At 71.4% G+C, this 56,259-nt stretch carries 57 protein-coding genes (2 of these 57 running past the window's edge); 30 read left to right on the top strand and 27 right to left on the bottom strand.

Annotation, left to right across the window (positions count from 1 at the left end):
• The 7 genes from LDL49_RS03920 to LDL49_RS03890 form a co-directional block, all read left to right on the top strand.
• Nucleotides 1-113, top strand: the final stretch of a protein-coding gene (locus tag LDL49_RS03920) for a DegT/DnrJ/EryC1/StrS family aminotransferase (protein ID WP_225289481.1). Its footprint begins 1,030 nt before the window's first position; only the last 113 of its 1,143 coding nucleotides appear in the window; its start codon lies beyond the left edge, outside the window; it ends in the stop codon at nt 111-113.
• A 159-nt stretch (nt 114-272) separates the two neighbouring features.
• Nucleotides 273-1,112, top strand: coding sequence for an STAS domain-containing protein (locus LDL49_RS03915; protein WP_372470332.1), 840 nt, complete (start codon nt 273-275; stop codon nt 1,110-1,112).
• On the top strand, nt 1,112-1,477 hold the full coding sequence (locus LDL49_RS03910; protein ID WP_225289479.1) for an STAS domain-containing protein: 366 nt from the start codon (nt 1,112-1,114) through the stop codon (nt 1,475-1,477). Before LDL49_RS03915 ends, LDL49_RS03910 begins: the two co-directional genes overlap by 1 nt.
• Nucleotides 1,474-1,875: an anti-sigma regulatory factor gene (locus LDL49_RS03905; RefSeq protein ID WP_225289478.1), complete on the top strand. Its 402-nt coding sequence runs from the start codon at nt 1,474-1,476 to the stop codon at nt 1,873-1,875. The genes LDL49_RS03910 and LDL49_RS03905 overlap by 4 nt, the downstream gene beginning before the upstream one ends.
• A 1-nt stretch (nt 1,876) precedes the next feature.
• A complete protein-coding gene (locus LDL49_RS03900; RefSeq protein ID WP_225289477.1) occupies nt 1,877-2,902 on the top strand; it encodes an ATP-binding SpoIIE family protein phosphatase in 1,026 nt (341 codons plus the stop codon).
• Nucleotides 2,889-4,553 (top strand): ATP-binding response regulator, encoded by a 1,665-nt coding sequence (locus LDL49_RS03895; protein WP_225289476.1) that lies wholly within the window; start codon nt 2,889-2,891, stop codon nt 4,551-4,553. Before LDL49_RS03900 ends, LDL49_RS03895 begins: the two co-directional genes overlap by 14 nt.
• Nucleotides 4,546-6,150 (top strand): fused response regulator/phosphatase, encoded by a 1,605-nt coding sequence (locus LDL49_RS03890; RefSeq protein WP_225289475.1) that lies wholly within the window; start codon nt 4,546-4,548, stop codon nt 6,148-6,150. Before LDL49_RS03895 ends, LDL49_RS03890 begins: the two co-directional genes overlap by 8 nt.
• A gap of 40 nt (nt 6,151-6,190) precedes the next feature.
• Here LDL49_RS03890 and LDL49_RS03885 read toward each other — a convergent pair whose 3' ends face one another.
• A complete protein-coding gene (locus LDL49_RS03885; protein WP_225289474.1) occupies nt 6,191-7,051 on the bottom strand; it encodes a TetR/AcrR family transcriptional regulator in 861 nt (286 codons plus the stop codon).
• 66 nt (nt 7,052-7,117) lie between these two features.
• Here LDL49_RS03885 and LDL49_RS03880 point away from each other — a divergent pair, with 66 nt between their 5' ends.
• Nucleotides 7,118-8,983, top strand: coding sequence for a right-handed parallel beta-helix repeat-containing protein (locus LDL49_RS03880; protein ID WP_225289473.1), 1,866 nt, complete (start codon nt 7,118-7,120; stop codon nt 8,981-8,983).
• A gap of 64 nt (nt 8,984-9,047) precedes the next feature.
• Here the strand turns inward: LDL49_RS03880 and LDL49_RS03875 are convergent, their stop codons facing one another.
• Entirely contained in the window at nt 9,048-9,872 is an 825-nt protein-coding gene (locus LDL49_RS03875) for a DUF1206 domain-containing protein (protein WP_225289472.1), read from the bottom strand.
• A gap of 137 nt (nt 9,873-10,009) precedes the next feature.
• Between LDL49_RS03875 and LDL49_RS03870 the strand changes: the two genes are divergently transcribed.
• The 3 genes from LDL49_RS03870 (at nt 10,010) to LDL49_RS03860 (ending at nt 12,085) form a co-directional block, all read left to right on the top strand.
• Nucleotides 10,010-10,183 (top strand): hypothetical protein, encoded by a 174-nt coding sequence (locus LDL49_RS03870; RefSeq protein ID WP_225289471.1) that lies wholly within the window; start codon nt 10,010-10,012, stop codon nt 10,181-10,183.
• A gap of 28 nt (nt 10,184-10,211) precedes the next feature.
• A complete protein-coding gene (locus tag LDL49_RS03865; protein WP_225289470.1) occupies nt 10,212-11,339 on the top strand; it encodes a sensor histidine kinase in 1,128 nt (375 codons plus the stop codon).
• Between the two features lie 68 nt (nt 11,340-11,407).
• Nucleotides 11,408-12,085 (top strand): response regulator, encoded by a 678-nt coding sequence (locus LDL49_RS03860; protein ID WP_225289469.1) that lies wholly within the window; start codon nt 11,408-11,410, stop codon nt 12,083-12,085.
• A gap of 18 nt (nt 12,086-12,103) precedes the next feature.
• Here the strand turns inward: LDL49_RS03860 and LDL49_RS03855 are convergent, their stop codons facing one another.
• Nucleotides 12,104-12,979, bottom strand: coding sequence for a GNAT family N-acetyltransferase (locus LDL49_RS03855; protein ID WP_225289468.1), 876 nt, complete (start codon nt 12,977-12,979; stop codon nt 12,104-12,106).
• A 249-nt stretch (nt 12,980-13,228) separates the two neighbouring features.
• Between LDL49_RS03855 and LDL49_RS03850 the strand changes: the two genes are divergently transcribed.
• The gene (locus LDL49_RS03850) at nt 13,229-14,950 is read left to right on the top strand and encodes an ABC transporter ATP-binding protein (RefSeq protein ID WP_225289467.1); all 1,722 of its coding nucleotides are present in this window, start codon (nt 13,229-13,231) and stop codon (nt 14,948-14,950) included.
• The gene (locus tag LDL49_RS03845; protein WP_225289466.1) at nt 14,947-16,803 is read left to right on the top strand and encodes an ABC transporter ATP-binding protein; all 1,857 of its coding nucleotides are present in this window, start codon (nt 14,947-14,949) and stop codon (nt 16,801-16,803) included. The genes LDL49_RS03850 and LDL49_RS03845 overlap by 4 nt, the downstream gene beginning before the upstream one ends.
• Nucleotides 16,804-16,845: 42 nt before the next feature.
• Here LDL49_RS03845 and LDL49_RS03840 read toward each other — a convergent pair whose 3' ends face one another.
• Together LDL49_RS03840 and LDL49_RS03835 are read right to left on the bottom strand one after the other, a co-directional pair.
• Nucleotides 16,846-17,226: a hypothetical protein gene (locus tag LDL49_RS03840; RefSeq protein WP_225289465.1), complete on the bottom strand. Its 381-nt coding sequence runs from the start codon at nt 17,224-17,226 to the stop codon at nt 16,846-16,848.
• A gap of 159 nt (nt 17,227-17,385) precedes the next feature.
• Nucleotides 17,386-17,694: a hypothetical protein gene (locus tag LDL49_RS03835; RefSeq protein ID WP_225289464.1), complete on the bottom strand. Its 309-nt coding sequence runs from the start codon at nt 17,692-17,694 to the stop codon at nt 17,386-17,388.
• An 81-nt stretch (nt 17,695-17,775) separates the two neighbouring features.
• On the opposite strand from LDL49_RS03835, the gene LDL49_RS03830 reads away from it, so the two are divergent.
• Complete coding sequence (locus LDL49_RS03830) at nt 17,776-18,888, top strand: CapA family protein (RefSeq protein ID WP_225289463.1); 1,113 nt, start codon at nt 17,776-17,778, stop codon at nt 18,886-18,888.
• Between the two features lie 118 nt (nt 18,889-19,006).
• Nucleotides 19,007-20,809: an outer membrane protein assembly factor BamB family protein gene (locus LDL49_RS03825; RefSeq protein ID WP_225289462.1), complete on the top strand. Its 1,803-nt coding sequence runs from the start codon at nt 19,007-19,009 to the stop codon at nt 20,807-20,809.
• Between the two features lie 56 nt (nt 20,810-20,865).
• On the opposite strand, the gene LDL49_RS03820 is transcribed toward LDL49_RS03825, so the two are convergent.
• Genes LDL49_RS03820 through LDL49_RS03810 form a run of 3 tightly spaced genes read right to left on the bottom strand, consistent with a single transcriptional unit; the run spans nt 20,866 to nt 21,964 of the window.
• Nucleotides 20,866-21,195, bottom strand: a complete 330-nt coding sequence (locus LDL49_RS03820; RefSeq protein ID WP_225289461.1) for a DUF202 domain-containing protein — start codon at nt 21,193-21,195, stop codon at nt 20,866-20,868.
• Nucleotides 21,196-21,202: 7 nt separating this feature from the next.
• Nucleotides 21,203-21,529: a YidH family protein gene (locus tag LDL49_RS03815; protein WP_225289460.1), complete on the bottom strand. Its 327-nt coding sequence runs from the start codon at nt 21,527-21,529 to the stop codon at nt 21,203-21,205.
• Between the two features lie 45 nt (nt 21,530-21,574).
• Nucleotides 21,575-21,964 carry a DUF8711 family protein gene (locus LDL49_RS03810; RefSeq protein WP_225289459.1) on the bottom strand — a complete coding sequence of 130 codons (390 nt, stop codon included), beginning with the start codon at nt 21,962-21,964 and terminating at the stop codon, nt 21,575-21,577.
• 96 nt (nt 21,965-22,060) lie between these two features.
• Between LDL49_RS03810 and LDL49_RS03805 the strand changes: the two genes are divergently transcribed.
• Nucleotides 22,061-22,318, top strand: a complete 258-nt coding sequence (locus LDL49_RS03805; RefSeq protein WP_225289458.1) for a ubiquitin carboxyl-terminal hydrolase 14 — start codon at nt 22,061-22,063, stop codon at nt 22,316-22,318.
• A 7-nt stretch (nt 22,319-22,325) separates the two neighbouring features.
• Here LDL49_RS03805 and LDL49_RS03800 read toward each other — a convergent pair whose 3' ends face one another.
• Nucleotides 22,326-23,906: a Na+/H+ antiporter gene (locus LDL49_RS03800; protein WP_225289457.1), complete on the bottom strand. Its 1,581-nt coding sequence runs from the start codon at nt 23,904-23,906 to the stop codon at nt 22,326-22,328.
• 72 nt (nt 23,907-23,978) lie between these two features.
• On the bottom strand, nt 23,979-25,145 hold the full coding sequence (locus LDL49_RS03795) for a chromosomal replication initiator protein DnaA (protein WP_225289456.1): 1,167 nt from the start codon (nt 25,143-25,145) through the stop codon (nt 23,979-23,981).
• A gap of 249 nt (nt 25,146-25,394) precedes the next feature.
• Here LDL49_RS03795 and LDL49_RS03790 point away from each other — a divergent pair, with 249 nt between their 5' ends.
• Nucleotides 25,395-27,365: an ATP-dependent DNA helicase gene (locus LDL49_RS03790; protein ID WP_225289455.1), complete on the top strand. Its 1,971-nt coding sequence runs from the start codon at nt 25,395-25,397 to the stop codon at nt 27,363-27,365.
• Nucleotides 27,366-27,440: 75 nt separating this feature from the next.
• Here LDL49_RS03790 and LDL49_RS03785 read toward each other — a convergent pair whose 3' ends face one another.
• From LDL49_RS03785 to bar, 7 genes are all read right to left on the bottom strand, one after another.
• Nucleotides 27,441-28,199: an SGNH/GDSL hydrolase family protein gene (locus LDL49_RS03785; protein WP_225289454.1), complete on the bottom strand. Its 759-nt coding sequence runs from the start codon at nt 28,197-28,199 to the stop codon at nt 27,441-27,443.
• Nucleotides 28,200-28,346: 147 nt separating this feature from the next.
• Entirely contained in the window at nt 28,347-29,423 is a 1,077-nt protein-coding gene (aroB, locus tag LDL49_RS03780) for a 3-dehydroquinate synthase (protein WP_225289453.1), read from the bottom strand.
• The gene (locus LDL49_RS03775) at nt 29,420-29,920 is read right to left on the bottom strand and encodes a shikimate kinase (RefSeq protein ID WP_225289452.1); all 501 of its coding nucleotides are present in this window, start codon (nt 29,918-29,920) and stop codon (nt 29,420-29,422) included. Before LDL49_RS03775 ends, aroB begins: the two co-directional genes overlap by 4 nt.
• Nucleotides 29,917-31,098 carry a chorismate synthase gene (gene aroC / locus LDL49_RS03770; protein WP_225289451.1) on the bottom strand — a complete coding sequence of 394 codons (1,182 nt, stop codon included), beginning with the start codon at nt 31,096-31,098 and terminating at the stop codon, nt 29,917-29,919. Before aroC ends, LDL49_RS03775 begins: the two co-directional genes overlap by 4 nt.
• Before the next feature lie 43 nt (nt 31,099-31,141).
• Nucleotides 31,142-31,777, bottom strand: a complete 636-nt coding sequence (locus LDL49_RS58175) for a prepilin peptidase (protein ID WP_225289450.1) — start codon at nt 31,775-31,777, stop codon at nt 31,142-31,144.
• A gap of 10 nt (nt 31,778-31,787) precedes the next feature.
• On the bottom strand, nt 31,788-32,333 hold the full coding sequence (locus LDL49_RS03760) for an SseB family protein (protein WP_225289449.1): 546 nt from the start codon (nt 32,331-32,333) through the stop codon (nt 31,788-31,790).
• A 65-nt stretch (nt 32,334-32,398) separates the two neighbouring features.
• Nucleotides 32,399-33,496, bottom strand: coding sequence for a barbiturase (gene bar, locus LDL49_RS03755; RefSeq protein ID WP_225289448.1), 1,098 nt, complete (start codon nt 33,494-33,496; stop codon nt 32,399-32,401).
• Nucleotides 33,497-33,636: 140 nt separating this feature from the next.
• Between bar and LDL49_RS03750 the strand changes: the two genes are divergently transcribed.
• The 3 genes from LDL49_RS03750 to LDL49_RS03740 all read left to right on the top strand — a co-directional run bounded on the left by LDL49_RS03750 (nt 33,637) and on the right by LDL49_RS03740 (nt 36,604).
• Nucleotides 33,637-34,302, top strand: a complete 666-nt coding sequence (locus LDL49_RS03750) for an alpha/beta fold hydrolase (protein ID WP_225289447.1) — start codon at nt 33,637-33,639, stop codon at nt 34,300-34,302.
• A gap of 34 nt (nt 34,303-34,336) precedes the next feature.
• Nucleotides 34,337-35,407: an FUSC family protein gene (locus tag LDL49_RS03745; RefSeq protein WP_225289446.1), complete on the top strand. Its 1,071-nt coding sequence runs from the start codon at nt 34,337-34,339 to the stop codon at nt 35,405-35,407.
• An 81-nt stretch (nt 35,408-35,488) separates the two neighbouring features.
• Nucleotides 35,489-36,604, top strand: a complete 1,116-nt coding sequence (locus LDL49_RS03740; protein ID WP_225289445.1) for an FUSC family protein — start codon at nt 35,489-35,491, stop codon at nt 36,602-36,604.
• Nucleotides 36,605-36,726: 122 nt separating this feature from the next.
• On the opposite strand, the gene ahpD is transcribed toward LDL49_RS03740, so the two are convergent.
• The 3 genes from ahpD to LDL49_RS03725 form a co-directional block, all read right to left on the bottom strand.
• Nucleotides 36,727-37,263: an alkylhydroperoxidase, AhpD family gene (gene ahpD / locus LDL49_RS03735; RefSeq protein WP_225289444.1), complete on the bottom strand. Its 537-nt coding sequence runs from the start codon at nt 37,261-37,263 to the stop codon at nt 36,727-36,729.
• 37 nt (nt 37,264-37,300) lie between these two features.
• The gene (locus LDL49_RS03730; protein WP_225289443.1) at nt 37,301-37,852 is read right to left on the bottom strand and encodes a peroxiredoxin; all 552 of its coding nucleotides are present in this window, start codon (nt 37,850-37,852) and stop codon (nt 37,301-37,303) included.
• A 121-nt stretch (nt 37,853-37,973) separates the two neighbouring features.
• Nucleotides 37,974-39,140, bottom strand: coding sequence for a pyridoxal phosphate-dependent aminotransferase (locus LDL49_RS03725; protein ID WP_225289442.1), 1,167 nt, complete (start codon nt 39,138-39,140; stop codon nt 37,974-37,976).
• Nucleotides 39,141-39,165: 25 nt separating this feature from the next.
• On the opposite strand from LDL49_RS03725, the gene LDL49_RS03720 reads away from it, so the two are divergent.
• From LDL49_RS03720 to LDL49_RS03690, 7 genes are read left to right on the top strand one after another with little or no spacing between them, the layout of a single operon-like run.
• Nucleotides 39,166-40,884 carry an alpha/beta fold hydrolase gene (locus tag LDL49_RS03720; protein ID WP_225289441.1) on the top strand — a complete coding sequence of 573 codons (1,719 nt, stop codon included), beginning with the start codon at nt 39,166-39,168 and terminating at the stop codon, nt 40,882-40,884.
• Entirely contained in the window at nt 40,881-41,813 is a 933-nt protein-coding gene (locus LDL49_RS58170; protein WP_225289440.1) for a DUF418 domain-containing protein, read from the top strand. The genes LDL49_RS03720 and LDL49_RS58170 overlap by 4 nt, the downstream gene beginning before the upstream one ends.
• Nucleotides 41,773-42,564, top strand: a complete 792-nt coding sequence (locus LDL49_RS03710) for a carbon-nitrogen hydrolase family protein (protein WP_225289439.1) — start codon at nt 41,773-41,775, stop codon at nt 42,562-42,564. The genes LDL49_RS58170 and LDL49_RS03710 overlap by 41 nt, the downstream gene beginning before the upstream one ends.
• A 9-nt stretch (nt 42,565-42,573) precedes the next feature.
• Nucleotides 42,574-43,020, top strand: a complete 447-nt coding sequence (locus LDL49_RS03705) for a hypothetical protein (RefSeq protein ID WP_225289438.1) — start codon at nt 42,574-42,576, stop codon at nt 43,018-43,020.
• Nucleotides 43,017-43,412 carry a UCP033725 family protein gene (locus LDL49_RS03700; RefSeq protein ID WP_225289437.1) on the top strand — a complete coding sequence of 132 codons (396 nt, stop codon included), beginning with the start codon at nt 43,017-43,019 and terminating at the stop codon, nt 43,410-43,412. The genes LDL49_RS03705 and LDL49_RS03700 overlap by 4 nt, the downstream gene beginning before the upstream one ends.
• Nucleotides 43,413-43,445: 33 nt before the next feature.
• Complete coding sequence (locus LDL49_RS03695) at nt 43,446-43,943, top strand: SigE family RNA polymerase sigma factor (RefSeq protein ID WP_225289436.1); 498 nt, start codon at nt 43,446-43,448, stop codon at nt 43,941-43,943.
• The gene (locus LDL49_RS03690; protein ID WP_225289435.1) at nt 43,940-45,943 is read left to right on the top strand and encodes a hypothetical protein; all 2,004 of its coding nucleotides are present in this window, start codon (nt 43,940-43,942) and stop codon (nt 45,941-45,943) included. Before LDL49_RS03695 ends, LDL49_RS03690 begins: the two co-directional genes overlap by 4 nt.
• 20 nt (nt 45,944-45,963) lie before the next feature.
• On the opposite strand, the gene LDL49_RS03685 is transcribed toward LDL49_RS03690, so the two are convergent.
• Nucleotides 45,964-47,454, bottom strand: coding sequence for a carboxyl transferase domain-containing protein (locus tag LDL49_RS03685; protein WP_225289434.1), 1,491 nt, complete (start codon nt 47,452-47,454; stop codon nt 45,964-45,966).
• A gap of 70 nt (nt 47,455-47,524) precedes the next feature.
• Nucleotides 47,525-48,712, bottom strand: coding sequence for a CaiB/BaiF CoA transferase family protein (locus tag LDL49_RS03680; protein ID WP_225289433.1), 1,188 nt, complete (start codon nt 48,710-48,712; stop codon nt 47,525-47,527).
• A gap of 78 nt (nt 48,713-48,790) precedes the next feature.
• On the opposite strand from LDL49_RS03680, the gene LDL49_RS03675 reads away from it, so the two are divergent.
• Nucleotides 48,791-49,330: a uridine kinase family protein gene (locus LDL49_RS03675; protein WP_225289432.1), complete on the top strand. Its 540-nt coding sequence runs from the start codon at nt 48,791-48,793 to the stop codon at nt 49,328-49,330.
• Here LDL49_RS03675 and LDL49_RS03670 read toward each other — a convergent pair.
• Nucleotides 49,308-50,018, bottom strand: coding sequence for a histidine phosphatase family protein (locus LDL49_RS03670; RefSeq protein ID WP_225289431.1), 711 nt, complete (start codon nt 50,016-50,018; stop codon nt 49,308-49,310). The genes LDL49_RS03675 and LDL49_RS03670 overlap by 23 nt on opposite strands.
• Before the next feature lie 119 nt (nt 50,019-50,137).
• On the opposite strand from LDL49_RS03670, the gene LDL49_RS03665 reads away from it, so the two are divergent.
• Nucleotides 50,138-50,722, top strand: a complete 585-nt coding sequence (locus LDL49_RS03665) for a hypothetical protein (RefSeq protein ID WP_225289430.1) — start codon at nt 50,138-50,140, stop codon at nt 50,720-50,722.
• A gap of 131 nt (nt 50,723-50,853) precedes the next feature.
• Here the strand turns inward: LDL49_RS03665 and LDL49_RS03660 are convergent, their stop codons facing one another.
• The 4 genes from LDL49_RS03660 to LDL49_RS03645 form a co-directional block, all read right to left on the bottom strand.
• The gene (locus tag LDL49_RS03660; protein WP_225289429.1) at nt 50,854-52,104 is read right to left on the bottom strand and encodes a DegT/DnrJ/EryC1/StrS family aminotransferase; all 1,251 of its coding nucleotides are present in this window, start codon (nt 52,102-52,104) and stop codon (nt 50,854-50,856) included.
• Nucleotides 52,105-52,183: 79 nt separating this feature from the next.
• A complete protein-coding gene (locus LDL49_RS03655; protein ID WP_225289428.1) occupies nt 52,184-52,954 on the bottom strand; it encodes an amidohydrolase family protein in 771 nt (256 codons plus the stop codon).
• Nucleotides 52,951-53,649: an amidohydrolase family protein gene (locus tag LDL49_RS03650; RefSeq protein ID WP_225289427.1), complete on the bottom strand. Its 699-nt coding sequence runs from the start codon at nt 53,647-53,649 to the stop codon at nt 52,951-52,953. The genes LDL49_RS03655 and LDL49_RS03650 overlap by 4 nt, the downstream gene beginning before the upstream one ends.
• A 10-nt stretch (nt 53,650-53,659) precedes the next feature.
• The gene (locus tag LDL49_RS03645; RefSeq protein ID WP_225289426.1) at nt 53,660-55,633 is read right to left on the bottom strand and encodes a PQQ-binding-like beta-propeller repeat protein; all 1,974 of its coding nucleotides are present in this window, start codon (nt 55,631-55,633) and stop codon (nt 53,660-53,662) included.
• A gap of 83 nt (nt 55,634-55,716) precedes the next feature.
• On the opposite strand from LDL49_RS03645, the gene LDL49_RS03640 reads away from it, so the two are divergent.
• A protein-coding gene (locus LDL49_RS03640; protein WP_225289425.1) for an amidohydrolase family protein crosses the window boundary here: on the top strand, nt 55,717-56,259 show its 5' portion. 300 nt of this gene lie beyond the right edge of the window; the window shows 543 of its 843 coding nt (coding positions 1-543); it begins with the start codon at nt 55,717-55,719; the stop codon falls past the right edge of the window.

Here is a 56,259-nt window from a genome sequence, read left to right as displayed (position 1 = left end):
CCCGCTGGTGGACCGGCCATGTGCTGCCGGTGGATCCGCTCGACGCCCCGCGCATGGTGCGGCTGCTGACCCAGCTGGGTGCCCGCCCGGCGGAGGGCGCCCGATTTGCCTGATCAGCCGTGGATCACTATCTCGCAAAGCAGGACGTATCCCTTTATATCGTCAGATAAGGTCGTTCAACGCATGAAGCGGGCTATCTCGCTAACCGCCCGCCGAAGCGGAACAGTGTCGTTAGCATCCCCGGCAGTGCCGGTGAATTTTTCCTCCCAGGAGTGACCTTGACCGTCGATGCCGATGTCGCCAGGCGACGTATCGAAGAGCTGCTCCGCGAAAACGAGACGCAGATCCTGCACCGGTGGACCCTGATCGCCAAGGCGTCGAGCGAAGAGCTGAGCGACATCTACCGGGCGCTGCTCACCTCCCTCGAACACGGCGGCGACCTCGCCGACATGCGCGGCCTGCTCGCCGAATTGTCACGTTCCCGCGCCCGCCAGGGCTTCACCCCGGCGGACACCGCCAGGGCCGTGTTCGGCCTGAAGGAGGCGCTGTACGAGGCCGTCGAGAGCGACGGTGGCCCCGAGGCGCTGCGCGGCTTCATCTGGTTCTCCAGGCTCATCGACGACCTCGGTCTGTTCACCTTCGAGACGTACACGACGGCCCGCGAGCGGATCATCCTCGACCAGGCCGAGCAGCTGCTGGAGCTGTCCACGCCGGTCGTGAAGCTGTGGGAGGGCATCGTGGCGGTGCCCCTGGTCGGCACGCTCGACTCCGCCAGGACCCAGGTCGTGATGGAGAAGCTGCTGCAGACGCTGGTCGACACGGGCGCCGAGCACGCGGTGATCGACATCACCGGCGTCCCGGCCGTCGACACCCAGGTCGCCCAGCACCTGCTGAAGGCCGTCGTCGCCGCCCGGCTGATGGGCGCCGAGTGCGTCATCTCGGGCATCCGCCCGCAGATCGCGCACACCATCGTCACGCTCGGCATCGAGTTCGGCGACATCGTGACCAAGGCCTCGCTGGCCGACGCGTTGGCCCACGCGCTCAGGCGCAGCGGCATCGAGGTGATCGCGCCGAAGGCGACCCGCCTGGCGGTGCGGACGGAGAACGTCTGATGGACCGGGTGCCCATTCTCAAGCTCGGGGACATCCTGATCATCTCCATCCAGATCGACCTGGACGACCAGAGCGTGCTCGCCCTGCAGGAGGACCTGGCCGACTCCGTGGTGACCCACGGAGCGCGCGGCGTCATCATCGACATCACCGCGGTGGAGATCGTCGACTCCTTCATCGGCAGGATGCTGGCCACCATCGCCGCGACGTCGCGGTTGCTCGACGCCCAGACCGTGGTCGTCGGCATGCGGCCGGCCGTCGCGATCACCCTGGTCGAGCTCGGCCTGTCGCTGGGCGGCGTACGCACCGCACTCAACCTGGAGAAGGGAATCGCGCTGCTCGACCATGTGAGAGGCGCGACGTCGTGACCGGCGGCTGGGAACTGCCCATCGCCAGCAACTCCGACGTCGTGATGGTCCGCCAGCGGGTCCGGAGTGTCGCGGTCGAGGTGGGACTGTCTCTCATCGACCAGACCAAGGTGGTGACGGCGGCCAGCGAGCTGGCCCGCAACGCCCTGGTGTACGGCGGCGGCGGCCTGGCCCGCATCGAGATCGTCGAGAACGGGGCGCGCCGCGGCCTTAAACTCACCTTCAGCGACGAGGGGCCGGGGATTCCCGACATCGAGCAGGCGCTCACCGACGGCTGGACCACCGGCACCGGGCTGGGGCTGGGCCTGAGCGGATCACGACGGCTGGTCGACGAGTTCGACCTGGTCTCGGCTCCAGGTAAGGGCACTACGGTGACAGTGACGAAATGGGCTCGATGACATGGTGCCGGTGAGCTACACGCGTGATGACATCTGGGTGCGAGCGGAGAGCCCCAGCGCGGTGGGCGCCGTACGCCGGATGGCCGTCGAACTCGCCGAAGCCGCCGGGTTCGACGCCGAGCGTACGGCGCAGACGGCGGTCGCGGTCACCGAGGCCGTCTCCAATCTGGTCAAGCACGCGGTGGAGGGCGTCGTCATGGTCCGTTCCCAGCCTGGGGACCAGGCCGTCGTGGAGCTGATCGCCATCGACAAGGGGCCGGGCATGCCCGACGTCGCCCGCGCCCTGCGCGACGGCTACTCCACCTCCGGCACCCTCGGCATCGGGATGGGGGCGATGGCCCGCATGTCGTCCTGGTACGACGTCCATTCCCTGCCCGGCAGGGGCACGGTGCTGGTCATGCGCTTCGCCGCCACCGGCGCGCCCACCTCGGCGCCGCACGCCAGCGGCCTGAGCCGCCCCATCGGCGAGGAGGTGGTCTGCGGCGACTCCTTCGCGATCGCCGCCACCGGCGACGGCGCCACACCCGAGACGACGATCCTGCTGTGCGACGGTCTGGGCCACGGCGAGCCGGCCGCCCAGGCGTCCAGGACGGCGGTGGAGCTGTTCCTGCGGGCGACGGACGAGGAGCCGCTCGCAACACTCCAGCGCCTGCATCGGGGCCTCGTCCATACCCGGGGAGGCGCGGTCGCGGTGGCCCGCGTCAGGGCCGCCACCGTCTCCTACGCCGGGCTGGGCAACATCTCCGGCTGGATCGTCGGCGCCGACGGCCGCCGGGGGATGATCTCGGTGCCCGGCATCGCCGGACACCAGGCGCGGCAGCTGCGCCAGTACGAGTTCGAGCTGCCCGAGCACGCCACCGTGGTGCTGCACTCCGACGGTCTGACCGAGCGGTGGGATCCGTCCGCCATGCAGGGCCTGTTCGCCCGCTCCCCCGCCGTCGTCGCCGCCGGGCTGCTGCGCGAGGCGGGCAGCCGCCGGGACGACGCCTGCGTGGTGACCGTGAGGCCCGGCGATGACCGCGACTGAGCTGGCCAGGGCCGCGCTCGAACACGACCATGACGTCTTCGTGGTGCGCCGCCTGGGCAAGGCCGTCGCCGAGCTGGCCGGGCTGGAGGCGCAAGACCAGGTCAGGGTGGCGACCGCGCTGAGCGAGGTCTGCCGGGAGCTGCTCGGCACCGGGGCGGTGGTCGTCTTCTCGCTCGATGAAGGGAAACTGCTCATCACGATGGATCACGCAATGGGCGCGGATTTCGCCCGATCCGAGGGGCTGGCACTGGCCGGCCGCCTGGTCGACGTGGTCACCCTCGACGCCGAACACGGTCGCGTCACCATAGCCAAGCGGCTGCCTCCCCACTCCCCGCGGCTCCCGATCGACCAGATCCGCGAGCGCCTGTCCCGGATGGCGCCGGTCAGCGCCCTCGAAGAGCTGCGCCAGCAGAACAAGGAGCTCGCTTCGACCCTGGAGGACGTGCTGCGGCTCAACGCCGAGCTGCAGGAGACCAACACCGGGGTGCTGGCCCTGTACAACCAGCTGTCGGCCGAGCTGGAGGAGACCAACCGCGGCGTGGTCGCCCTGTACGGGGAGCTGGATGAGAAGTCCTCCCAGCTCCGCGAGGCGGCCGAGGCCAGGAACCGGTTCTGGGCGACCGTCAGCCACGAGCTGCGCACCCCGCTCAACTCCATCATCGGCCTGGTCAGGCTGATGGTCGGACCCGGCAGCGAGCCGCTCAGCGAGGAGCAGACACGTCAGGTGCGCTTCATCGGCGGCTCGGCGGAGTCGCTGCTGGAGCAGGTCGGCGAGCTGCTCGACATGGCCAAGGCCGAGTCCGGGCGGCTCGACCCCCAGTCGTCGGTCGTCCACCTGCCCACGCTGGCCGACCACCTGCGCCTGGCGATGCAGCCCACCAGCGGTCCCGGCGACGTCACGCTGCGCGTCGACGTCGCGCCCGACGTCACCGACGTCTACACCGACGAGGGGATGCTGGTCCGCGTCCTGCGCAACCTGCTGTCCAACGCCCTGAAGTTCACTCAGGAGGGCGAGGTACGGCTGAGCGCGCGCGCCGACGCGGCCGCCGGCGAGGTGGTCATCACGGTCACCGACACGGGCATCGGCATCCCCCGGGAGTATCTGGCGACCGTGTTCGAGGAGTTCTTCCAGGTGCCGAGCGCGCTGCAGGTCAGGGTCAAGGGCACCGGGCTCGGCCTGCCGTACGCCCGCCGGCTCACCGAGGCGCTGGGCGGCACGCTGGAGCTGGCCAGCGACGTCGGGCGGGGCACCACGGTGACGATACGGCTGCCGCACCACGACGGCACGCCCGAGATCGCGCGGGTGCTGGTCGCCGACGACGACGAGGCGTTCCGCGCCGCCGCCCGCAGGATGCTGTACGGCTTCGCCGTCGAGGTGGAGGAGGCCGCCGACGGAGTCGCCGCGCTGGAGATGATGACGGCACGCCCGCCGGATGTGATCCTGCTGGACATGCTGATGCCGCGGCTGGACGGCACCGCGCTGCTGCAGCGCATGGCCGAGGACCAGGCCCTGGGGCGGATCGGCGTGGTGGTGGTGACGATCCGGCCCGACGCCGCGCCGTCGGGCCACCCGGTGCTGTCCAAGCAGGGGCTGCGCCGCGACCAGCTGCTCCAGGCCCTCCGGGGCGCTGCGGGGACGGACCATGACTGAGCACATGGCCGGCGCGGTGACCGAGCCCGTCGCCGGCGCCGCGACGGTGCTGGTGGTCGACGACACCCCGACCAAGCGCTACATCCTGTCGAGCTGGCTGCGCAGGGCGGGCCACACCGTGGTCGAGGCGGCCGGCGGCGAGGAGGCGCTGGCCATGCTCGCCATGAGCCGCCCCGACCTGGTCGTGCTCGACGTACGGCTGCCCGACATCGGTGGCTTCGAGGTGTGCGAGCGGATCAAGGCGAACCCGGCGACCACCTCGATCCCGGTCATCCAGGTGTCGGGCAACGCCATCACCTCGGCCGACCGTACGGAAGGGCTCGAACGCGGCGCCGACGCCTACCTGTCGGAGCCGATCGAGCCGGCCGAGTTCGCGGCGACGGTAGAGGCGACGCTGCGCTACTACCGCGCCAGACGGCGGGCGGAGCTGATGGCCGAGCGCCTGGCCAAGCTGGCCGACGTCACGCTGCGGATGAACGGGGCCGACTCCTTCGACCGGCTCCTGGCCGTGGCCGTCGAGGGCACGGTCGACGTGCTGGGCCGCCACGCGGGCGCGCTGGCGCTGCCGCCCGACGGCCGGATGCGCCGCTTCCGCGCCCGGCCCGGCGAGACGGCCAGCAGCAGGTCCGCCGCTCCCCAACTGCTGGACCGGCTCAGCGCGATGTCGCTGGGCGCGCCGGCGGGCGCCAAGGTCTTCACCGTGGAGGCCGCCGAGTGGCTCACGTTGGTGAGCGACGTACAGGTCAACGCGCCGGTGACGGGGGTGCTGTGCCGTACCAAGAGGGGCCAGCCGCCCGTCTACCTGGGGCTGGAAGCCGACCCTCCGCTGGACGCCGACGAGCTGAACGTGCTGAGGCAGCTCGGCCAAGGGCTGGCCCTGGCCGTCGACGCGTTGCGCGTCTACACCGAGGAGCACACGATCTCGCTCACCCTGCAGCGCAGCCTCCTGCCGACGCGCATCCCTGAGGTGCCGGGGCTGAAGGTGGCGTTCCGCTACCAGCCGGCCGTGGACAACATCGAGGTCGGCGGCGACTTCTACGAAGTGCTGCGGGTCGGCGACCGGGTGCTGGTGGCGATCGGCGACGTGGCCGGCCACTCGCTGCACGCGGCGACCATCATGGCCGAGCTGCGGCACGCGCTGCGCGCCTCGCTGATCGACTCGGTCGACCTGAGCGCCTCGATGGACCTGCTCAACAAGGTCCTGCGCCGCTACCACCCCGGCATGACGGCCACCGTCTGCCTGCTGCTCATCGATCCGGAGACCGGCGAGGTCGAGCTGGCCAACGCCGGGCACATCCCGCCGATGCTGGCCGGACCCGGTGCCCACTACCTGGGCCTGGGCAACCTGCTGCTGGGCGTGGCGCACGAGGACTACAAGGTGAACCGGCTGGAGCTGCCCGCGGGCGCCACGATGCTGCTGTTCACCGACGGGCTGGTGGAGGACCGCGGCATCCTGCTCGACGACAGCCTGGAGCAGGCCCGGCAGGTGGCGGAGACGGTCGAGGACGATCTGGAGGAGTTCTGCGACCGGCTGCTCGCCGCGTTCGGCTCGCGGGAGGACGATGTGGCCATCGTGGCGGTACGCCGCGGGGCCTGACGTCGCGAGAGCCTGGCCCGCTGCCCGCCACACGCGATGGTCAGCCTGATCTGCGCCTGCGGTAGGCGCGCTGCTGGCAGGCCCGCGAGCAGTACGCGCGCGGACGTCCCGACGCGGCCCGCTCCACCGGCACACCACACATCTGACATGTTTCATCACGCGTTTCATCACGCTCCTGGACCAGCATCTCGATGCCGTCCAGCACCCGGCGCAGGCCGAACTCGAACGGGTCCTCCGGCTCGTCGTAGCCACCCTGCTCCCACAGGCGCGTGAGGGTCGGGTAGCGCTCGAAACGCGCGTAGAGCGAGTCGCGGGAGCCCCACCACTCCTCCTCGCTGACTCCGCTGAGCCGCTCGGTCCGCGCCACCTCGGCCAGCCGCAGGGCCTCGGAGTCGACGAACCGGGCGACGAGCCCGACGACGGCGATCATCTCGGCGGGCGTGAGACCGGTGCCGGAGACGGCGCTCAGCATGTACTCGTAGTGGGCGACGGCGTTGGGACCCGGCACCCGGCGAGATCCCCGCACCTCGGCCAGCCAGGGATGCCGTTCGCGCAGCCGCCACCCTTCACGCGCGCACGCCTCCAACCGCGCCCGCCACCCGCCCCCCTGCTCGCCACCCTCCTCGGAGAGGACCGTGCCCGGCGAGCCCATGACGGCGTCGCGCATGAGGTCGAGCAGGTGATCGCGGCCGGGCACGTGGCGGTAGAGCGACATCGTGGTGAACCCGAGCCGGTCCGCGACCTTGCGCATCGACAGCCCTTCGAGCCCCTCGGCGTCCGCCAGCTCGATCGCGGTCCGGACGATCCGGCTCAGGCTCAGCCCCGGTCGCGGCTCGACGTCGCCCTCTCGCCACAGCAGTTCGACCCCCTCATCGGGATCTCCCGCGCCGCCTCTCGCCATGGACACCTCCCTTGTTTATGGTGTACTACCTCGTGTACACCATAAACAGCAAAGGGGCGGTACATCATGACCGAGTTCCACGTCGATCCCGCGGGCAGCGACTCCTGGCCCGGCACCGCGGAACGCCCGTTCGCCAGCCTGCACCGCGCCCGCGACGCCGTACGAGACCTCGTAGGGGACCTCGACGGGACCGCGACCGGCGATGTCGTCGTCCAGTTGCGGGGTGGCACCCACATGCTCACCGAGCCGTTCGAGCTCACTGAGGCCGACTCCGGCCGTGACGGCCACCGGATCGTCTACCAGGCCCACGGCTACGGGAGCGCCGGCCAGGAGGAGGTCGTCGTCAGCGGCGGTCGTGAGATCACCGGCTGGCGGGTCGAGGACGGCATGTGGCTGGCCGACGTGGGCGACCTGGACACGCGCCAGCTGTACGTGGACGGCCGCCGGTCCGAGCGCGCCGCCATGGACGGCCTGCCCGGCACCGTGACCATGACGGAGACCGGCTACGAGAGCGACAACGCGGCCCCGCGAGCCTGGCACAACCCCGCCGACGTCGAGTTCGTCTACCGCGGCGTCTACCCATGGACCGAGGCCCGCTTCGGCGTCGCTGCGGTCACCACCGGGCCGGACAGTGGCGCGACCATCGTGACCGACGGTGACGTCACCACCGGGACGGACAGTGACGCGACCACCGTGACCGACGGTGAGGTCACCACCGGTCCGGACGGGGGCGGGGCGACCGTGATCACCATGGCCCAGCCCGGCTTCGGGTGGGCCCTCGACCTCTACAACTACGCGTGGGACGGCAACACCTACCACGGCCCCGGCCTGCCCACCCGGGTCGAGAACGACGTCACCTTCCTCACCGAGCCCGGCACTTTTGTCCTGGACCGCTCGCGTCCCGGCCACCACGTCCTGCGCTACCTTCCCCTCCCGGAGGAGGCGCCGGACCGTACGCGGGTGGTCGCCCCCGTTCTCGAGACGCTGCTGCGTGCCACCGGCACGAGCGGGGTGTCCTTCCGCGGCCTGGTCTTCGCCGACGCCACCTGGCTGCGGCCCGGCCGCCCGGAGGGCTTCCCGCACTACCACGGCAGCGGCTACTACGAGGGCGGTCCCGTCGACAGGGTGGAGCTCGTCGAGGGGCAGGCGTGGGTGACGGTTCCGCGCGAGTCGGCCAGGATCCCGGCGTGCGTGGTGATCGAGGACGGTGTACGCGTGGAGGTCGAGCGCTGCCGTTTCACCCGCATGGGCGCCGCCGGCCTGGAGCTGACCGGCGGCGCGGACGTCAGCGTGCGCGGCTGCGATTTCGACACGCTCTCGGCCGGCGCGGTCTCCGTCACCGGCACCGCGAACCCCCTGGTCGAGGACAACTGGATCCATCACACCGGCCTGGAGTTCACCGGCTCCCCCGGCATCGCGGTGCTGGGCACCAAGGGCTGCACGCTCGCCCACAACCAGGTCGAGGAGGTGCCCCACTGCGGCATCGTGGCCGGGCCCGCCGAGGGCACCCGCATCCTGCGCAATCTCACCGTCGGCACCATGGGGGTGCTGGCCGACGGCGGCGGCGTCTACCTGTCGGGGCCGCAGGGCGACTCGTACGAGAACGGCGCGGTGATCCGCGGCAACGTCATCAAGGACACCCGCACCCCGTACAACTTCGCTCTCTACACCGACTACGGCGCCGCCTGGGTGACCGTGGAGGAGAACGTGGTCGCGCGCGCCGACAACACCGCCGTCCTACAGGTGTCGCCGCCGCTGGAGAACGTCGTCTACCGGGGCAACTTCTGGGACGCCGACCCGGTCGGGGCGGCCGACGTGCCGGCGGGCGTCACGTACGAGGACAACACCACGCTCCCCGACGAGGAGAAGCTGGCCGCCGCCACAGCCGGCATCCAGCGGCACGCCGGCCTGCTCCACCCCCGCTCCCGCTGAACGCGAGCACATGAACGCCGGACGCCCGAGTTCACTGGACCCGGGCGTCCACTGGACGCGGGCGTCAGCGGACGCGGCGCCAGCGTGACTCGCCGAAGCAGTAACCCGCGAACAGCACCAGCCCCAAGGCGACCACCACGAGCAGCCAGGGCCCCACGGGCGTCTCGGCGAAGGCCCTGAGCGTCGCGTCCAGCCCGCCCGCCTTGTCCGGGTCGTACGTGATCGCCGCCTCGACGACGAAGACCCCGGCCAGGCCGGCGATGACCCCGCGCGCGACGTACCCGGCGAGGCCGAGCTTGTCCATCACCGAGCGGGCCCGCGCGGACATCTGGCCGAGGTTCAGCTCCTCCCGGAACCTCTTGGTGACGCCCTGGTGCCCCCAGCGGACGCCGAGCACGACGAGGCCCAGCCCGATGGCCCCCACGATGAAAGGCCCGCCCGGCAGACCGAGCAGCGCCTCCGTCGCGTCCCGCGACTTCTCGTCGTCAGAGGTGGCTTTCCCGGCCCGCAGCACGCTGAGCAAGGTGCTGCAGATCAGCGCGTACACGCCGGCCCGGCCGACCGTCTCCAGCCGGTCCCCCACGCCGAGCCCGCCGAACACCGCCTCCGACACCTGCCAGAGCGTCAGCGCGACGAACCCCGCCACCATCACCCACAACATGACCTCCCCGAACGGCAACCGCGCCACGGTCGAGATCGCGCCCGCCTTGTCCGCCTCCCGCCCCCCTCCTCCGCCGAGTGCGATCCGCAAGGCCACCACCCCGATCAGCGCGTACAGCACTCCCCGGCAGGCCAGCCCGACCCTGGCGAGCCGGTTCATCGCCGGGTGCGCCGTCGCCTTCCTGGCGGCGGCCCGAGCCTGCCGCCCCGCCTTCTCCGTTGCGGTCACCGTCTCCTCCTTAGCGCGCAAGACCCTGGCAAGTGCCCCAGCCGTGGCCGTCTAGGCGCTCCACCCCCGCTTCTCCACCCGTATCTCCACCATCTGGCGGTGCCGCTCCACCCGCTCCGATCCGTAGTTTCGCGGTCATGGACAGAAACGAACTGCTCAGGCTCGCAGCCGACAAAGCGCAGGAATCGCTCAAGGGAGGCAAGATGAACGGCAAGACGTGGGTCGGGATCGCGGTGGTCGCCGGTGTGGTGCTGGTGGGGTTCATCGCCTACCGGCTTCTTCTCATCGAGCTCATCACCCGCCTGCGCTGACCAGCCCGTACCTGGTGGAATCACGCGCATGGAAGAGAAGCGGTCGCTGCCGGACACCATCGCGCCGGGCTGGCTGGTGGTGCAGGTGTTCGGCACACTGTTCGTGGTCATCACCCTGGTCACCGCCCGGGAGAGCGCGCTGTGGGTCTGGGCGCTGTACGGGGTCAGCGCCGCGTGCTGGCTGCTGTTCGTGGCGCTCGACCGGTCCCGGCCCCGGCTCACGGCCGGGCTGCTGGGCGCGGCGACGCTGCTGCCCGCGGTGGCGCTCGGGGCCGCCGAGGACAGTACGGCGCTGCTCCTCACGGCGATCATCCTCGGCCGGTTCGCCGCGCTCTCCACCCCGTCCGTGGCCGCCATCGTGGGCGTCGGCGCGGGCACGATGGCGCTGGCCATCCTGACCTGGCCGCTCTCCGGGGAGACGCCGGTCGGCGCGTTCGGGCAGGCGCTGGTGCTGCTGGCGATCACGCTGATCGGCGTCAATCACCGACAGCACGTCGTACGACGGGAGCAGGCCGAACGGCTCCTGGAGCAGACCCGGCTCGCGCAGGCGGAGCAGGCGCGAGCCGCCGCGCTGGACGAGCGCACCAGGATCGCCCGCGAGATCCACGACGTGCTCGCGCACTCCCTTGGCGCGCTGGGCGTGCAACTGGAGCTGGCCGAGGCCCTGCTCGCGGAGACGAACGACGTGGCCGGCGCGCTGGCGGCGGTGCGGCGCTCGCGCGGGCTGGCCGCGGACGGCCTGGCCGAGGCCCGCACCGCGGTGGCCGCGCTGCGCCAGGACATCCCCTCGCTGTCCGACGCGCTCGCCACACTGGCCGAGGTGCACCGGCGCGACCACCGGTCGCCGGTGGACTTCCGCGCGGACGGGGTGGCGCGCGGGCTGTCGTCGGCTGCCATCGTCTCGCTGGTCGGGACCGCCCGGGAGGCACTGACGAACGCGGCCAAGCACGCGCCGGACGCGCCCGTGTCGATGACGCTCGACTTCACCGCCGATGTGGTGCGATTGCGGGTACGCAACCCGCTGCCCGCCGACGTCCCGGCGCGGGGCGGGTTCGGGCTGACGGGCATGCGCGAACGGCTCGCGCTGGCCGGCGGCACCCTCGACTCCGGCTACGAGGACGGGACCTGGCAGGTGACCGCGGAGGTGCCGGAGTGAGCGGCGCGGCAGACTCGGGAGCGATCGGAGCGGCGAACGCGAAGGCGGTCGGTTGTGGAGGTACGGAAGTGATCAGGGTGGTCGTGGTGGACGACCAGCAGGTGATGCGCGAGGGCCTGGCCGCCCTGCTCGGCCTGGTCGAGGACATCGAGGTCCTGGGTACGGCCGGAGACGGCCGCCAGGCCCTCGACCTGCTGGCCGCCAACGCCGCGGCCATCGCGAACGGCACGGACGGCGCCCACCCCGCGGACGTCGTCCTGATGGACCTGAGAATGCCCGTCATGGACGGCGTCGAGGCGACCGGCCGGATCGTCAGCGAGCATCCCGGCATAGCGGTCATCGTGCTCACCACCTACACCGACGACGAGTCGATCACCGGCGCGCTCAGGGCGGGCGCACGCGGCTATCTGACCAAGGACGCGGGCCGCGCCGAGATCGCGGCGGCGCTGCGCTCAGCCGTCGCGGGCCAGTCGACCTTCGCCGCCAAGGTGTCGGACCGCCTGGTGGAGGCGATGCACCGCGCACCACGACCCAGAGCGCGCCAGTTGCCCGACGGCCTGACCGCCCGCGAGGCCGAGGTGCTCGGCCTGATAGCGAGCGGCCTGAGCAACCCGGAGATCGCCGAGACCCTGTTCATCGGCGAGGCCACGGTCAAGACCCACATCAACAACGCGTTCACCAAGATCGGCGTCCGCAACCGCGTCGAGGCCACCCACTACGCGAGCCGCCACGGGTTAACGGGCTGAGCACTCCCGCGTGGGTCGTCAGGAGTGCAGGAGGCGGCTTCTGGTGATGTCGTGGAAGCCGAGGCCGCGATACAGCCGCGCCGGAACGGGGTAGTCGTCGTCTCCGCGCGGCCCGACCACGGCGCGCGTCGCGCCCGCGTTCCGGGCCGCGTGCAGGGCCGCCAGGCAGACCGCGCGGGCGAGGCCGCGGTGCCGGTGGGCCGGGACGGTGCCGACCGGTTCTATCTCCGCCGCCCGCCGGGCCGGGTCCAGCCAGATCAGGCAGTACGCGGCCACCTCTCCGTCGGGCGCCTCGGCGATCCAGTCCAGGTCCGCCCGGTACGGCCAGGCGCCCCGTACGTTCCGGTAGCTCTCCTCCGTCACCCGCGAGGGGTGGAACGCGGCCCGATGCGTGGCAACGCGACCCGGCACGTCGGCGGCGTCCACGGTCCGGAGCCGGTAGCCGGGCGACGGCTCGGGCTCGGCGAGGTCCCGCAGGTCGTGGGACATGTTGACGACGAAGGGCAGCCCGTCCCCGGCGTCCTGGTAGCCGTGCCGGGCGAGCGCGGCCAGAAGGTGGGTCTCGGAGTCGAGCACGGTCACCGTCCGCCGTACGCCGGGTGCCGTCGCGGCGAACCAGTCCAGCACCTCATCGGCGAGCCCGTGCCCGTCGTACGCCGGATCGACCGCCAGGTTCAGCTGGTCGGGCAGCTCGATCCAGCCCCAGGCCACGACCCGCTCCCCCGCCCGCCACAGCCGCGTCGGCCACTCCGGCTCCCTGCCGGTGTGCTGGAAGCGGCCCCAGGCCAGATCGCCGACGTGCCAGCGGGCGGCCGGCGACCAGAGGCGGCTGGTCAGCTCCTGCATCGCCCGCAGATCCGCCTCGCCCGCATAGTCGCTCACCGACGCGTTCATGCGAGGCAGTCAACTCCATCGGCAGCCCGCGCCGCATCCGGATAAATCACCCCACGGGGCTCGGACCAGGGCCCTCAATGGGCTGGGCGGATGCAAAACTGTTCCGCTTTGGCCGCAGTGAGCAGTCGGTGGGCGCCAGAAAATCGGTTGATCCAACGTATTAGCCTGGATGGGATGCCTCCCGATACGCATTCTCCTCGCCGTCCCCTGCCCATCTTCACATCGATCTCCTCCAACGCCCTGTGGCGGATGAAGCCCTATCTCCGCCCCTATGTCATCAGGTTGGTCTTCATCTGGCTGGCCGCGATCATCGGCATCGGGGCGAGCATCGCCCTGCCTCTCGTGGGTAAGGAGGTCGTCGACGGGCCCGTGCTCCATGGCGACTCCGGCGCCCTGCTCCCCCTCGGCCTCATCGCCCTCGGCGTGGGCGTGCTCGAAGCGTTCCTGATCTTCTTCAGGCGCTGGACGCAGACCGGCCCTGTTCTCGGGCTGGAGACCCAGATCCGCGACGACCTCTACGCGCACCTGCAGCGCCTGCCGATGGGCTTCCACGGCGACTGGCAGTCGGGCCAGCTGCTGTCGCGGGCCACCACCGACCTGTCGACGATCCGCCGCTTCCTCGGCTTCGGCATGCTCTTCCTGGTCATGAACATCCTGCAGCTGACCACCGTGACGGTGCTGCTGCTCAACATGTACTGGCCGCTCGGGCTGCTGGTGGCCGCCTCGGCGGTGCCGATCATCCTGGTGTCGCTGAGCTTCGAGAAGAAGTACATCAGGATCTCCCGCCAGGTGCAGGACGAGCAGGGAGACCTCGCCACGGTCGTCGAGGAGTCGGCGATCGGCATCCGGACGATCAAGGCGTTCGGCCGCCGTCACCACGTGTTCGACCAGTTCGACGACTCGGCGCGCAAGGTCTACGGCACCTCGATGGACAAGGTGCGGCTGTCCGCCCGCTTCTTCACCTTCCTCGAGGTGATCCCCAACTTCACCCTCGCCCTGGTGCTCCTGCTCGGCGCGCTGGCCGTGGGCGGCGGCTCGCTGACGCTGGGCACGCTGGTCGCCTTCACCACGCTGATGCTGCAGCTGGTCTGGCCGGTCGCCAGCCTCGGCTACATCCTGGCGATGGCCCAGGAGGCGATGACCTCCGCCGACCGGGTCATGGAGGTCATGGACACGGTCCCGGCCATCGAGGGCGGTTCCGGCTCGATCGAGCGGCCGCGCGGCCACCTGCGCTTCGAGGGGGTGGAGTTCCGCTTCCCCGACTCCGACCAGCCGGTGCTGCGTGACGTGTGGCTCGAGGTACGCCCGGGCGAGACGGTGGCCATCGTCGGCGCGACCGGCTCGGGCAAGACGACGATGACCTCGCTCGTACCCCGCCTCATCGACCCCACCGGCGGCCGGGTCACGATCGACGGCCACGACGTACGCGACCTGTCGCTGCCCGCGCTGCGCGAGGTGGTGGCCACGGCGTTCGAGGAGCCGACGCTGTTCTCGATGAGCGTGCGCGAGAACCTCACGCTCGGCCGCCAGGACGCCACCGAGGAGGAGCTCGACGAGGCCATCCGCACCGCCCAGGCCATGTTCGTGTACGACCTGCCGTGGGGCCTCGACACCCGGATCGGCGAGCAGGGCATGTCCCTGTCCGGCGGCCAGCGGCAGCGCCTCGCCCTGGCGCGAGCCGTGCTGAGCAGGCCACGGATCCTGGTCCTCGACGACACGCTGTCCGCGCTCGACGTCGAGACGGAGGCGCTGGTGGAGGAGGCGCTGCGCCACGTGCTGCGCGAGGCGACCGGCATCGTGGTCGCCCACCGCGCCTCCACGGTGCTGCTGGCCGACAAGGTGGCGCTGCTCAGGGACGGCACGATCACGCACGTCGGACGGCACCACGAGCTGCTCGACGAGGTGCCCGAATACCGCGAGCTGCTCGCCCAGGACGCCGACTTCGACCCCTCGGAAGGAGCCCTCCGATGACGACCACCACCACTGCATCGAGCACCACGACATCGAGCGCGGCCGACTGGCGGGGCGTCGCCTCCGAGAACCAGGACGACCTGTCCGAGACGGTGACGGTCTTACTGCGGGAACGCTCCCGCAGGCTGCTCGGCGACCTGCTCACGCCGCACCGCAAGGCGATGGCGCTGCTCACCACGATCATCGTCGTGTCCAACCTGGCGGGCCTGGCGATCCCCTACCTGGTGAAGGTGGGCATCGACGCCGGCATCCCGCCGATGCTCAAGGGCACCGGCCCCGGCACGCTGCTGACCGTCGTCGGCGTCATCCTGGCGGCGGCGGTGACGCAGGCCCTCACCCGGCAGGTGTTCCTGCAGATGGCGGGCCGCATCGGCCAGAACATCCTGCTGGAGCTGCGCAGGCGGGTCTTCGACCACTTCCAGCGGCTGTCACTGAGCTTCCACGAGAAGTACACCTCCGGCCGCGTCATCTCCCGGCTCACCTCCGACATCGACGCCATCGCCGAGCTGTTGCAGTCCGGCTTCGACGGCCTGGTCACCGCCGTGCTCACCATGTTCGGCACGGCCGCGCTGCTGCTGGTGCTCGACGTGCACCTGGGCCTGGTGGCGCTGATCCCGCTGCCGCTGCTGCTGCTGTTCACCCGGTGGTTCCGCCGCCAGTCGGCGATCGTCTACCGCCGCACCAGGGAGACGGTGGCGCTGGTCATCGTGCACTTCGTGGAGTCGATGACCGGCATCCGCGCCGTGCAGGCCTTCCGCCGGGAGCCGCGCAACCAGGAGATCTTCAAGCAGCTCAACGACGACTACCGCGGCGCCAACGCCAGCAGCATGCACCTCATCGCGGTGTTCATGCCGGGCATCAAGCTGATCGGCAACGTGACCGTGGCGGCCGTGCTGGTCTACGGCGGCTGGCTGGCGCTCCACGGCGAGGTCACGGTCGGCGTGCTGGCGGCGTTCCTGCTCTACCTGCGCCAGTTCTACGAGCCGATGCAGGAGATCAGCCAGTTCTACAACACGCTCCAGTCGGCGGGCGCCGCCCTGGAGAAGCTGTCGGGCGTACTGGAGGAGGAGCCGGCCGTGCCGGAGCCGCGCGAGCCGGCGGCGCTGCCCAAGGCCCGCGGCAAGGTCAGGTTCGAGGGCGTCAGGTTCGCCTACGTCGAGGACCGGCCGATCCTGCCCGGACTGGACCTGACGATCCCGGCGGGGCAGAGCGTCGCGCTGGTCGGCTCGACGGGCGCGGGCAAGACGACGCTGGCCAAGCTGATCTCCCGCTTCTACGACCCGACGGCGGGCCGCGTCCTGCTGGACGGCGTCGATCTGCGCACGCTCGACGAGCCCACGCTGCGCAAGGCCGTGGTCATGGTGACGCAGGAGAACTTCCTGTTCAGCGGTACGGTCGCCGACAACATCAGGTTCGGCCGCCCCGGCGCGTCCGACCGTGACGTACGCGAGGCCGCCAAGGCGATCGGCGCGCACGAGTTCATCTCCGCGCTGCCCAACGGCTACGACACCGAGGTGGGCAAGCGGGGCGGCCGCATGTCGGCCGGTCAGCGTCAGCTGGTGGCCTTCGCCAGGGCGTTCCTGGCCGATCCAGCAGTGCTCATCCTCGACGAGGCGACCTCCAGCCTCGACGTACCGAGCGAGCGGCTGGTGCAGCGGGCGCTGCGCACGATCCTGGCCGACCGCACGGCGCTGATCATCGCGCACCGGCTGTCGACCGTGGAGATCGCCGACCGGGTGCTCGTCATGGAGGGGGGCGAGATCGTCGAGGACGGCTCGCCGGACCGCCTCATCGCCGCCTCCGGCCGCTTCGCCGGGCTGCACCAGGCCTGGCTGGACAGCCTCAGCAGCTGACGGCAGGACAGCGGGGTGCGATGCACCCCGCTGTCCGTGTCGTCAGTGCGGGTGCACCACGCGCGTCATGTTCTCGTACAGCTCGTAGCCGACGAACAACGCCACGGGCAGGCCGACCGCCAGCAGGAGCCGTCCGGGGAGGGGTGCCCGTGTCATGGGCACCCGCCTCGCCGCCGCGGACACGGCGGCCACGGCGGGCGCCTCCGCCACGGGCTCCGGCACGGGCACCAACTCGGGGTGTCGTGACAGGTATCCCGTCGGGAACGACGTGACGTGGTACGCCCCGCAGCCCGGACAACACATTCCTGACCAGGGCGGTTGCACGGTCACACCGCCCCGCAGCCAGATCGTCACTTCGTTGCCGTAGTCGTCCATGAGGTGCCTGACGACGTACTCCTCTTCCCAGACATGTAAACAGCGCATGCACTCGAAAGGCCATGTCTCCTGGGTATTGAACCCATCGCGCACCAGGACCACCCCCGGTCACGTGCCGCCATCCGATTAGAGTGTCCACCTCGCCCCGCCACCCGGCAAGACGGCACTATGACACTCAGGGCTATGAAATGCTCACCTACTGTCAGGTTAGAGCGGGTAAACCCGTCTCTGGACCGGACTGAGGAGCGGTGTCGCGTCGGGCGTAACAGGCTCGGCCGGCGGCCTCAGCTCGGGATGCCGGCTGAGATAGCCCTCCGGGAACATGGTCGCCTGCTGGCAGCCGCAGTTGGGGCAGATGGCGCCCGACGAAGGCGGTGGGACCGGCACACCGGAGCGCAACCAGATCTCGCGCTCGTTGCCGTGACGATCGTCGAAGCGCCTGACGAGGTATTCCTCTTCCCACACATGCCAGCACCCGCGGCACTCGAATGGCAGGATCTTGAGCTCTTCTTCCATGAGTCACCCCCTCCTTTGAGTGTCGTCCTATTTGTCGCGAACTGGCAACCGCCCCCAGGGCAGCCGCCATACCATGGAGGCATGGGCGCTGACCTGGTGACCCTGTGCCTCTGTGGCGACGTCATGCTCGGCCGAGGTGTGGACCAGGTCCTGCCGCATCCTGGTGATCCCGCCCTGCGCGAGCCGCACATCGACGACGCGCGCATCTACGTCGAGCTCGCCGAGGCGGTCAACGGACCGGTTCCGCGCCCCGTCGGCTTCTCCTGGCCCTGGGGCGACGCGCTGCCGATCCTCGACGCGTACGCGCAGGCCGTCAGGGTGGTGAACCTGGAGACGGCGGTGACCACGAGCAGTGCGTACGCCCCGGGCAAGGCCATCCACTACCGCATGAACCCCGGCAACCTTCCATGCCTGGCCGAGGCCCGGCCGGACGTCTGCGCACTGGCGAACAACCACCTGCTGGACTTCGGCCGCGCCGGGCTCGCCGAGACGCTCGACGCGCTGGCCGCCGCCGGGTTCGCGACCGCCGGGGCGGGCAGGGACCTGGACGAGGCGCGCCGTCCGGTGCCGGTGCACCTGCCGGGAGGGCGGCGCGTGCTGGTGTTCTCCTTCGGCATGCCGTCCAGCGGGGTGCCACCGGACTGGGCGGCGGCCGCGGAACGCTCCGGCGTCGACTTCGTGCCGGAGCCGTCGCCGACCGCCGCGGCCGAGATCACCGAACGGGTACGGCGGGCCAAGCGGCCGGGGGATCTCGCGGTGGCCTCCATCCACTGGGGCTCCAACTGGGGGTATTTCGTCTCCCGGGAGCAGATCGTCTTCGCGCACGCGCTCATCGACGGCGGCGTCGACGTGGTCCACGGGCACTCCTCGCACCATCCGCGCCCGATCGAGATCTACCGCGGCCACCTGGTCCTGTACGGCTGCGGCGACCTGATCGACGACTACGAGGGGATCGGCGGGTACGAGGAGTACCGCGGCGACCTGCGGCTGCTCTACCTCGCCTCGCTCGACCCGGACTCCGGACGGCTCGCCGCCCTGCGCATGGCGCCCATGCGAATGCGGCGCCTACGGCTCCGCCACGCCGCACCCGACGACGTGGAGTGGCTGCGCGCGACCCTCGACAGGGTCGGCTGCGGTTTCGGCGGGCGGGTCCGCAGCGAGCCCGACGGCATGCTCGCCTTGGTGACGGCCTGAGCGGGGCCGGCGCCCGATGTAACGCTTCTCACCTTTGACGCCTCGGCGGTGATCCATTGGGACCGCCGTGACGAATTGCCTCGCGGGGTCTGGTGATCGGTACCCCAGGGGAGGATCAGTGGACTGGCGGGCGATGGTACGGCTGACCGGCGCGGGCCTGGTCGCGCTCGGCGGGATCGGTGTCGTGGCGGCGTTGTTCGTTCCGTGGTCCTGGGCCGGCCTGCCCAAGGATCCCCCGAGCACGACGACGTGGGTCGTGATCCTGGCTCTCGGGCCGGTGACGAGCGCCGGAGCGGCGCTGTCGGCCATGCGCCGCCCGGCAGCCGGCAAGAGCCCGACGGCGGGCAGATCCATCGGCGCGCCGCTGACGGCCGCGGGCGCCGCCCTCCTGGCCGGCGGGATCGCCACAGTGGTCCTGCTGGACATCACCCCGGACGAAGGCATCCGAGCGGGCGGGCCGGTGACCGTGCTCGCCTGCGCCGCCGCTGCCGCCGGTTGGCTGCTGCTCATCCCCATCCGCCGTACGCCGCTGCTGCTCCCGGACCGCCGTACGCCCCAGCCGCTCCCGGCCCGTTATGCGCGCCTGCGCCGGGCACCGGGCTCGATCGCCGCGGCTTCGGCGGTCCTGCTGCTCGTGGGGCTCGGCGCCGTCCCCGCGATCGGCTGGTACACCGAGGGCCGCTTCGTCCGGCACACCACCAGCACGGCCCTGCCCGCCGTGCCCGGCGCCCCGCCGTCCCAGCTCGGCCGCCATCGCTGGCAGGCACCCGCGGAGCCGTTCCGGCTGATCGTCGAGCCCGTCGCCGCGGGCCGCCACGTGATAGTTCCGGAGGGCAGGGGCGTACGGGCGCTGGACGCGGTCACCGGCCGCCCGCTGTGGTCCTATGAGCGTGACGACGTCACCAGAGACGACGATCTCGCGGGCGTCGTGGTCACCACCGGCGGGCTGATGACCGTCCTGTCGTACCACTTCTTCACCGGCGCCATGGTGGTGGCCCTGGACACCGCCACCGGCCAGGAGCGCTGGCGGCGCGAGCTGCGGATGAGCCCGGTCGCCGGGCTGCCCCGCCTGGTCGACGGCGGTGATGTGCTGCTGGTCGACAACACCGCCCTGGGCGGGGAGCTCGTCGCGCTGAATCCCCGCGACGGGCGGCCCCGGTGGCGATGGGACACGGAGAAGCTCGAGAACGGCTGCCGTGAGGTCGCCACGGCGGTGGCGGTGGCCGGCCCGGTCGCCGCGCTGCTGGCCGGCTGCCGCGGCAGGCCCGACGCGGACATGGTGATCGCGCTGTCCACCGCCGACGGCCGGCAACGCTGGACGTGGCGGCCCCCGGCCGGAGCGGGAGCGCGGACCCTGGGACTGGAACTGCCGATCCATGCGGCCGGGGACCGATTCTGGGTCGCGTACTCCCGGACATCCCCCGGCGAGAAGACGGCGACTCGGACCGCGGCGCTGCTCAACGCGGACAGCGGCGCGATGGCGGCGGAGCACCCCCTGCCTTCCGACCAACTGGAGCATTACCGGTTCCCGCTGTTCGTGGACGGCGTGATCATCTATCCGGGCGAGCCGGCCATCGGCGTGGACGCGGGCACGGGCCGGGTGCGCTGGACGCGGCGGATGACCGAGCCGGCCGGGTGGGCGCCGATCGACGCGGTGAGCCGCGACGGCATCGCGTACCTGCTGCTGGGTCCGGCGGAGGACGCGGCGGAGGACGCGGCGGACGACCCGGCCCGATCCGCGCTGCTGCTGCTCGCGCTGGATGTCGCCACCGGCCAAGTACGCGCCCGGCAAGCCTATGACCCCTCAGGATGCGGATCGAGCTGCGGCCGCAACACCACGGCCCGGCTCCTGACGGGACCGGGCCTGCTCGTCGTGGGCTCGCTGGAGAAGGACGGGACCCGGCTACGCGGCATCGGATGACCAGGTCAGGACGTGACGCGCGCCGCCGTACCGGCCGGGCGAGAGCAGGGGCGAAACTAGGCGAGAGCCAGCACGAACGCGAGCGCTCCGGCCGCCACGCTGAGCGTGCCCAGCCAGGCGAACAGCGCGTCGAGCCCGGCGTCGACGGGCCGGCCGCCGTGCAGCGCCTCCTGGACGCGGCGGAACCGTATCCGGGTCCTGAGCAGCAGCACGGCACCACAGAGCGCGGCCGGTACGAACGTGACGACGACGGCCAGCGGCAGCCCGTGCCGCGCCGACAGGCCCATCGCGCCGAGACCGCCCGACGACAGGGCCACGGCGGTGCGTACCCAGGCCAGGCGGGTCCGCTCGCTCTGCAGCCCAGGATCCCAGATCTCCTCGGACATGGCCGGCTCAGGCGCCCATGACGATGACCACCAGGGCGATCACCGCCACCGCCGCCACCCCGTAGCCGAAGACGGCGGCGAGGGCGGGCGGCGGCAGCGGCGCGCGCTCGCGCAGCGCGCGCTGGATGTTGCGCCAGCGCGGATAGGCCATGCCCGCCGCCAGCGCGGAGAGCGAGACCAGGACCACGGCCAGGGCGGTGCGCACCCAGGGGACGAACAGGTGGTCAGGGAGCGCCGCCATGGCGACGCCCCCCGCGCTGAGTGCCAGCGCGGTGCTCAGCCATGTGAGGAAAGTACGCTCGTTCGCGAGCGTGAAACGCGGGTCAGGCTCCATACGAACGACGCTAATTGGCACACATTCCCCCTAGAGAAGCCGGGGTTAGCCGCCGCAGGCCTTGGCGACCTTCTCCAGGTAGGCGGCCGTCTCGGAGCCGACCTTCTGGACCGCGTCGACGGCGTCGTTGACGTCCTTGACGTTGATGCCGCTCAGTGTCTTGGCCAGGTCGTCGGATGCCTGCTTGAGCGTGGTGTTGGCGGCCTTGTCGGCCACGTCGTTGAGCTTGGCGGCGCTGTCGTCGAGGGCCTTCTCCATGGCCTTCGGGTCGTCCTTCAGTTCGGTGAGCTTGGCGCCCAGCTCTGTGACGATCTTGGGGGCCTCCAGGCAGGACTGGGCCTTGTCGATGGTGTTGTTGACCTCACCGCAGCCCGCGGCGAAGACGAACATGGTGAAGGCGGCAAGGGGCACGAACCGGCTTTTGAGGCGACGCATACTCAGAACCTACCCAACGGGTTCGCGCCCCGGCGGGCCCAAGCGGGGAGGGGTGCGGGCAAATGGCCGTGCCACAGAAGCTCTAGGATTTCACTTATGGCAACGTGTGAGCATATTTCCCAAGCGGACGACCCGGCCCCGCGTACGCCCGAGGGCTGCGAGGAGTGCCTGGCGGCAGGTGGCCGGTGGGTGCACCTGCGCCGCTGCCTGGACTGCGGTCATATCGGGTGCTGCGACTCCTCGCCCAACAAGCACGCCACCAAGCACTTCCACGCCACATCACACCCGGTGATGCAGTCGTACGAGCCGGGCGAGAGCTGGAAGTGGTGCTTCGTCGACAACGCGATGGCCTGACGCGGGCCTAACGCTCCAGGATGGCCTCCTCGAAGTCGAGCTCGGCCATCACCTCGCGCAGCACCTCGTCGTCGAGGCGGCGTTCGTCGCGTAGCCGGACGAACGTCTCGCGCTCGGCCTGCAGCATCTCCCGGCGCAACCGGCGATAGAGCGTGCTGGGCGTCTCGGCGCCGCCCTGGGCGGTGCCGCCGCCCAGACGCTCCCACGCGGTCAGCGAGCGCCGCCACGACTTCTCCCTGAGCTGGTCGATGACCTGCTTCTGGATCTCGTCCGGCTCGCCTTCGGCCTCGATCAGCCTGTCGAGCACCTCGGTGCCCGCGGCGAGCGCGGCCTGCTGTGCCGCCGCCTCGGCCAGCCTGTCCTCATACTGCTCCTGCTCGCTCGTCACGCGCAGCCGCCTGATCAGCGCCGGAAACGTCGTGCCCTGCACGAGCAGCGTGCCTATCACGGTGGTGAAGGTGAGAAAGAGCAGGATGTCGCGGTCGGGCATGCCGACCGGAATGGCGAAGGCGGCGGCGAGCGAGACGACCCCGCGCATGCCCGCCCAGCTGATGATCACGGTCGGCGCGGGCGCGGGCGCCGGTTCGTCCCTGCGCCTCCCGGTGAACAGCCACGTCAGGTACGTGACGGGGAACATCCACACGAACCTCGACAGCACGGTCACCAGGAACACCACGACCGCGTACAGCGCGACCTCCCAGGCGCCGTAGCCGCCGATCCCCTTGATCACCGTGACCAGCTGCAGGCCGATCAGCGCGAAGACGATCGCCTCCAGGAAGAAGTCGGTCACCTTCCACACCGCGTCGGACACCAGCCGGGTGCCGAACCCCCGCTTGTGCATCTGGTTGCCGAGATAGAGCCCGACGATCACCACCGCGATGACGCCCGAGGCGTGCACCGACTCGGCCGCCAGGTAGGCGGCGAACGGGATCAGCAGCATCAGCGTGTTCTCGACCAGGGAGTCGCGGGTGTGCCGGAAGATCCAGGCGAACAGGAACGCCAGCGCCAGCCCGATCGCCACCCCGGCCGCCGCCGAGTAGAGGAACTCGCCGACCCCTTCGAGCAGGTCCACCGTGCCGCCCACGGCGGCGCCGATCGCCACGCGGTAGAGGGTCAGCGCGGTCGCGTCGTTGAACAGGCTCTCGCCGATGAGGATGGTCAGCGCCCGGCGCGGCAGCCCGAGCCGCCTGCCGACCGCGACGGCGGCCACGGCGTCGGGCGGCGCGATGATGGCGCCCAGCGCGAACGCCGCCGCCAGCGGCAGATCGGGCAGCAGCAGGTGGACGACCAGCCCGACGACGGCCGTCGTGAACAGCACCAGCCCGACCGACAGCAGCGCCACGGCCCGCTTGACGTCACGCAGGCGCAGGTAGGAGCTGTCGAGCGCGGCCGAGTAGAGCAGCGGCGGCAGGAACACGAACAGCACCAGCTGCGGGTCGAGCGGCACGGCGGGCACCAGCGGCGAGACCAGCAGCCCGGCGGCCACCAGCAGCAGCGGCGCCGGCCAGCCCTTGCGCCGGGCGACGGCGGCGACCGCGACCGCCCCTGCCGCCACCAGCAGCAGTTGCAGGCCCATCGTGGGGTTCACGGCGCTCCTCCACCTCGGCACGGGCACGCGAAGGCAGCGTACCGCCCATGAGATGTGCGGCCCGCCTCGGGCTCACCACTCCCTGCGGCGGTCCCTGTCGTCGTCGTACTCCTGGTCGGGGCGGAGCCGCTCACCGGTGGAGAACATCGGGTCGCCCACGTAGGGCCGGGACAGATCCGTCTGGTACGGCGTGCCCTGCTGCTGGTTGCCGCCCATCGAGAACAGCGGGTCGACCGGGTTGGGCGGGGTCTGGTAGGCGGGGAAGCCGTCCGTGGAGGGGTAGGGCACCTGCGTCGGGTACGCGTCGCGGTTGGCGTAGGTGATGGGCTCGCGGGGCCGGCCCGCGCCCGGGATGCCGTGCATCGGGGTGCCGAGACCGGCGGCACCCGGGTCCGGCTGCTGCGGCGGTTGCTGCTGGTATCCGCGCTGGCCATAGGGGTCGTGCGGCTGCTGCTGGGCGAAGGGCTCGGGCTGCGGCCGGCTCGGCGGGGCCGACTGGGAGGGGAAACCGAGCGGGTCGGTGTTGGGTGCCTGCCTGCGGCGGTCGCCGGGCATCTGGTAGACGGGCTCGCCGGGGTCCTGGACCGGTGCCGGCTGGGCGTACTGCTGGGGGCCGGTGAAGGGGTCGCCGGTGTACTGGGGACCGCCGCTGTAGGGGTCCGGGGCGGCGGGGACCGCGTACTGCGGGCCGGTGAAGGGCTCGGGCGGCTCGGGCTCGGTGTACTGGGGGCCGGTGAACGGCTCGCGGGGATTCGGCTGGCCGTACTGCTGCGCGCCGAAGGACCCCTGCTGGCCGTACTGCTGGCCGAGGGGGTCGCGCGGTGGCGCCGGCGCGGTCGTCTCGCCGTAGGAGGCCACCAGCTTGTCCTGAGGCGGAGTGCCCCTGGCCACCAGGACGTCGTTGGGGGACAGAGCGGCGGTGGGCCGGTCCTCGTGCGGTGGCGGAGAGCTCTGGTGCGGCCGTTGGTATTGGCCGGTGCCGGGGATCACCTCGGTGCCCGGGTCGTGCGCGGGCACGGCGGGCTGCTCGCCCGTGGCCTCGGCGAACCCGTCATCGAGGGTGTCGAGCAACCGGCCGACATCGTCCATCGGCATGCGGAAGCTGGCGGTGCACATCTCTCCTCGCCACAGGCTGAGCACCAGGGTGCCCTCATGCCACGTGACCCGGAGGCACCGCTCCTGACCTCGAGCATCGAAGAACACTTCGCCGAACGACGGCAACGGGACAACTTCCGACATGGCAGACATACTGCTTTAACCAGCCTTTATCCGTCCACTCAACCCCGGCAAACCCTACTGAACCGGCTCTCCCCATCTGACCTCATACCCCACTGGCCACTTCCAGGCAGGTCTTTTGAGCCAGTTGGAGTTCCGATCGTTCAGTGTGCCACGCGAGCCGCTGTGGACGTCCCAGAACGCCGGGATGCGTCCACACGATCACACGGCGTTCGGCGCGTCGGCCCCTGATTGCAGGTACCGTTTACTGCCGTGCCGGACTCCCATCTTCCCTCAGCCGAAGAACTGCTCAGCATCGCGGTCAACGCTCTCGGAGGGAGCGAACGGCGGGGCCAGATCACGATGGTGCAGGCCGTACAACGGGCCATCGAGGAAGAGGAGCATCTGGCGGTCCAGGCCGGCACGGGCACCGGAAAGTCGCTCGCCTACCTGGTGCCCTCGATCAGGCACGCCATGGAGGCCGACAAGCCGGTGGTCATCTCGACGGCCACGATCGCGCTGCAGCGCCAGCTCGTGGACCGCGACCTGCCACGGCTGGCCGAGGCGCTCGGCAAGGAGCTGCCGCACGAACCGACGTTCGCGATCCTCAAAGGCCGGCGCAACTACCTGTGCCGCTACAAGGCGACGGCGGGCTGGCCCGAGGACGACGAGCAGGACCAGCTCTTCGATCCCCGCGAGGTCGGCGCGACGGGCCGGATGGTCCAGCGCATCCAGGAGTGGGCCGAGGAGACCGAGACGGGCGACCGCGACGAGCTGGTGCCGGGGGTCAACGAGCAGGCCTGGCGGCAGTTCTCGGTCAGCGCCCAGGAGTGCCTGGGCGCCACGCGCTGCCCCAGCGGCACCGAGTGCTTCGCCGAGCTGGCCAGGAGCCGGGCCGGCGAGGTCGACGTGGTCGTCACCAACCACGCGCTGCTGGCGATCGACGCGATGGGCGACATCCCGGTGCTGCCCGAGCACGCCATGGTGGTCGTCGACGAGGCCCACGAACTCGTCGACCGGGTGACCTCGGTGGTGACCGCCGAGCTGTCGGAGAGCTCGGCCGCGCTCGCCGTGCGCCGGGTCGGCCGGCTCATCGAGCAGCCCATCGCCGACCAGCTCATGGAGGCGGCCGAAGACCTCAAGGCGCTGCTGGCCGCCGCTCCCCCCGGACGCGTCGACGAGCTGCCCGAGGTGCTCGGGCTCACGCTGGCGCTGATACGCGACGCCTCGGCGCGGTGCGTCTCGGCGCTCGGCCCGCGCGGCGGCGACAAGGACGATCCCGACAGAGCCGGCCAGCGCAAGGCCGCCTTCACCGCGCTCGACGAGGTGCACGACACGGCGGTGCGCATGCTGGAGGCCTACGGCCACGCCTCGGAGGAGGACCGGGCCGAGGTGGTGTGGCTGGAGGGCGCCACCGACCGCCGCCCGCCCGCGCTGCGGGTGGCCCCGCTCAACGTGGGCGGCATGCTGCGCGACCGGCTCTTCGGCGACCGCACGGTGGTCCTCACCTCGGCCACGCTGGCGCTCGGCGGCACCTTCGACGGCCTGGCCCGCCAGTGGGGGCTGGGCGACAAGGGCTGGCAGGGCATCGACGTCGGCTCGCCGTTCGACCATCCACGGGCGGGCATCCTGTACGTGGCCAAGCACCTGCCGCAGCCGGGCCGTGACGGCCTGCCGCAGGCCTACCTCGACGAGATCGCCGAGCTGATCGAGGCGGCGGGCGGGCGCACGCTCGGCCTGTTCTCCTCGATGCGGGCCGCCAAGGCCGCCACCGAGGCGCTGCGCGACCGGCTCGACGTGCCGCTGCTGTGCCAGGGCGACGACTCCACGATGCTGCTGGTCAAGCAGTTCGCCGAGGACGAGGCGACCTGCCTGTTCGGCACGCTGTCGCTGTGGCAGGGCGTCGACGTCCCCGGCCCCTCGCTGCGGCTGGTCATCATCGACCGGGTCCCGTTCCCGCGCCCCGACGACCCGCTCACCTCGGCCCGGCAACGGCACGTGGCGGCCAAGGGCGGCAACGGCTTCATGACGGTCGCCGCCACCCACGCCGCCCTGCTGCTCGCCCAGGGCACCGGGCGGCTGCTGCGCGCCCAGCACGACAAGGGCGTCATCGCCGTTCTCGACCCGCGCCTGGCCACCGCCCGCTACAGCGGCTTCCTGCTGGGCTCCCTGCCCCCGTTCTGGCGCACCACGGACCCGGCGATCCCCCGAGCAGCCCTCAAGCGCCTGTCAACGGAAGACTGATCCACCCCTCGGGACGTCCCTGCTCGCAGGGGCGCCCCATCGTCAGCTGAGGGCCGTGCCCGGTAAGAGGGCCGGTCAGTGGACCCAGGGGGCAAGGTCGGGGCGTTTCGGGTCGAGGCCGTCGCCCGAGGAGGCGCCGCGCAGGCGGCGGGTCACCCACGGCACCAGGTGCTCGCGGATCCACTGCGCGTCCTCACGGCGCCGGGCGCGCGGGTCGAGGGTGCGCTCGGGCCACACCTTGTGCCAGTCGTCGAACGGCACGCCCAGCACGTCGAGGACCCGGGCGGCCACCAGCCGGTGCCCGTCCTGGTTCATGTGCAGCCGGTCCTCGCTCCACGCCCGCCAGTCGCGCAGCCCCTGCATGGACCACTGGTCGACGAGCCGGCACCCGTACAGGTCGGCGATGGAGCGGACGTGCAGGTAGAAGATCGCGAATCGGCCGCGCAGCCGCCGCATCAGCGGCGTGTCGCGCGGGTCGACGCCGGTGAACAGCAGCACGTCGGCGCCGGTGGCCCGCAGGTCGCGCACGGCGCGGGCGAGCCGCTTGGCCATCACGTCGGGGTCGCTGCCCGGCCGGAGCAGGTCGTTGCCGCCCGCGCACAGGCTGACGAGGTCGGGCGCCATCTCGACGGCGATCGGCACCTGCTCGGTGACGATCTGGTCGAGCAGTCTGCCGCGCACGGCCAGGTTCGCGTAGCGGAAGGCCGGGTCGTCGGCCGCCAGCCGCTCGGCCACCCGGTCGGCCCAGCCACGGTAGTGGCCGTTGGTGCCGGGGTCGTTGAGACCTTCGGTAAAGCTGTCACCAAGAGCCACGAAAGAGTGATATTGCCTCATGACCTGCTGTTCATCTCCGCCGTGCCGTGGTGCGTCAGGACATCTGACTGTAGTGCGAACCCCGCCGCCACGCCCGACGCCACCCCGACTCGCGGGCAAAGCAATGGAGCGGAAGGCGGTTGAGGAAAGACGATCGGGGGAAAGGCGTCACCGGCCGACCGCCCGGTAAGCGGCCTCCAGGAGCTCCTCGGACGGCCCTTCCAGGCGCCCCGGCTTCGCCAGCCCGTCGAGCACGACGAAGCGCTGCTTGGCGCCCCGGTTCTTCTTGTCGAGCCGCATGTGGTCGCGGAGTTGCGGCCACGCGTCGGCCCGGTAGGTCGTGGGCAGGCCGACCGAGGTGAGGATGGTCCGGGTGCGTTCGACCAGGTCGATCCCGATGCGCCCGTCGAGCCTGGACAGCTCGGCGGCGAACACCATGCCGATGGCGATGGCCTCGCCGTGGCGCATGGTGTAGTGCTCGGCCCGCTCGATCGCGTGGCCGAGCGTGTGACCGTAGTTGAGGATCTCGCGCAGCCCGGCCTCGCGCAGGTCGGCGCCGACGACGTCGGCCTTGATCTGGATCTTCCGCTCGATCAGCTCGCGGGTGTGCGGCCCCTCGGGCGTGGCGGCGGCCTCGGGGTCGTCCTCGACCAGCATGAGGATGGTGGGGTCGGCGATGAAGCCGCCCTTGATGATCTCGGCGAGCCCGGCCGCGTAGTCGGCACGCGGCATGCTCGACAGCGTGCTCAGCTCGCACAGCACGCCCGCCGGAGGCAGGAAGGTGCCGACGAGGTTCTTGCCCTCGGGGGTGTCGATGCCGTTCTTGCCGCCGACCGCCGCGTCGACCATGGCCAGCAGCGTCGTCGGCACCAGCACCACCTGGACGCCGCGCAGCCAGGTCGCGGCGATGAACCCGGCCAGGTCGGTGGTGGCTCCCCCGCCGACACCCACGACGGCGTCGGAGCGGGTCACGCCGTAGCGGCCGAGGGCGGACCAGAGCTCGGCGGCCACCTCGATCGACTTGGCCGCCTCACCGTCGGGCACGGGCAGCTCCACCACGTCGTATCCGGCGCCGGACAGCGCCTCGCAGACGGGGCGGGAGATCTCGGGCAGGCCCGCCGGGTGGATGACCGCGACCGTGCGTACGCCCGGCTTGAACAGCCCGGCCAGCTCCAGCAGCACGCCGGTGCCGATGACCACCTCGTAGGGGCTGTCGCCGCGGACGGCGATCCTGGTCGCGCTCACGACTGGAGCCCCTTCATGATCTCTTCGGCCAGCTCGGCGGGCTCGCGCTTGTCGGTCACGACCGTCAGGACGGCGAGCCGCTCGTAGATCGGGCGGCGCTCCTCCATGAGCTTCTTCAGCTGGCTGCGCGGGCTGAGCACGAGCAGCGGCCGGGCCGAGGCCAGGCCCACCCGCTGGACCGCGTCGGACAGGCCGACCTGGAGGTAGACGACCGGGTGGCCGGCGAGGAGCTGCTGCGCCTCCTCGTTGAGCACCGCGCCGCCGCCCAGAGCCAGCACGCCGTCGTGCTCAGCCAGCGCCTTACGTACGGCCAGCAGCTCGAGCTCGCGGAAGCGGGCCTCGCCCTCCTCGATGAAGATGTCGGCGACGGGCTTGCCCGCGGCGGCCTCGACGTCGGCGTCGGTGTCGCGGAACGACACGCCGAGCAGGCCGGCCAGCAGGCGGCCGAGGGTGGTCTTGCCGGACCCTGGCGGGCCGATCAGCACGGCCTTGATCATTTGATCACCATCGATGAGAGGTAGCCGGACAGGTTGCGGGCGACCTCCTCGACGGAGTCGCCTCCGAACTTCTCGAGCGCCGCGTCGGCCAGCACCAGCGCGACCATCGCCTCGGCGACGATGCCCGCCGCCGGGACCGCGCAGACGTCGGACCGCTCGTGGTGCGCCTTGGCCGCCTCGCCGGTCTTGACGTCGATCGTGGCCAGCGCCCGCGGGACGGTGGAGATGGGCTTCATCGCGGCGCTGACCCGCAGGATCTCGCCGTTGGTCATGCCGCCCTCGACGCCGCCCGCGCGGTTGGTGATGCGCTTGACGCCGTCGGCCGCGGTGTATTCGATCTCGTCGTGGGCGCGCGAGCCCGGCCGGCGCGCGGTCTCGAAGCCGTCGCCGACCGCCACGCCCTTGATGGCCTGGATGCCCATGAGCGCCCCGGCCAGCCGGGAGTCGAGGCGGCGGTCCCAGTGGGTGTAGCTGCCGAGGCCGGGCGGCAGGCCGTAGGCGAGCACCTCGACGACGCCGCCGAGCGTGTCGCCCTCCTTGTGCGCCTGGTCGATGACGGCGACCATCGCGGCGCTGCCCTCGGGGTCGGCGCACCTGACGGGGTCGGCGTCGATGCGCTCCAGGTCGCCTGGGCCCGGCAGATCCTCGGTGGGCGTCTGGGCGCCGCCGATGGAGGTGACGTGGCTGACGATGTCGACGCCGAGCGCCTGCTTGAGGAAGCGCCTGGCCACCTCGCCGAGCGCGACGCGGGCCGCGGTCTCGCGGGCGCTGGCCCGGTCGAGGACCTGGCGGGCGTCGTCGAAGCCGTATTTCTGCATCCCGGCCAGGTCGGCGTGGCCCGGCCGGGGGCGCGACCTGGGCGCGTTCCTGGCCAGCCCGTCGAGCTCGGCCGGGTCGACCGGGTCGGCCGACATGACCTTCTCCCACTTGGGCCACTCGGTGTTGCCGATGCGGACGGCGATCGGGCTGCCCATCGTGCGGCCGTGCCGGACGCCGCCGGCGATCGTCACCTGGTCCTGCTCGAACTTCATCCGGGCGCCGCGGCCATAGCCGAGCCGGCGGCGGCGCAGGGCCTCGTCGATGGCGGCCGTGGTCACCTCGACCCCGGCCGGCAGGCCTTCCAAGACGGCTACGAGCTCGGGGCCGTGGGACTCTCCGGCGGTCAACCAGCGCAACATGCGTACAAGTCTTCCACGTGCCGCCTAGTGGGATGTCCGGTGTTCACTGGCCGAGACAGAGCGCCGTGAAGGCGCCGAGCAGCATGAACGGGCCGAAAGGGAACTGTGTGTCGCGAGTGGCGCGTCTGGTGACGAGCAGGACGATGGCGTAGAGGGCGCCTGACAGCTGGCCGCCGACGGCCGCGACGACCCACGCCTGCCAGCTCATCGCCGCGGTCGCCATTCCGATCAGCCCCGCGAGCTTGACGTCGCCCAGCCCCATCGCCGCCGGCCGGGCGAACCAGAGCATGGCGTACGCGGCGGCCAGCGCCAGCGCGCCCAGCAGCGCTCTGGGCAGCTCTCCCGTGGGCAGCAGGGTCAGCGCCAGGATCGGGTACGACGGCAGCGTGATCACGTCGGGCAGCCTCGTGGTCCGCCAGTCGATGAGGGCCAGGGCCGTACCGGCCAGGGCGAAGTAGACGTAGGGCAGGCCCGCGCGCCAGGTGACGAGCGCGGCGACGGCGGCGGTGGCCACCTCGACGGCGGGCGGCCAGCGCGGCACGGGCACCGTGCGCAGCACGGCGGCCAGGGCGGCGCGGGCCTCCTCGCGGGTGTCCGGGGGGTTCGGTACGAAGCAACCGGCGAGCGTCCTGACGTAGCGGCCGACGATCAGTCCGAGGAGCGCGACGAGTGCCACCACTCCGCCGACACTACTTCCTGGAGAACCAGCGGCGCTTGCGTACCGGCTCGACGTGGGCCACGGTCACACCGGAGACCTCGTCGAGCGTGCCGGACTCGACGGCGGCGAGCGCTTCCAGCACGCCGCCCTCGATCACGAACGGCACCGGCCCCGCCACGTCCACCACGACCGCCGCGACCCGCTCACCGGCGGCGGCCCGGCAGACCTGGAGCAGGGTGGCCTGGATCGGCCGGGCGTCGGGGCGCCATCTGGCCAGGGACTCGGCGCCGGTGAACGCCGGCACCGCCTCCCTGCCGTCCTTGCCGACGAGCTTGGGGAGCGCCATCTCGCTCTCCTTCTCTTTTCGCAACCGGTGCTCCTGGCGCAGCCCGTGCTCACCCACCTCGGACTCGGTCAGCAGGGCGACCACGGGGACCAGGAGCCGGGCGCCGGTCAGGGCGTTGAGCACCTCGGTGGCGTCCGCCGCGCCGCGCTCGTAGGAGGCCAGGGCGGCGGCCACGGCGGGCGCGGCCGTGCCGTCGTCGCCGGGGTCGAGGGGCTGCGGAATACTGGGCACAACGCCCGAGACTACCCGCGACCCGGCCTACGGTCAGACGCGCGGCCACACGCCCCGAGCATTTCCTATCCCAGGTCGGCGATGGCGGCGACCGGGCCGCCTCCCGACGGGCCCTGGTGGACGGCGGCGACCGAGACGAACACCGCCGGATCACCCGTGACCGCCGCCGCCACTCCCCCCACCGTGGCCTTGATCTGGCGATGCCAGTGCACGTCGGAGTCGTCGAGCATGATGTTGCGCCGCCCCCTGACCCGGCCGGACGGGTCGGCCTCGCACTTCATGAAGACGTTCACCAGGCGGTCGCCGAGGTCGGTGTGGTGCGGCCGCTCGGGGAGCGCAAGGCCGGAGTCGCGGATCGCGTCCCAGATGCCGTCGGCGTCCAGGGCGTCCCGCATCACGCCGTGGCCGATCCGGTAGCGCCCGCCGATCCCCCGTACGTTGCCCACCAGCACGATCTGCGCCCGGTCCAGCTCGACCCCCGACGAGCACGACGCCACCGACGAGTACAGGGACAGGTCCTTGTGGATCTGATCGGCTCGCGGCGGGGCGATCTCGCCGAGGGCGACGGCGATGCCGAGGGCCGTGGTGGAGTTGGACAGGTCCATGGAGGGGCCGGTCTCCTCGATGGCGGTGTCCTGGCCGCGGCTCTTGGCGTCGGTGATGGTGGCCAGCGTGAGCAGGGGCGTCTTGGTCTGCACGTAGTGGACGTCGCGCGGGTCGTCGATGCCCGCGATCTTCATCGCCTCGCGCACCCCGGCCGCGACCTTCTCCACCATCGCCGGGCGGCCGATGTCCTCCGGGAGGATCACGTCGCTCATCGCGACGCCGACCGACACGCGCGGCTCATCCGATCGCGGCGCGCCGGCCGGGTCGGTGGTGGCGAACACGGTGGCGTGCGGGCTGAGCACGCCGTCCGTCCCTCCGGACCACACCAGGGGTACGGTCTCCGGCGCCGGATGCCCCTTGGCCGCCAGCACCTCGCGGAAGGCCCGGTCGGCCAGGATCCGGGTGTAGTCGTTCACACCCCCGTTGCCCTCGGTCTTGCCGATCACCGCGAGCACCCGGTGCGCCTCGATCACCCCGTCGTCGATCAGCCGTGCCAGGCCGGAGGCGTCCGTCACGCTCTCGATCGGCACCTTGCGCACTTCTATCGGATCCGGCATCTCAACCCCTGTTCGATGATTCCCGCGACTCCCAGACGTACCCCGGCGGCACGCAGGACACGCTATCCACCAGCCGATCGGGCTCTCACCGGCAATCTCTGCCCAACGTGGCGGCCGGCCTCGGGGATAGGGTCACCGGTGTGATTCGCGAAGCGCACGTCAACGGGATCAAGCTCGTCTATCGCGAGGAGGGAGACCCGGCCGCTCCCCCGCTGGTGCTCATCCACGGGCGGACCGCCGACCACAACGACTGGAACGGCATCACCCAGCACTTCGCCGCCCGCTATCACGTCTTCGCCATCGACCTGCGGGGGCACGGCGCCAGCGACTACCCGGGCGCGTACGCGCTGGCCGACATGGCGCGGGACGTCGTCGCGCTGCTGGACGAGCTGGGCTTCGAGCGGGCGACGCTGGTGGGGCACTCGCTGGGCGGGGCGGTGGGCTATCTCGTGGCCATGACGTGGCCCGACCGCGTCGAGCGGCTGGTCCTGGAGGATCCGGCGCCGCCGTACGCGATGAAGAACCGCCCGCCGATCGTGGAGGACGGCGAGTCCCCCGGCTTCGACTGGCGGATGGTGCACGAGACCGAGCGGCAGTTCCTCGCGCCCGATCCGGCGTGGGCCGAGGGGCTCGCCTCGATCACCGCGCCGACGCTGGTGCTGTCGGGCGCCAGTCACCTCGACGTCGAGGCGGTGGCCGCGCGGATTCCGGGGGCCAAGCTGGTCACGATCGAGGTCGGGCATCTCATCCACGTCTCCGCCCGGGCGGCGTTCCTGCGGGCCGTGGACGAGTTCCTTGCCGATTGAGCGCCTCAAGCTGGGTAGGCCAGGGTGGGTGCAGGTGAAACGGCGGCTCAGCAGGCTGGCGCTGATGATGCCGACGATCGGGCAGTGCGCCGTGGCGGCGGCACTGGCCTGGTTGGTGGCCAAGGACGTCCTCGGGCACAGCCGCCCGTTCTTCGCGCCGATCGCGGTGATCATCTGCATCGGCGTGGGTCTCGGGCAGCGGCGGCGCCGGATGGTCGAGATGGTCGTCGGGGTCAGCGTCGGCGTGGGCGTCGGCGACGTGCTGGTGTCCTGGATCGGCTCGGGCGCCTGGCAGATCGCGCTCGTGGTGGCGCTGGCGATGGCCGTGGGCGTGCTCCTGGACAGCGGTTCCCTGATCGTCCTGCAGGCCGGGTCCTCGGCCGTACTCGTCGCCACCCTGCTGCCCCCGACGGGCACCGGCGGGGTGAACAGGATGCTCGACGCGCTGGTCGGCGGCGTCATGGGGATCATCGCGATGGCCCTGCTGCCGGCCAGCCCGTTCGCCCTCGTGGCCAAGCAGGCATCGGGGATGTTCGAGGCGCTGGCCGACGCGCTGCGGCGGATCGCGGAGGCGATCGAGGGGTCCGATCCCGGTCTGGCGGCCGAGGCGCTGGAGGCCGCGCGGGGGACGCAGGCGAGCGTGGACACGTTCCGGCAGGCGCTGGGGACCAGCTGGGAGATCGCCACCATCTCACCGCTGCACTGGCAGAGCCGCCACCGGCTGGAGGGGTACGAGAGGGCCGCCGTACCGCTCGATCACGCGGTCAGGAACGCCAGGGTACTGGCCAGGCGGGCCGTCGTGGCCCTCGAGGGGCAGAGCCCGCCGCCCGCCTGGATGCCGGGCGCGCTGCGGGACCTGGCCGACGCGACCCAGCTGCTCCGCGAGGAGCTGGCCCAGGGGCACGAGCCGGATCGGGCCCGCGAGGCGATCCTGGCGGTGGCGTCTCGGCAGGGGGAGAACGAGCGCTGGGGGTTCTCGGCCGGGGTGATGGTCGCGCAGTTCCGGTCGATCGTGGTGGACCTGCTCCAGGCGAGCGGCGGCGACCGCGAGCAGGCGATGTCCGCCCTCCCGCCCCTGGACACGGGCGAAGAGGATGTCCCCTGACGCGGTGATCACCGCGGTCCTGACACGCCCGAATACGGGCAATGTGACCTTAATGTCACAAAGATCCGCCAAGGTAGAGGGGTGCGAACGAGGCTCAGCGATCATGTACGGGAACGGCTGAGCGGGTTCGGCCTGATGGCGCCCTCCATCGCGCAGTGCGCGGTCGGCGCGGCGCTCGCGTGGACCGTCGCCATCCAGCTGCTCGACCACCCTCGCCCGTTCTTCGCGCCGATCTCCGTGCTGATCTGCGTCGGCGTGGGCCTCGGGCAGCGGTTGCGCCGGGTGGCCGAGCTCGTGGTCGGGGTCAGCCTCGGCGTCGGCGTCGGCGACCTGCTGGTGTCCTGGATCGGCTCGGGCGCCTGGCAGATCATGCTGGTGGTCGCGCTGGCCATGACCGCCGCGGTGCTGCTGAACAGCGGGGCGCTCTTCGTGGCACAGGCCGGGTCGTCCGCGGTGCTGGTGGCCGCGCTGGTGCCAGCGGACGGCGCCGGGGGCTGGGACCGGATGGCCGACGCGCTCACCGGCGGCGTCATCGGCATCGCCACGGCGGCGCTGCTGCCCGCCAGCCCTTTCACGATCGCCGCCAAGCACCTGTCGGGCGTGCTCGACGCGCTGTCCACGGTGCTCGAACGGGCCGCCGAGGCGATCGAGAAGCGCGACGTGGACCTGGCCGCCGAGGCGCTGGAGGAGGCGCGCAACACCCAGGCGGCGGTCGCGGAGTTCGAGCGGGCGGTGGAGACCAGCAAGGAGATCACGCTGATCTCGCCGCTGCACTGGCACCGCCGTGGCCGGCTGGCCAGGTACGAGACCGTGGCCGTGCCGGTGGACCTGGCGCTGCGCAACGCCAGGGTGCTGGCCCGCCGGACGCTGGCGGCGCTGGGCGAGACGAGCCCGCCGCCGACCTCGCTGGCCGAGGCGATGCGCGAGGTGTCGGAGGCGGCGCTGCTGCTCCAGCTCGAACTGGCGGCCGGACGCGAGCCCATGCTGGCCCGGCAGGCGCTGCTCGCCGTCGCGGCGCGGGAGCGCCCCGAACGGCTGGGCTTCTCGGCGCACGTCATCATCGCGCAGCTGCGCTCCATCGCCGTGGACCTGCTCCAGGCGACCGGGATGGATCACGAGGAGGCGACGGCGACGCTGACCCCGCTGGACGCGCCGCAGGTCGAGGACCCGAACGACACCAAGAGCGCCAAGGGCTGAACCGTGGCGGAGGTGGACACCCGGAGAGCCCACCTCCGCCACGGAAGCGCGGACGGCGACCGCCCGACCGGCCACCAGCCGACCGGCAGCCGTCAGAGCGGCAGTCGTCAGAGCGGCGGCCGTCAGAGCGTGATCAGGGCCGCTTCGGCTTCGAGGGTGGCGGCGGTGGCGTTGATCACGGCGGCCACGCGCAGCGCCTCCTGGATGTGCTCGCGCGGCAGGCCGGAGCCGCGCAGCACCCGCTCGTGCGACTCCAGGCACCGGCCGCAGCCGTTGATCGCGGAGACCGCCAGGCACCACAGCTCGAAGTCGCCCCGGTCCACACCCGGATCGCCCATCACGGTCATCCTGAGCCGGGCGGGCAGCGTCGCGTACGTCTCGTCGCCGATGAGGTGGGTGGCCCGGTAGTAGACGTTGTTCATCGCCATGATCGAGGCGGCGGCCTTGGCGGCGGTGAACGCCTCGGCCGACAGCTTGCCGGCGGCCTCCGCGCAGACCGCGGCGATGACCCGCCCGGACCTGGTGGCCAGCGCGGCGGCCAGCACCGTGCCCCAGAGCTGCTGGTCGGTCAGCGGCGAGGTGGTCGTGATCGAGCCCAGGTTGAGCCTGATGTCCTTGGCGTAGCCGGGCAGCGCCGCCTTCAGCTCGTCGATGCTCATGAGCCCTCCGGCCGGCCGTGTCCGTAGATCCGCTCACTCACTGGGCCAGCAGCCTCCGCGCGTCGAGACCGGCCTCGCCCTTGCTCCAGTTGCAGGGGCACAGCTCGTCGGACTGCAAGGCGTCGAGGACCCGCAGGACCTCCTTGACGTTGCGGCCCACGGATCCGGCGGTCACCATCGTGAACTGGATCTCGTTGTGCGGATCCACGATGAACGTGGCCCGCTTGGCCGCGCCGTCGTCGCCGAGCACCCCGCACGCGCCGCTCAGCTCGCGCTTGACGTCGCTCAGCATCGGGAACGGCAGGTCACGCAGGTCGTCGTGGTGCTTGCGCCAGGCGTGGTGGACGTATTCGGAGTCGACGGAGACGCCGAGCACCCGCGTGTCGCGGTCGGCGAACTCGCCGTTGAGCCGGCCGAACTCGGCGATCTCGGTCGGGCAGACGAAGGTGAAGTCCTTCGGCCAGAAGAACACCACGCGCCACTTGCCCTCGTAGGTCTTGTGGTCGATCTCCGCGAACGCCCGCTCGGGGTCGAGGCCGACGCACGCCGTGAGCGCGTACTCGGGAAAGCGGTCACCAACGGTGAGCACGATCTCGTCTCCTTCGGGGGGTCGGGGCCCAGAGATGATCCCTGTCGGGGAGGGGCTCCTACCCTAGCTCACCTGCGCTCATTTCTCGCTGTAGCCGAACAACTACACTTCCGAGTGTCGGCTAGGCCGACAGGCGCTTGAGCCGGGTGACCGCCTCGTCGATGACCTCGTCCTTCTTGCAGAACGCGAACCGGACGAAGTGCCTGCCCCGCTCGGGGTGGTCGTAGAAGACCTGCGTCGGGATGGCCACCACCCCCACCAGCTCCGGCAGCCGCCGGGTCAGCTCCAGCCCGTCCTCGAAGCCCAGCGGCCGGATGTCGGTCTGCACGAAGTAGGTCCCCGACGGCCTGAGCACCTCGAACCCGGCCGCCGTCAGCCCCTCCATCAGCCGGTCCCGCTTGTGCCCCAGCCCGTCGCAGAGCGCCGACACCCACTCCAGCTCGTTGCGCAGCCCGTACGCGACCGCGAGCTGCCACGGCGCGCTCGCGGTGAAGGTGAGGAACTGCTTGACCGTCTGCACCGCCGTGATCAGCGAGGCGGGCGCGCAGATCCAGCCCGTCTTCCATCCGGTGACGGAGAACGTCTTGCCTGCCGAGGAGATCATCACCGTGCGTTCGCGCATGCCGGGCAGCGTCGCCAGCGGGATGTGCTCGACGCCGTCGAACGTCAGGTGCTCGTACACCTCGTCGGTGATCGCGATCAGCCCGGCCTCCTGGCAGAGCTCGGCAATGACGGTCAGCTCGGCGCGGGTGAACACGGTCCCGGTCGGGTTGTGCGGGGAGTTGACGAGGATCGCCCGGGTACGCGGCGTGACGGCGGCGCGTAGTTCGTCCGGGTCGAAGGTGAATCGTCCCTCCACGGGCCGCATCGTCACCGCGACCAGCCGGGCCCCGGCCAGCGCGATGGAGGCGGCGTAGGAGTCGTAGTAGGGCTCGAAGGCGATCACCTCGTCGCCCGCCTCGCACAGCGCCAGGACGGCGGCCGCGATCGCCTCGGTGGCGCCCACCGTCACCAGGATCTCGCCGTCGGCCGCGTAGTCGAGGCCGTAGTGGTCGGCCCGGTGCTCGGAGACGGCCTGCCGCAGCTCCGGGACGCCGGGGCCGGGCGGGTACTGGTTGGCGCCGGACACGATGGCCTGCACCGCCCGGTCGAGCATCGCGGCGGGCCCGTCGGTGTCGGGGAATCCCTGGCCCAGGTTGATCGAGCCGGTCTGTACGGCCAGCGCGCTCATCTCCGCGAAAATCGTCGTGCCGAAGGCGCGCATCCGGGATACAAGTGGTTCCGTCACGGCCCCACACTATTAGTCTCGTCCCGTGATCATTCGGGTCCTCCTGGCACTTGCCCTCTCCGCGCCGCCCGTCATGAGTCCGGGCGGTGTCGAGAAAAGCGCGTGTCCCGTCGTCATGCCCGACCATACGACCTGCGGCTTCCTGGTCGTCCCCGAGCGCAGGGACACGCCGGGCAAGGTCATCAAGGTCGGCTACGCCGTGCACGCCTCGACGGCCAAGGACCGCAAGCCCGACCCGGTCGTCTACATGAGCGGCGGCCCGGCCTCGGCGTCGATGCAGCTGACGGGGTTCTTGAGCCAGATGTTCCCCGACCGTGACGTGGTGGCCGTGGAGCAGCGCGGCAGCAAATACTCCCAGCCGACGCTGGGCTGCCCGGAGACGGCCGAGGCCATGCTGGACCGGCTGCGCGAGCCGTCGGCCGACGTCGGCGCCGCCGCGCTGAAGTGCCGCGAGCGCCTCGCGCAGCAGGGCGTGGACCTGCGCGGCTACAACACCAAGGAGATCGCCGCCGACGTCGTCGAGCTGCGCAAGACACTCGGCTACCCCACCTGGAACCTGTTCGGGGTCAGCTACTCGACCCGGGTCATGATGGACGTGGCCGCCGCCGATCCGGCGGGCGTGCGCTCGGTGGTGCTCGACTCGTACCTGCCGGAGAAGGTCGGCTGGTACGACGACGCCGACCGCAATTTAACCGACACCGTGACCAAGCTGGGCCTGCGCGAGCCGTTCGAGGCGATGGTGACGCGGCTGAACGCCCGCCCCGCTCGGGTGCCGACCACCGACCCGCTGCTCGGCACCGGTTTCGCCGCCCGCCTGACCGGCGACGACGTCTCGACGATCATGGCGGAGGCGCTGCACGAGGCCGACGTGCTCGCCGTGGCGCCGGCGATGATCGACGCCCTGAGCAAGGGCGACGACGAGCTGCTGCGCCCGCTCGCCGACGAGGTGGGCGACGCACTGGTCTCGCACGAGTTCGGGCTGTATCACGCGGTGCAGTGCCAGGACGAGGTCCCGTTCAACACATTCACCACAAAATCCCGACTTTTCACCGTAAATAGTGACAAAGCGGTGTGTGATGCCTGGAAGCTTCCCAAGTCGGCACCCGTCAACGCCACCACGAAGGCCCCGGTGCTCGTGGTGGGCGGCCAGTACGACCCCACGACGCCGACCAGGACCAGCGAGCCCGCCGCCAAGAGCCTGCCCAACGCCCGCTTCGTGGAGTTCGCGGGCACGGGCCACGCGGTGTTCCTGGTCAACGGCTGCGCCCGCCGCCACATCCTGGCCTTCGTCGACACCCCGTCAGGCGGGGCGGCCGCACCGTGCTCGCCCGAGAAGGCGGCCGTCTACCCGCGGCTGAACCCGGGCGACGTACGGGTGACCGGCGCCTCCTACCAGATCTCGTTGTCGCCCTGGCTGGCCGCCCCGTTCGCGCTGTTCGCGCTGGTGTCGCTGGTCCAGCTGGTCGCGGGCGCGCTGAAGGGCCGGGCAGTGGCCGCCTTCGCCGGGCTGGCGGGGACGGCGTTCACGGGGCTGGCCGGGGCGGCGGTGTGGGGCATGCTCAAGGAGAACGAGACCGCGCTGGCCGTCGGCCTGCCCGCCTCGGTCTGGCCGTACACCTGGGTGGCGGTCGGCTCGGCCGTGCTCACGCTCGGCGCGCTCGCGCTGCGCCGGGGCTGGCCGCAGGCGGTGGCCGCCGTCACGGCGGCCGGATTCCTCGTATGGTGGTTCGCCTGGATCCTGTGAGGCGTATCCGAGAGCTCGACGCGCTCCGCGGCTTCGCGGTGGGCGGCATCATGCTGGTCAACACCTGGCAGCACGCCGTGCACGAGCCCAAGAACGGCATCGACTGGACGATCGACGCGCTGTTCCAGAGCCGGTTCTATCCGATCTTCTCGCTGCTGTTCGGCATCAGCTTCGTCCTGGTCCTGGAGCGGGCCGGGCGGTGGGTGCTGGTGCGCCGGCTGTTCTGGCTGCTGTGCTTCGGGCTGCTCCAGCGCACCTTCTACAGCGGCGAGGTGCTGACGGCCTACGCGGCGTTCGGGGCGCTGGTGCTGCTGCCCGCCTCGTTCCTGGCCGGCGGGCTGCCCATGGTGATCCTCGGGGTGGCCACGGTCGTGTGGGCGGTGTGGGTCGGGGCGGGGCCGATCCTCATCCCGGCGCTGTTCCTGCTCGGCATGGCGCTGATGGAGTCGCGCCCGTCCGGGCGGCTGCTGCTGCCGGTCTTCGCGGTCAGCGCGCTGGCCTCCGCCCTGCTCACCGCCGCCTGGACCACCAACCACAACTGGACCGTCTACAGCACGGCCGCGCTCGCCGGGGCCACCGCCTACTCCACCGGCCTGCTGCTGGCCCTGCGGACCCGGTGGTCGGCGCCGCTGTCGGCGGTGCTGGAGCCGCTCGGGCGGATGGCGCTGACCAACTACATCTCCGGCACGCTGGTGATCTCCCTAGCGGGCCACCTGCTCAAGAGCGACCCGACGCGCTGGTGGGTGCTCGTGGTCACGGTGGCGACGCTGGCCGTACAGGTGCCGTTCAGCGCGTGGTGGCTGTCGAGGTTCAGGTACGGCCCACTCGAGTGGATCTGGCGATGCCTGACCTGGTTTCGAGGGGTGCCCAACCGGTTAGAGTCGGGCCGTGACCAGAATCGCCCTCTGCCAGATCCCGGTGTCTCCTGACCCGCCGGCCAACCTCAAGAGGGTCCGCGAAGCGCTCGCCAGGGCCGAAGGCGCGGACCTGGCGATCTTCCCCGAGGCGACGCTGACCCGCTACGGCAGCCGCATCACCGACCTGGCCGAGCCGCTCGACGGGCCGTTCGTCTCCGGCGTGGCGCAGGCGGCCCGCGAGCACGGCATCGCGGTGATCGCCGGCGTGTTCGAGCCGGGCCCCGGCCGGGTGCACAACACCGCCGTGGCCATCGACGCGCACGGCTCCGTCAAGGCCGCCTACCGGAAGATCCACCTGTTCGACTCCTTCGGCGCGAAGGAGTCCGAGCTGGTCGCCCCGGGCGGCGAGCCCACCGTGGTGGAGCTGGCCGGACTACGCGTCGGGCTGATCACCTGCTACGACGTCCGGTTCCCCGAGCTGGCCAGAGCACTGGTCGACCAGGGCGCCGAGCTGTTCGCGGTCATCGCCGCGTGGGGATCGGGCCCGCTCAAGGAGGACCACTGGATCACGCTGGTCCGGGCGCGGGCGCTGGAGAACACGACATGGACCGCCGCAGTCGGCCAGGCACCCAATCCGGCCGAGTCGACCGACGGTTTCGGGGTGGGCCGCAGCATGCTGGCCGACCCGCTCGGTGTAGTCCGCGCCGATCTGGGCACCAATCCGGGCATTCAGGTCGTGGAGGTGGACCCGGAGGTGACCGCCGCGGCCAGGACCGCCCTGCCGTGCCTCGAACATCGCGTACTAGGTATCAAGCGATCGTAAAGTAGAACAGTGAGCAGAACGCAGATGCAGAAGGTCGTCCCGCCGCGTCTGCTCGTGCCATACCTTTCGGGTAAACGCACGGTCATCTCCGGCTACGTCTACCGGCTCCAGGACTGCGTCCGGCTGACGACCCCCAGACAGCTCTACTACGGACTCGACCTTTCGTTCGAGGGATCGGAGCTGACGGCCGACGTGCCCGAGCTCTATGTCATGCGCTGGTACGCCCGCGACGCCGACACCTACGCCGTTCCGTACGGACCGCATATGGGCGGTGACTGGAGCGACGCGCCACCGTTCGCGGGAAACGGGTTCACCACCTCGCGCGAGCACGTGGTCCCGCAGTTCCACACCACACCGATCCCCATCCCCGCGGGCGCGCAGATCGTGCACATCACCCCCGAACATGAGCGGCCGTTCGCCGCCTACGACGGGCTCACCTGGCGGCCCGCCGCATGAGTGACGACATCACGCCCGTAGCCGCCGGCTTCGTCGCGCGGTTCGCCGAGCGCACACTGCCCGCCGCGCTCGGCCCGGAGAGCGACCAGGTGGTGCTGTTCAGCGAGGAGGAGCTCGACGGGTTCGAACCGGCCTCCGGCTACTGGCGGCGCACTGTCGGCCGCGCCGAGCTCGACTGGCTGGTGCTGATCCGCACGGTCGGCGCGTTCGGCGGCGAGCCGTGCATCGTGCTCGACGAGGACGACGACGGCCTGCACATCGCCTACACCGGCCACAGCGGCATGAAGGCGGAGGCGCTCGGCTACTGGATGGTCGACCACGGCGCCTACGAGGTCGTGGTGCCTCGCGAGGAGGTCTTCTCGATCCGCGTCGAACGGATTCCCGTCCCCTAGTCAACCGACGCCCGCCTTGGGTGTCTCTGTACTGTGATCGACTCCTCCACCATGGCGCAGCCGTCATTCGCCGAGCTGTTCGCCGCCCACTACCATCCCCTGGTACGGCTGGCGGGCCTGCTCGGCGCCGACGACCCGGAGGACATCGCCCAGGAGGCGTTCTCCCGGCTGCACACCAGACGGCTGCGCGACGACGGGGCGGCCGTGTCGTACCTGCGCACGATCGTCTGCAACCTCACCCGCAACCGCCTGCGCCACCTCAGGCTGGTCCGGCTGCGCCGCCCCGATCCTCCCGAGCATGAACGCAGCAGCGAGCAGGCGGTGATCGTCGCCGAGGAGCACCGCGAGCTGCTCGCGGCGCTCGACCGCCTCCCGCGCAGGCAGCGCGAGGCCCTCGTCCTGCGCTACTGGCTCGACCTGTCCGAACGCGAGATCGCCGACGTCATGGGCGTCTCGGCGGGTTCGGTCAAGACCCACGCCAGCAGGGCCCTGGCCGCGCTGGGCAAGGCGCTGAAGGAGGAGGACCAGTGAGCGATCTGGAAGCACGCCTGCGGGCGGCACTCGACGCCCAAGCCCAGACCTACGAGGCCGATCCGAACGCCTGGCTCAAGGTCCAGCGCCGCACTCCCCCGCCGGTGCCGCGCGGGCGGTGGCTGCTCGCCGCCCTGCCCATCGCGCTGCTCGCCGTCTTCATCCCCATCCTGCTCAACGGGGGCCTGGGCCGAAACAGCGCGAGCGACCCCGACGAGGTCTACAAGCAGCTCATGCAGGACAAGACGGCGGCCGGCGAGCAGGTGGTGGTGGACGACCCGGCGCAGGGCAAGCCGCTGCGCCTGTGGTTCGCGCGGAACCAGGACGGCGTTCCCCTGGTGTGCCAGGTCGCCCAGGCCGTGGACGGCGATCCCTTCGGCTCGTGCCACGACCTGGGCACGGCCGAGGTCTTCGAAGGTGGCGGCACGTACGAGGGCACCACCCGGAGCGACACTCCGTCCGCCTATATGGACTACGGGTTGTCCATGACCGACGTGACGAAGGTCACGGCCGTACTGACGGACGGCAGGCGGGTGGAGGCGACGCTGCATCGGTCGGAGGGCGCCCCGATGGTCATCTGGACGCTGGCGCTGTCGGCCGCGGACCGGGTGGCCAAGGTGGAATTCACCGACGCCAAGGGCAGGCAGGGCACGGACCAGTCGCCCAAGTCCCTCATCCACGAGAGCAGCAGAGGCACACCGATCGGCCAGGCGCTGCGGCTGCCCGGCGCGGTCACCGTGCGCCCCTACGACTACAAGGTCCAGGGCCGCCGGATCTTCTGGTTCCGCCAGGGCAAAGAAATCGGCTGGATCAACCTGGACACGAAGGATCCGACGCCGGACCCCGTGCCGATGCTCTTCACCGATGAGGGCCTGATCTTCACCGCCGCGAGCAGGGACACCGCCAAGATCCAGCTGGCGACCGGCTCCGACGCCCCGATCACCCTGGAGGGCAGCCCCGATCCGTGGAACCTCGGCCGCAACCTGTTCACCCTCGCACGCCTAGCGCCGCTCGACTGGACCCCCGGCGGCTGGGTGGCGGGCTACGACGCCACGGGCAAGCAGCTCTGGCGCAAGGACTTCCCACCCCGCCCCTCATCGACGAAGTCGAACTTCAAGCGGACCGGCGAGCCCATCACCGTCCCCGGAACCGACGACTTCAGCAACGGGCCGGTACGGCTCTCGTTCGGCACGCAGCCCTACGAGGACGGCCTGCAGCTGTGCGCCACCGGCGGTACCGGCTCAAACAGCAACAACCCGAGCAGTTGCACCCCGGTGCGGCCCGAACCCCCGTTCGGCCGGTTCTCCAGCAGCAAGGTGCAGACCTATCTGCCGCTGCCTGGCAGCTTCCTCGCCTTCGGCGCGGCTGAGGACGACTGGCTGTCCATCGAGGCGGTGATGGAGGACGGACGTCGCCTCCCCGCCACCCTGATGCGCGGCAAGGACTTGCCCGCGCCCGTGTGGTGGGTCAGGTACCCGCGCGACGCCAAGCTCGGCGCCTTCGTGTACAAGGTGCGAGGCAAGCAACTCGAACAGGTCGAGTCGAGGCAGCGCTCCTGGTGCTGGGACGACAAGAAGCCCCTGGACGCCGGCCACGTCTTCGCCGGCGGGCTCACCGCCCACCTGTACGCCGACGCGTGCGTCAAGTGGACGAAGGACGGCAAGGAACAGCCCGGCTCCTTCCAGCCCGCTCCGGGCGGGAAGCTGAGCGACATGATCGCCGCCCCGGAGCTCCCGCTGAAATGGTCGTCCCATAAGGGGCAGTGGTACGGCTTCACCCTGCCCGGCACGGCCAAAGTCGATATCACGCTCAAGGACGGCGGACACGCCACCGCGAGCACGGTGCCCGACCCCTGGGGGCAGGGCGTGCGACTGTTCGCCGGGCCGGTTCCCGAGGCGGCTACCAAGCAGGGGCTGTTCTGGCCGGGCGTACGGCTCACCGGCTACGGCGCCGACGGCCGCGTGCTCTGGACGTACGAGCCGAAGGAGCCCTCGCGGTAACCAGCCTGGCGAGCCCCAGGCTAGCCGCCCAGGTTGCGGTAGCGGGCCTGGCGGGCCACTCGACGGTCCGCCGGGCTCCGCGCCAGCAGCCCGGCGATCTCGTACTCCAGCGCCCGTCCCACCCGCTCGCAGAACGCGCGCGGCTCGTACGCGGCGTCGGGCACCTCCGGGATCACCCGGTCGACGATCCCGTCGCGCCGCAGATCGGTGGCCCGCACCCGCTGCTGCTGGGCGATCTCCGGCGCGAAGTCCACGCTGCGATAGAGGATCGCCGAGGCCCCCTCCGGCGGCAGCGGCGACAGCCACGCGTGCTGCGCGCACAGCACGCGGTCGGCGGGCAGCAGGGCAAGCGCCGCGCCGCCCGCGCCCTCACCGAGCAGCAGGCACACCGTCGGCGCGTCGAGCATGACCAGGTCGGCCAGGCAGCGGGCGATCTCCGCGGCCAGCCCGCCCTCCTCGGCCGCCTTCGACAGCGCCGCGCCCGCCGTGTCGATCACGGTGACCAGGGGCAGCCCCAGCTCGGCGGCCAGCCGCATGCCGCGCCTGGCCATCCGCAGCCCGCCGGGGCCGAGCGGCGAGCTGGGCCGGGCCCTGCGCCGGTCCTGGCCGAGCACGACGGCCGGCGCGCTGCCGAACCGCGCGAGCGCCAGCAGCAGGCCCGGCTCGTTCTCGCCCGCGCCGTTGCCGGTGAGCGGGGTCACGTCGGTGGCGGCCAGCTTGAGCAGCGTGCGCGCGCCGGGACGGTCGTCGCGGCGCGAGCGGGTGATCGCCTCCCACGCCTCCACCGGCCGCAGGTCCTCCTCGGGCGGCTCGCCGGCGACCAGCCCGGCACGTTCGGCGCACAGCACGGACAGCGCCCTGATCGCCACCCCGCGCGCGTCTTCGGCCGACACCACCGCGTCGACCAGCCCGTGCTCGTGCAGGTTCTCCGCCACCTGTACGCCTTCGGGGAAGGGATAGCCGTGCAACGACTCGAACACCCGCGGCCCCAGGAACCCGATCAGCGCCCCCGGCTCCGCGGCCGTGACATGCCCGAGCGAGCCCCACGACGCGAACACCCCGCCGGTCGTCGGATGCCGCAAATACACCAGGAACGGCAGGCCCGCCGCGCGATGCGCCTGCACCGCGGCGGTGATCTTCACCATCTGCACGAACGCGAGCGCGCCCTCCTGCATCCTGGTGCCGCCCGATGCGGGCGCGGCCAGCAGCGGCAGCCGCTCACGGGTGGCCCGCTCGGCCGCGGCCACGACCCGCTCGGCCGCCGCCACCCCGATCGACCCGGCCATGAACGAGAACTCCGAGACCACCACGGCGACCCGGCGCCCGTCGAGCAGGCCCTCGCCGGTGATGACGGACTCGTCGTAACCGGACTTGGCGCGGGCCGCGGCCAGCTCGTCGGCGTAGGAGGAGCCCGGCGTCACCGGATCGGCGGGCGGCGCGTCCCACGACTTCCACGATCCCGCGTCGAGGACCGTGTCGATCAGTGTGCGCGCGTCCGGACGGCTCACCATGGCTCCCTACTAACCGGCGATGTTGGAATGTTGACGCACGAGAGCGCCCGCCGGTGCCATCGGATCCGCATCACCCCTCGCGCTCTTCCAGCCAGCTGAGCACGGCGTCGCCGTCCTGGCCCAGGGCGGGCGGCGCGGTGTGCGTCACCTCGGCGCCACTCTCTTCGGGGCCACTCTCCTCTGTGTCGTCTTCGAAGCGCAGTGGGGGGCCCGGCAGTTCGATGCGGCCGAGGACGGGATGGTCCACCTCGATCACCAGGCCCTGCGAGCGGGTCTGGTCCCAGGAGTAGACCTCGTCGATCGAACGGATCGCGCCCGCGGGCACTCCCGCCTCGCCGAGCCTGGCCAGCCAGTGGCCGCGGTCGTGCGCGGCCAGAGCCTTCTCCATGTCGGCGATCAGCTCATCCCGGTGGGCGAATCGCTCCCTGTTCGTCGCATATTTAGCCACATCTGGGTTTATGCCCAGTAGGGCGGCGACCTTCTTCCACTGGCCGTCGTTGGCCGCCGCGATCTGCAGCATCCCGTCGGCGCAATGGAAGGCGCCGTAGGGGGCGATCGAGGCGTGGTGGTTGCCGTTCGCGCCGGGCACCTGGCCGCCCACGGTCCAGGCCGTGCCGTGGTAGGAGTGCACACCGGTGACGGCGGCCAGCAGCGACGTACGCACCACCCGGCCCCTGCCGGTCCGCTCGCGCTCGTACAGGGCTCCGGTCACGCCGTACGCGCCGTGGATGCCCGCGAGCAGGTCGGCGATGGACGCGCCCACACGGTACGGCTCGTCACGCGAGGGGCCCGTCAGCGACATCAGGCCCGCCTCGCCCTGGGCGATCTGGTCGTAGCCCGGCCGGCCGCCCTCGGGCCCGTCGTGGCCGAAGCCGGTGATCGACAGGATGACCAGGCGCGGGTTGAGCTCGTGCAACCGCTCGACGGAGAAGCCGAGGCGGTCGAGCACGCCGGTACGGAAGTTCTCGATGAGCACGTCGCTCTGGCGTACCAGGCGCTCGGCGAGTTGTCTGCCCTCCGCGGACTTCAGGTCGATGGCGATGGACTGCTTGTTACGGTTCGCCGCCAGAAAATAAGTGGAAATATCGTGATCCGGCCCGACAAAGGGCGGCCCCCAGCCCCGGGACTCGTCCCCTCCATCTGGATGCTCCACCTTGATCACCCGCGCGCCGAGATCGCCGAGCATCTGAGCGGCATGCGGGCCCGCCAAGGCCCTGGACAGATCCAGCACCACGATGTCACCAAGGGGTCCGGGCAAGGTCAGCCTCCAGAATTGCGTTCGTGGCGAAAGAGTAGTCTTTCAGGCTGCGTGTCTCCTTCACCTACCCTGGGACCCGTGGAATCGCCCGCCCGCCGCATTCAGGCGCTCGATCCGTCGTGCGGGCCGGTCCGGCTGGTCGCCGTCGACGGCCCCGCCGGATCGGGCAAGACCACGTACGCGGGCGAACTGGCGGCCGAACTCGGCTGCCAGGTGGTGCACAGCGACGACTTCCCGGTCCCGTGGGACGAGGGCCCCGGCGGCTGGTTCGACGCCCTCGACACGCAGGTGCTCCGCCCGCTCCAGCGCGGACTCCCGGGCGCGTTCCGCCGTTATGACTGGGTACGCGGCGAATACACCGACCTGATCACGGTCCCTGCCGCACCGGTCCTGATCATCGAAGGCGTGGGCACGGCCCGCAGATCGGCGGCCCACCTCCTGGCGTTCACCATCTGGGTGGAGGCGCCTGAAGAGGTGCGGCTGCGCCGGGTGATCGAGCGCGACGGGCCGGAGCTGGAGCCGCGGTGGCGCGTGTGGTTCGCCACCGAGCAGGAATGGTTCGACGCCGACGACACGCGGGGCCGGGCCGATCTCGTCAGAACGACCGCGGGTGGTTGACGTCGTCAAAGGACCGCAGGTGGTCGATGTCGTTGAAGGACAGCAGCTCAAGGCGCCCGTCCAGCGCCCGCCACGTCGAGACCGACGCGTTGAGCACAGGAGCGAACTCAGCCATGGCGGCCACGTCGGCATCGGGCGTCTCGGCGATCACATGCCGCAGGGCCAGCACCACCGTGTCGTGCGCGACGATCAGCACCCGCCGCCCGGCGGCCCGCGCGCCCAGCTCACCGACCGCCGCGCGCACCCGTACCGCCACGTCACCCACCGACTCACCGCCCGGCGGCCGATAGTCGTAGTCCCCCGCCGCCCGCCACCGCGCCAGCTCCTCGGGATGCCGCCGCCCGATCTCCGCCTCGTTGTACGGAGCGAGCATCCCCCGCTCCCGATCCCTGAGCCGCTCGTCCGTCGTCACCGGCAACGTCCGCCACACCTTCGAGGCGCTCGCCCAGGTGTCGAGCGCACGCACGTAGGGCGAGCACCACACGACCTCGGGCGCCTCTTCCTCCGGCAGCGCCCCCAGCAACTCCCCGAGCGCCCCGGCCTGCCGCCGCCCCAGGGCCGTCAGGGTCACCTCGTCGTCACCACGTTCGTAGACGAGTGGCGTGTCGCCCGCCCGCCGGTAGGCGGCGTTCGCCTCGCTTTCGCCGTGTCGTACGGCGAGGATCCGCGACGGTCCCATGTAGTGCATGGTGTCATGGTCATTTCTCGGTAGGCCGGTGGGTTGCCGGGCCGGGAATGCGCCGCACGTCTTTATATTGACGAGCAGTGGGCGTGCGTCGTGCCTGGTGTTGAGTGGTCGGAGTGAACATGGTCGGTGGAGCGTCCGGCGATCCCAGCCCGAAAGGGAAGCGTGGTTTCTCCGACATCGACCCCACTTTCCGGGCCACCGCGGCGGCATCGGCGGGTGGCACACTCGCCATCTGGTGGCCCGCGTTCACGCTCGGCGCGTACGACGCCATCTTCTTCGACGCCGTGCTGGGCATCTGGGCCGTGGCCGCGGCGGTGCTGCTCTCGGGCCTGCTGCTACGCGTCAGAGGCGCACTGCACTGGGCAGGGTGGGTCGCCCTGATGCTGCCCTCGGCGTGGATCGTGCTGGCCTTCATCGCGCCGAGAACTCACGGGGTTCGCTACCTCCACTACTTCGAGGTGGTGCTCACCCTGGCCGGCGCGCCGGCCCTGGCATGGCTTCTGTCGAGAATCCTGCTGCCCGATTACGCCGAGCTCCCCGAACTGCACCGGCTGCGGGCAATCGCCGTCACCATCGCGGTCGGGATCCTGGCCTTCCTGCTCGGCAAATTCAATCACCTGTTCCTCACCTGCGCCGATTTCGACGTCAGCGGCAACAACACTCCGCCCGGCTGCGCGCAAGGCCCGCCTTTCCACCTCCTTTGAGGGACTTCGTACCGGTAGAAGCGGGCACGGATGACGGTCCTGGGGGGTTTGGAGGCCTGGACGGCCGCCGCCTTTACAAAGTAGATCCGGTCCTGCAAGGCGTCCCGCCTATGGGCAGGGCCGACACGACGTCACGCCCGGCCAGGTCGTACGGGCGCCGCGCCGTCGGCACCGGCGGGCGGCATGGCGGCCAGCACCTTGGCCAGGGCTTCAGCCAGGTGGGCGGCGTGGCGGGGATCGTCCATGAGCATCGACTGCCGGACCCAGACCACCTCCCGAGCCGCCGCCTCGGCGGCGGGGCACGGCTCCGCCCGAGCGCCCTCCCGAACGAGCGCCGCCATCGTCCCGAGCGGCGGGTACCCGCCTTCGAGCGGCACCCCCTCGGCGGCCATCGCGGCCAGCAGGAACTCCCGGTCCACTGGCTCGTGGAAGCGGAGCATGAGCAGATGGCGGGAGTCCCGGGTGGTACCCGGTGGCCGCGGCACCACACTCACCGAGCCCGAGCCCGCACCCGCCGATTCACCGCCGTGCGTCGCACCCCACTCGGCGGCCAGTTCACGTTCGACGGCGGCACAGAAAGCCTCGCGGCGGTCGATCTCGGCGTCGAGGCGGTCGAGCCAGGGCAGCAGGAGGGCGGCCTGGATCTCGGTGAGCCGGAGGTTCCAGCCGACCGATGGGTGGCCGTACCACTGGCCGCCGAGTTCGCGGCCGAGGTTGCAGACCGACCAGATCGCCTCGTACGCGGTCTCGTCGCGGCAGACGATCAGGCCGCCCTCCCCCGCCGTCATGGCCTTGCTCGCCTGGAAGCTGTACACCCCGGCGTCGCCCAGGCCGCCGACCGGGCGGTCCTTGTACGTCGCGCCGTGCGCCTGGGCGGTGTCCTCGACCACGACCAGGCCGTGGCGGGCCGCCACCGCGTTGAGCGGGTCCATGTCGGCGGGGCTGCCGGCCAGGTGGACGGGCATGATGGCGGCCGTTCTGCCCGTCAGCGCCGCTTCGACGGCCTCCGGTGACAGGTGCAGGTCCGCCGGGTCCACGTCGGCGATCACGGGCGTGGCGCCGGCGAGGAGCACCGCCGTGGCCGAGGCGACGAACGTGTAGGCGGGCACGATCACCTCGTCGCCCCGCCCCACGCCCATGCCTCTCAGCGCGGCGAACAGGCCCAGTGTCGCGTTCCCGACCGCCACGCCGTACGGCACGCCGGATCTGTGGGCGAACGCGGCGGTCAGGTCCGTGACCGTGGAACCGCCCTGGGTGGCTCCCCACCGGCCGCTCTCCAGGACCTCGGTGACGAGGGCGCGCTGGGCCGGGTCGAGCGGCGGCGGCCACGCGGGCCAGGGCGCCGAGCGGACCGGTGTACCACCGTGGAGGGCGAGGGTCACGGGGAGCGTCCCTTTCGATTCGGCTCAGGGCGGGGCGTATTGGGGTGAGCCGGCGGCTCAGGGTGGGGCGGGGCGGGGATTATTGAGGGAGAGCGAGGAGGCGGGCGAGGTTGGCGCCCTGGACGAGGGTGCGGTCCGTGTCGGTGAGCGGGGCGAGGGCGATGCGGCCGAAGCCGGTGCGCAGGTCCAGGAAGCAGGCGTCCGAGCCGAACACCACCCGGTCCGCTCCGATCATGTCCACGAGGCGGGCGATCCAGCGGCCGGTCATCCTGGAGCCGCAGGTCTCCAGGTAGAGGCTCGGGTGGTCGGCCGCCAGCCGCGCGGCGCGGGCGAAGCCGTACGCCCAGAGACCGGTGTGCCCCATGAGCAGCGGCACCGCCGGACGGCGGGCGGCGACGGCGGCGAACTGGGCGGGATCGCTCCACGGCGAATCGGTCTGGGCGTGGGCGAGCACGGGCCGGCCGAGCTCCCACACCGGCTCGTAGAGCGGGTCGTCCAGACGGCACTGGTGCACGTCGGGATGCAGCTTCACGCCCCACACGCTCTCCGTGGTCAGGGGCGTACGGCGATGCGGGTTGTAGACCTGCCAGACGCCGAACCGGCCGGGGAAGCGCTCGGCGATCTCGGCGGCCAGCCGGTTGCCGCGTACGGCGTCCGGGCCGACGGCGAGCAGGTGGCTGATGCCCATCGCGGAGACGCCGATCCGGTCCATCGTGGCCACCAGGCCCTCCGCGGACGGATCGGGGATGAGGAAGTCGGGCCAGTCGCCGACGTGACCGTGCGCGTCGAGGATCACGTCGGCCCGCTCAGGGAGGGGGTCCACATCGGCCCGCTCAGGAAGGACGGTCACATCAGCCCGCTCAACGAACCGGCGGCGATCAGGTCGACGGCGGACGGCTCCAGGTCGAGGTGGTCGAGGAGGAAGCGGGGGCCGCAGTCGTCGGCGATCGGCGCGCCCGTACCGAAGACCAGCCGGTCGGCCCCGAACCGGTGGGCGAGCCATTCGACGCCGCCCTGGGTGTTGACGGTGCCGATCTCCAGCCAGAGGCGGCGGGTCTCCGCCATCAGTTCGGCCACCGCGCGCAGGCGGCGGTAGCCGGGGTTGAGCAGGAGGACGCGCTGCTCGGGCAGCCGCTCCATCAGCGTGCCGAGCTGGGCGGGCGAGGTCTCCTCCAGGTCGATCGCGACGGACAGGCCGAGGGCGGCAAGCCAGCGCAGAGCGATCGGGCCGGTGAGGTCGAAGCGGTGGCGTTCTGGACAGAGCCTGATCATGCGGACGTTCCACCCCAGCACCTCGTGCAGCTCGGCCGGCGCGGACGCCCCCGTCACGCCGGGCACCACGACGGGCACCGGGATGAGCCGGGGGTCGTCCAGCCGCAGGAGGGCCTCGTTGCCCGCCTGCGCGTCCGAGTAGAGGCTGAGCGTGTGGGTCGCACAGGCCTGGTCGATGCCCAGCCGGTCCATCTCGGGCCCGGGGTCCGACGGCAGGTCGTCGAACGGTACGGGGCCGATCAGCCGGTGGGCATCGATCACTGATTTCGGCACAGACCGAAATCTAGCCAGCGGTCGCCGGGATGGTCAAGGGCGGGCAGCCGGGGTCGAGCCTGATCCGGGCCAGGTTCCGGCCCACCAGGGCCCAGGCACGCCAGCTGCCGGGCTCGAAGTGGAGCTGGGGATTGGTGTACCACTCGTCGCCCAGGCCGGTGGCCAGCAGCTTGGCGTCGGTGCCCAGTTCGTAGGCGTTGCCGCCGCCGAAGAAGGTGGACACGAACACCTTGCCCCGATGCACGGTCAGCTCGCCATAGCCGGCCAGCTTGCCCTGGCTGACCACCTTCTTGGTGGCCAGGCTCATCGCGATCCAGGCGCCCGAGTCGCGCTTGTACACCCCGTACAGGAGCCCGTTGTGCACCTTGATGTCCTGGAACGTACGGAAATTGGCGACGGGATCGACCTGCCAGAGCACCTTGCGCTTCCTCAGATCGAACGCCGCCACGGACGCCGAGGTCTTGACCGGCGGGGTGCCCCCGCCGCCGAGCACGTCGCCGCCCAGGTAGACGACGCCGGCGCCCAGTGAGAGGCTCATCAGGCTCTGGCCGGGGATGACGTCCACGTAGACGTCCATCTTGCCGGTGTCCGGGTCGACCACGGACAGGGCGCCGGACAGCTTGGCGCCGAGCGGCGCGGAGGCCACCAGCAGCTTGTCGGTCAGCGGGTCGTACTCGATGTCCCACGGCCGCTGCTGGTCGTGGCCCAGGTAGCCGAGCCCGCGCACCTGGTCGGTGCGGATGTCGATGGAGAGGATCTGCCCGCTGGGGTACATCGCCGCGTAGATCTTGTTGCCGCGCCGCACCAGGTCCTTGGGCTCGCCGGGCAGGCGGAACCTGCGCTTGGCGCCCGTACGCAGGTCGCGGACCTCCATCGAGAAGTGCCCGCCGATGTAGAGGGCGCGGTTGGGCACGAGCAGCATGCTCTGCGGCCGTTCGGCGCCGGCGGGGATTCCGGCGTCGATCAGGTCCACGAACTCCGACTTGCCCGTCCGCAGGTCGAGCCACCACATGCCACCGCTGCCCGAGACGCCGAAGAGGGTGTTGTCGTCGAGCAGTTGCAGCCGCCTGGTCTCGTCGCCGAGGGACGGCGGGTCGGCGATCTTCGTGAGCGTGGCGTCGCCGGACCGGTAGCGGTAGACGGCGCCGTCCGGGCGGGTGGTGGCGTAGACCGTGCCGTCGGCGGCCACCGTGAGCATGTCGAGGCTGCCCTCCGCCAGGGCGGGCTGCCGGAGGTCGGTGCCGTCCTTGCGCACGTCGATGAGGGTCCCGCCGCTGGCCGCGAACACGCGGTCGCCGTGCTCCGCGACGGCGCCGAACCCCGTGGGGCCGGTGGCGAGCCGCGTGACCGCGCCGGTGGCCCGGTCGATCGACATGAGCTGGGCCTTGTCGAGCAGACCGGCGTAGACGTGGTCGGCGTCCGCGGCGATGGCTCTGACGTAACGCTCGCCGGGCGCCAGTACGCCGAAGTTCCGGACCGCGCCGGTGCTGGGGACGTACTCCCAGACCTTGCCGTCCGGGTACGTCCCCGCGTAGAGGGTGCCGTCGGGCGCCGCGGTCAGGCTCCAGACGAAACCGCCGTTCTTCCCGAACGAGTACAGGCGCTTCACCTCACCCGTCGCCGGGTCGAAGCTGTAGAGGTCGGGGACCGGGTACGTGCCGACATAGATCTTGCCACCGGACACGGCGGTGGCCCAGCCACCCTCCGCCTCACCAGCGGCCGGGCCGTCGGGGAGCGTGACGCTCCTGACGACCTTGCGGGTGTCCAGGTCGATCTCCGCCAGTACGGGCGGCTTGGGTCCGCGTTCGACGACGTAGGCGTGTCCTTCGTGGACGACGGCGCCGACGATCGCGCCGGTGACCGACGCCGGTCCGAACGTCTCCACCGCCGGGCTCGCACAATCAGTGGCGGCGACGGCGGCGGTGGGGGCTGTGAGGAGGGCGGGTAACAGGCCGGCCACGACGACCATGAGTGAGCGGAGCATGTGGGCCTCGCGTTCATTTCTGAGCAATTATGGCCCCGACCGTAATCTTATGCGCTCTGTTCGTCAATGGCATGATTGGGCGCATGGCGATTAAGGACAAGGCCGGTATGGCGTTCGACGCTTGGGGGCTGATCGGTGGGCTGGAGGTGGCCCTGGACGTCGACGTGCTCGTGGGCGCCTACCCGGACCGCGACGGGCCGCCCGGGACTCCGGCCACCGTACGGGCGATGCTGGCGGCGCACCGGATCCGGGCGGGGGCGGTGGCGAGCCTGCGCGCGGCACTCTTCGACGTACGCTCGGGCAACGACGCGACCCTCGCCCTGGCGGCGCCCGACGACCTGGCGGCGGCCGATGCCTTGGCGGTGGTCAACGGAAGGGCGACGCCAGGCGGGCCGACGGCCGGAGCGCCGGTGGCGTTCGTGCCGGTCGGGGTGGTGGATCTGCGGGACCCCTTGCGGGCGGGGCGGGAGATGGACCGTCTCGCGGCCGCGGGCGTCCGGGCGGTCCGGCTGTTTCCGGACGAACAGGGTGTGGAGGCCGCTTTCCCGTCAGTGCGGCATGTCGCCCGTCGGGCGGCGCGGCTGGACATGACGGTGCTGACCGGTGGCGACGTACGCAGGTTCTGG

The sequence above is a fragment of the Nonomuraea aurantiaca genome (assembly GCF_020215705.1).
Classification (GTDB): domain Bacteria; phylum Actinomycetota; class Actinomycetes; order Streptosporangiales; family Streptosporangiaceae; genus Nonomuraea; species Nonomuraea aurantiaca.
The sequence above is the reverse complement of the archived record's forward strand: the minus strand, read 5'-3'. Positions and strand labels throughout refer to the sequence as shown.

Bases quoted from the DNA above. Each gene is read 5' to 3' on its own strand.
- LDL49_RS03785 (WP_225289454.1), bottom strand. From the start codon at position 28,199: ATGAGGCAATATCACTCTTTCGTGGCTCTTGGTGACAGCTTTACCGAA.
- LDL49_RS03815 (WP_225289460.1), bottom strand. From the start codon at position 21,529: ATGGAGCCTGACCCGCGTTTCACGCTCGCGAACGAGCGTACTTTCCTC.
- LDL49_RS03880 (WP_225289473.1), top strand. From the start codon at position 7,118: ATGACCGAGTTCCACGTCGATCCCGCGGGCAGCGACTCCTGGCCCGGC.
- LDL49_RS03665 (WP_225289430.1), top strand. From the start codon at position 50,138: ATGGTCGGTGGAGCGTCCGGCGATCCCAGCCCGAAAGGGAAGCGTGGT.
- LDL49_RS03805 (WP_225289458.1), top strand. From the start codon at position 22,061: ATGGCAACGTGTGAGCATATTTCCCAAGCGGACGACCCGGCCCCGCGT.
- LDL49_RS03870 (WP_225289471.1), top strand. From the start codon at position 10,010: ATGGACAGAAACGAACTGCTCAGGCTCGCAGCCGACAAAGCGCAGGAA.
- LDL49_RS03670 (WP_225289431.1), bottom strand. From the start codon at position 50,018: ATGCACTACATGGGACCGTCGCGGATCCTCGCCGTACGACACGGCGAA.
- LDL49_RS03835 (WP_225289464.1), bottom strand. From the start codon at position 17,694: ATGGAAGAAGAGCTCAAGATCCTGCCATTCGAGTGCCGCGGGTGCTGG.
- LDL49_RS03775 (WP_225289452.1), bottom strand. From the start codon at position 29,920: ATGATCAAGGCCGTGCTGATCGGCCCGCCAGGGTCCGGCAAGACCACC.
- LDL49_RS03900 (WP_225289477.1), top strand. From the start codon at position 1,877: ATGGTGCCGGTGAGCTACACGCGTGATGACATCTGGGTGCGAGCGGAG.
- LDL49_RS03855 (WP_225289468.1), bottom strand. From the start codon at position 12,979: ATGAACGCGTCGGTGAGCGACTATGCGGGCGAGGCGGATCTGCGGGCG.
- LDL49_RS03850 (WP_225289467.1), top strand. From the start codon at position 13,229: ATGAAGCCCTATCTCCGCCCCTATGTCATCAGGTTGGTCTTCATCTGG.
- LDL49_RS03830 (WP_225289463.1), top strand. From the start codon at position 17,776: ATGGGCGCTGACCTGGTGACCCTGTGCCTCTGTGGCGACGTCATGCTC.
- LDL49_RS03820 (WP_225289461.1), bottom strand. From the start codon at position 21,195: ATGTCCGAGGAGATCTGGGATCCTGGGCTGCAGAGCGAGCGGACCCGC.
- LDL49_RS03845 (WP_225289466.1), top strand. From the start codon at position 14,947: ATGACGACCACCACCACTGCATCGAGCACCACGACATCGAGCGCGGCC.
- bar (WP_225289448.1), bottom strand. From the start codon at position 33,496: ATGCCGGATCCGATAGAAGTGCGCAAGGTGCCGATCGAGAGCGTGACG.
- aroC (WP_225289451.1), bottom strand. From the start codon at position 31,098: ATGTTGCGCTGGTTGACCGCCGGAGAGTCCCACGGCCCCGAGCTCGTA.
- ahpD (WP_225289444.1), bottom strand. From the start codon at position 37,263: ATGAGCATCGACGAGCTGAAGGCGGCGCTGCCCGGCTACGCCAAGGAC.
- LDL49_RS03840 (WP_225289465.1), bottom strand. From the start codon at position 17,226: ATGCGCTGTTTACATGTCTGGGAAGAGGAGTACGTCGTCAGGCACCTC.
- LDL49_RS03645 (WP_225289426.1), bottom strand. From the start codon at position 55,633: ATGCTCCGCTCACTCATGGTCGTCGTGGCCGGCCTGTTACCCGCCCTC.
- LDL49_RS03795 (WP_225289456.1), bottom strand. From the start codon at position 25,145: ATGTCGGAAGTTGTCCCGTTGCCGTCGTTCGGCGAAGTGTTCTTCGAT.
- LDL49_RS03885 (WP_225289474.1), bottom strand. From the start codon at position 7,051: ATGGCGAGAGGCGGCGCGGGAGATCCCGATGAGGGGGTCGAACTGCTG.
- LDL49_RS03700 (WP_225289437.1), top strand. From the start codon at position 43,017: ATGAGTGACGACATCACGCCCGTAGCCGCCGGCTTCGTCGCGCGGTTC.
- LDL49_RS03890 (WP_225289475.1), top strand. From the start codon at position 4,546: ATGACTGAGCACATGGCCGGCGCGGTGACCGAGCCCGTCGCCGGCGCC.
- LDL49_RS03895 (WP_225289476.1), top strand. From the start codon at position 2,889: ATGACCGCGACTGAGCTGGCCAGGGCCGCGCTCGAACACGACCATGAC.
- LDL49_RS03685 (WP_225289434.1), bottom strand. From the start codon at position 47,454: ATGGTGAGCCGTCCGGACGCGCGCACACTGATCGACACGGTCCTCGAC.
- LDL49_RS03810 (WP_225289459.1), bottom strand. From the start codon at position 21,964: ATGCGTCGCCTCAAAAGCCGGTTCGTGCCCCTTGCCGCCTTCACCATG.
- LDL49_RS03865 (WP_225289470.1), top strand. From the start codon at position 10,212: ATGGAAGAGAAGCGGTCGCTGCCGGACACCATCGCGCCGGGCTGGCTG.
- LDL49_RS03910 (WP_225289479.1), top strand. From the start codon at position 1,112: ATGGACCGGGTGCCCATTCTCAAGCTCGGGGACATCCTGATCATCTCC.